A 55,360-nucleotide genomic window follows, 5' to 3' on the forward strand; every position below is an offset into this window, starting at 1 on the left:
GGGTCGATGACCGCGCGGGCGAAGACGATGTCGTGATCGTATCGTTCAAGAGCAAGATGAACACGATCGGGCCGGCGGTGATCGAAGGCCTGACGAAGGCGATCGAACTTGCCGAAGCCGATTACAAGGGCGTCGTGATCTGGCAAACGTCGGCGTTGAAGCTCGGCAATCCGGGCGGCGCGTTCTCGGCCGGTGCGAACCTCGAAGAAGCGATGCCCGCGTTCATGATGGGCGGCGCGAAGGGGATCGAACCGTTTGTGAAGAACTTCCAGCAGGGCATGTTGCGCGTGAAGTACGCGAGCGTGCCGGTGGTCGCGGCCGTGTCGGGCATTGCACTTGGCGGCGGATGCGAACTCGCGCTGCATTCGGCCAAGCGTGTTGCACACATCGAAAGTTACATGGGGCTGGTGGAAGTGGGCGTGGGTCTGGTGCCTGCCGGCGGCGGCTTGAAGGAAGCGGCGTTGCGTGCAGCGACTGCCGCCAGCGCCGTCAACGCAACCAGCGACCTCCTGAAATTCCTGCAGAAATCGTTTGAGAACGCGGCGATGGCGAAGGTCTCGGCATCGGCACTGGAAGCGCGTTCGATGGGTTATCTCAAAGCGTCCGACACGATCGTTTTCAACGTGCACGAATTGCTCGATATCGCGAAGAAGGAAGCGCGTGCTTTGAGCGCTGCCGGGTATCGCGCGCCGTTGCGGGTTACCCAGGTGCCGGTGGCAGGACGCTCGGCGATCTCGACCATCAAGGCGTCGCTCGTGAACATGCGCGATGGCCGCTTCATCAGCGATCACGATTTCCTGATCGCGAGCCGTATCGCAGAAGCGGTCTGCGGCGGAGACGTGGAAGCAGGCAGTCTCGTCGATGAAGAATGGTTGCTGGCGCTCGAACGTCGTGCGTTTGTCGAGTTGCTCGGCACCGCGAAGACGCAGGAACGGATCATGGGCATGTTGCAAACCGGCAAGCCGGTTCGTAACTAGGCGCGTACGGGACAAAGGAGTTGCAAATGAGCAAACAAGTGCAGGACGCATACATTGTCGCCGCGAGCCGGACGCCTATCGGCAAGGCGCCGCGCGGGATCTTCAAGAACACGCGCCCGGACGAGCTGCTGGTCCACGCGATCCGTTCAGCGGTCGCGCAAGTGCCCGGGCTGGATACGAAGCTGATCGAAGACGCAATCATCGGATGCGCCATTCCCGAAGGCGAGCAAGGACTGAACGTGGCGCGTATCGGCGCGTTGCTGGCCGGCTTGCCGAACACCGTTGGCGGCGTGACCGTGAACCGGTTCTGCGCATCGGGCGTGACCGCGCTGGCAATGGCCGCCGACCGGATTCGTGTAGGTGAATCCGACGTGATGATCGCCGGCGGATGTGAATCGATGAGCATGGTGCCCATGATGGGCAACAAGCCGTCGCTGTCGCCGCATATCTTCGATCGCGATGAGAACGTCGGCATTGCTTACGGCATGGGTCTGACGGCCGAGCGCGTGGCCGAACGCTGGAAGATCAGCCGTGAAGCGCAGGATGCGTTCTCGGTGGAATCGCATCGGCGTGCCTTGGAAGCGCAGCGTACCGGCGAGTTCAACGATGAAATCTCCGCGTTCACGCTGAACGAACGGTTCCCGGACCTGGCGACGGGCGAGATTCGCGTCAATGCGCGCGAGATCAAGAACGACGAAGGCCCGCGTCAGGACACGACCATGGAAGGGCTCGCGAAGCTGCGCCCCGTCTTCGCCGCGAAGGGTTCGGTCACGGCGGGCAACAGCTCGCAGACATCCGATGGCGCCGGCGCATTGATCGTGGTCAGCGAGAAAATCCTGAAGCAATTCAACCTGACGCCGCTCGCGCGCTTCGTGAGTTTCGCGGTGCGTGGCGTGCCGCCGGAGATCATGGGCATCGGGCCGAAGGAAGCGATTCCGGCGGCGTTGAAAGCGGCAGGTCTGACGCAGGACGATATCGACTGGATCGAGCTCAACGAAGCGTTTGCAGCGCAATCGCTGGCGGTGATCCAGGACCTGGGGCTCGACCCGTCGAAGATCAATCCGCTTGGCGGCGCGATCGCGTTGGGCCATCCGCTCGGCGCAACGGGCGCCATTCGTGCCGCAACGGTCGTGCATGGTTTGCGCCGGCACAACCTGAAGTACGGCATGGTGACCATGTGCGTGGGAACGGGCATGGGCGCGGCGGGCATTATCGAACGGATGTAACGGTCAACGCGGCTTATCCGTAGAAGCATAACGACGGTTCGCGTGCCTTTTCGGTCCGCGAACCGTTTTTCATTCAGGAGACGAGAATGGACATCATCACGGAACACATCGACGGCGTCTTGAGCATCACGATCAACCGCCCGGCGCGCAAGAACGCGCTGACGGCCGAGATGTATCAGACCATGGCCGATGCTTTCTTCGATGCCGAAAACGATCCCGCCGTGCGCGTGGTGCTGATCCGCGCCGCGGGCGATACGTTCAGCGCGGGCAATGATCTCGAAGACTTCATGAAGGCGCCGCCCTCGAAGCCGGACGCGCCGGTGTTCCAGTTCCTGCGCCGCATCAGCACGGCCCAGAAGCCGGTCGTGGCGGCGGTAAGCGGCGGAGCAGTCGGTATCGGTACGACGATGCTGCTGCACTGCGACCTGGTCTACGCGGCATCGACGGCCAGGTTCGTGCTGCCGTTCGTGAACCTCGGGCTGTGTCCGGAAGCGGCGTCGAGCCTGCTTTTGCCGCGCATAGCGGGGTATCAGCGTGCCGCTGAAAAGCTGCTGCTCGGCGAGCCATTCGACGCAAGCGAAGCCGCGAACATGGGGATCGTGAACCGGGTTTTATCGGCGGAAGAAGTGGGCGACTTTGCGTTTGCGCAGGCGAGGAAACTCGCGGCGTTGCCGCCGGCATCGCTGAAGGCGACCAAGGCGTTGATGAAGGGCGGTCAGGCTGACGAAGTCAGCACGCAGATGGCGAAAGAAGCGGGATTTTTTGCGAGCATGCTGACCGCGCCCGAAGCGAAAGAGGCGTTCACGGCGTTCTTCGAAAAGCGCAAGCCGGATTTCAGCCAGTTCAACTGATCGGAAGGGCGCGTATCAAGGGTTGAGCACGCGCCCGTTGAGCACGCGCCGTTAAGCACGCGCCGTTAAGCACGCGCCCCCGTTCAGCCCGCGCCGTACTCCACGAACCCGTTCTCGCGTGCAAAACTGACTAGCCGCAATCCCGCCTTTTCCGCGATGGAAATCGCCAGCGAAGTAGGCGCGGATATCGTCACGAGCATGGGTACGCCGACGCGCGCCGACTTGCGCACGAGCTCGTAGCTCGCCCGGCTCGACAGGAACACGAAGCCTTGCGTGGTATCCACGCGCTGCAGTACGAGATGGCCGATCAGCTTGTCGAGCGCATTGTGGCGGCCGACGTCTTCGAATGCGTATTTGACGGCGCCGGTTTCGTCGCACCACGCGGCTGCGTGCAATCCGCCCGTCAACTTCGATAACCCCTGGTGCGCCGGCAGCTCACGCGCGGCATGGGCGATGGCGTCATCGGCGAGACGCTGGAGAAAGCCGGTATCCGGCACGCGTTCCGGTTGCAGATCCAGCAAATCGATACTTTCGATCCCGCACACCCCGCAACCGGTCCGCCCGGCGAGCGCACGGCGTTTCTGCTTCAACGCGACAAACGCCTGCTGCACCACTTGCAGATGCAGTTCCGCGTGTGGCAGCGTATCGCCCTCGGGATTGTGAAAAAACACCTCGATGTCGTGAATGTCGCTGCCGCGCTCCACGATCCCTTCGGTCAGCGAAAAGCCCACCGCAAAGGCTTCCAGATCACGCGGCGTGCACATCATCACGGCGTGGGAAATACCGTTATAGACGAGCGCGACGGGCCATTCCTGGCCGACGTCGTCGGCGGTCTCGCGAATCTCGCCCAGCCGGTGACGCCTGACGTGGCGTTCCACGTAGCCGGGTTGATCGTCGATATCCGTGTCATTCATGATCTGGCTCTCTTGCTAATTGCTTACGATGTCGCGTTTTAGCCGCGGCTTATCAGAATTTATAAGAGAAATCCGGGCATAACGCTTGCTGCTTTATGGTGCAACAGACACACTACAAGCCGTTCAAGGCCCTACGATAACCCACAGCGGCCTCACTCGCTTCCCTTGACCCTCTTGCCCACGAGGCACTCGCCATGGCACTTTACGACGCTCCGCGCCTGTTCGGATTCGAACTGGAGTCGACTGAGAACCTGAGCTTCATCCCGCTCGTCGTGCGTTTTAATCTGGATCGCTTCGGTCAGCGCATTTCCCTCGACGACTGGCGCCGTCTCCCGCACAGCGACCGCGAACTGCTTGCGCGCTTTCCGGTGGAGGACGACGCGGCGATCGAACCCGCGTTCGATCAGGCCATCGCCGAAATGCTGCGTACTCACGCGGATTCGAAACCCGTGACTTTCGCGCCCGACAGCGACCCGATCTGGGCGCACACGGACGTCGTGCCGGAAAGCGTGATCCGCCAGAGCAGCTTGTGCGGTATCGGTTCGCCGAGTCTTGGCCGTTGGTCCGAGCTGTCGGCCTTCCAGCGCTACGCGCTCGCGAAACTCTCGCGCAAGAGCGAGGTGAACCACGATTTCGTCCCCGCCATGAAAGAGTTTGGCCTGGCTGATTAAGCGCCTGCTCTAAATTCCCGCGTTTCCCCGCCGATAACCTGTATTCGAACCGACGACTCGCGTTTCATTCCCTCGAGCGCGCGTCGTGACGGTTATCGGAACCATGAAATCACTCTTTTCGCGCCGTCTGCTGGTCAACATCGCGGTCGTCCTCGTGGCGATGGGCGCGAACGCGTTCGTCGCGTACGAGCAGATCGGGCTGCAAGGCGATGCCGATGTCCGCACCCGCCGCTCGCTCAGCCTGATGCGCGACCTCGATGTGTATCGAAGCGCGCTTGGCGACAGTCTTCCCGAAATCGGCCGGTATGAAGCGACCGGCGTGCTCAAACCCGCCGATGTCCGGGCGGATATCGAATCGCATATCGACGCGCTGGAAAGCGGCCTGCGCGCGCAGTTCGCATTCGAGCCCGGCATGCAGAACGCCTTCGACGGCCTCGCGGAAAGCGCGCGCATCGCCAAGCGCGACGCGCATTCGGCGTTCGAACGCGCTGCCGCCGACGCACCCGGCGCCGAACGCGACTGGGCGCGCGCCGCGTTCGTGCGCCTGAGCGAAGACCAGGAAGCGCTCGATGTCGAGCTGACGCAACTGCGCGCGAAGGAAGCCGATTCGCTCGCCGCGACCTTGAACGATTCCGCACGTGCGTCGAGCCGCGCGGTGTTCCTGCTGATCGTGTCGATGCTCGCGGGCGCCGCCGCGCTCATGTACACCTTCGCGAGCCACGAGCGTTCGTCGCGCGACAAGCTGCGCATCGCGCGGGCCATGCAGCGCAGCAACGAGCGTTTCCGCGATCTCTTCGACGCGCATCCGGTGCCCATGTGGATCGTCGAGGCCGACACGTACCGTTTCGTCGCGGTCAATCCGGCGGCGCTCTCGCATTACGGCTACAACGAACTCGAATTCCTCACGATGACCGTGCGCGATCTGCACGCCGGCGACGACTTCCAGAACTTCGCCGCGCTGCTGGCGCGCAGCGCCGGCGATCATCCGGGAAGCCAGCATTCGGCGGGCGTGTGGCGTCACAAGCGCCATGATGGCGTCGAGGTCAGCGCCGACATCTCATCGCATGCGCTGACGTATTCGGGGCAGCCAGGCATCTTCATGCTGGCCAACGACGTCACCGACCGGATCAACGCGGAGACCGAAGCGCGGCGCTCGAAGCAGATGCTGGAATCGCTTATCGACAACGTCCCGCAGCGCATTTTCTGGAAGGATCTCGATTCGCGCTATCTGGGCTGCAACTCCGCGTTTGCCCGCGATGCCGGGCTCGCCAGCAAGGAACAGGTCGTCGGCATGACCGATTGCGCGTTGCCGTGGGCCGCGTCCGGCAAACTGCTTCGCGCCGAGGACAATATGGTTATCGCGACCGGGCAGCCGGTCATGAATCAGGAACGCGATTTTTTTGTCGGCGGCGAGTTGCGGACGTCGTTGACGAGCAAGCTGCCGTTACTCGACGGGGCGGGACGGATCATCGGCGTGCTGGGTTCCTACGACGACATTACCGGCCGCAAGCGCTCTGAACTCGCGCTGCGCCTGCAAAGCCGGGCACTCGACGCGTGCGTGAACGCCGTGCTGATCACTTCGACGACTGCCAAGGGCAACGTGATCGAATATGCGAATCCGGCGTTCAAGCGCATCACGGGTTACGACCCGTCGGATATCGTTGGCCGGGATTGCCGTTTCCTGCAGCGCGAGGATCTCGAACAGGAAGGGCTCAACGCGATCCGCGCGGGTCTCGCCGCAAACCGCGAAGTAAGCGCGGTACTGCGCAATTATCGAAAAGATGGCGTGCTGTTCTGGAATCAGCTTCTGGTCGCGCCCGTACCCGATGCAAACGGGCAAACGACGCATCACGTGGGCGTGATCAACGACGTCACCGAAGTCATCCGATACCAGGAACAGCTCGAATACCAGGCCAACTACGACGCCCTTACGCGCCTGCCCAACCGCAATTTGCTGCGCGACCGGCTGCAGGACGCAATCGAGCGCGCGCGTGCCGGCGACACGACGCTGGCGGTGGTTTTCGTCGATCTCGATGGCTTCAAGAACGTCAATGACAGCCTCGGGCACAGCATGGGTGATCGTCTGCTGTCCGTGGTCGCCGAGCGGCTTGCGAGGTGCGGCCGTACGGGCGACACCATTGCGCGTCACGGCGGCGACGAGTTCGTCGCGGTGCTGCCCGACATTGCGTGCGAGAGCGCGCTGATCAGATGGATGGAGCGCGTGCGCAGCGCGATTTCAGACCCGGTATGGCTCGACGGAACGGAGCTGTACGTGGGCTGCAGCATGGGCGCTAGCCTCTTCCCGCAAGACGGCGCGGACGCCGAGACCGTGCTCAAGAAAGCCGACCTGGCGATGTATCGCGCGAAGGACATGGGGCGCAACACCTACCAGTTCTATCAGCCTGAAATGAACGCGAACGTGGGCGCGCGAATGAACGTCGAACTGCGTTTGCGGCGTGCGTTGCGCGATGGCGAATTCCTGCTGCACTACCAGCCTCAAGTCGATCTCAAGACCGGCGATGTCGTCGGCATGGAGGCCCTTGTCCGCTGGATGGACCCGGAGTTCGGGCTGGTATCGCCGAATTCGTTCATTCCCATCGCGGAAGAATGCGGGCTGATCGGGCCATTGGCCGAGTGGGTATTGCGCGAAGCGTGCCGGCAAAACAAGGCGTGGCAGGAGGAAGGCTTGCCGGTCGTGCGGATGTCGGTGAATTTGTCGGCGCGGCAGTTCCAGCAGCGCGACATCCGGGAACTGGTGACGTCGGTGTTGACCGAGACGGGGCTCGAGCCAAAGTTCCTGGAGCTGGAGCTGACCGAAAGCGCAATCATGCACAACGCTGATGAAGCGGTGACCACTTTGTCCGATCTGGCGGCGCTCGGTGTTGGGATCGCCATCGACGACTTCGGCACCGGATATTCAAGTCTCGCTTATCTCAAGCGTTTTCCGGTGCACCGGCTGAAGATCGACCGCTCGTTCGTTGCGGATATCGGCACGCCGAGCGGCAACGAGACCATCACGTCGGCGATCATCGCGCTCGCGCATTCGCTCGAATTGCAGGTGATCGCAGAGGGCGTGGAAACGTCGGCGCAGCTCGATTTCCTGATTGCCCGCGACTGCGACGAAATGCAGGGCTTTTTCTTCTCGGCGCCGCTGCCGGCCGAGGATATCCCCGGGCTCTTGCTCAACAGCCACAAGTGGACCGCCGCGCGCAACGGAACGCCCGGCAGCGTGGGTCAGTCGAGGGCCGGCAAGGCGCGCGGACGCCGGTCGCTGTCGGTCGCCACATAAGTCAGCGTCGCCTCGGTCACCTTGACGACGTCTTGCGCGAGGCTCATGCGCTGCGCGTAGACCTCGACGGAAACCGTCACCGAGGTATTCCCCGTCTTCACGATATCCGTATAAAAGCTCAGCAGGTCGCCCACGAAGACGGGCTGCTTGAATACGAATGAATTGACGGAGATGGTCGCCACGCGCCCGTTCGCGCGCCGGCTCGCCGGGATCGATCCGGCTATGTCCACCTGCGCCATGATCCAGCCGCCGAAGACATCGCCGTGGACGTTGGCATCGGACGGTTGCGGCACTACGCGCAGTGCGACCGGCTTGTTCGGGAGTTGCAAAGAATCGGTCACGAGCTTGAGTTCCATGAGAAAGGTGGCGCTTTCGCGTTCCGGCTGTGAAGCGCGCCGTTGCGCCTTCTGCGACAATGCAGGATTAAACGATGTTGCCCCGCGCATGAGCGATCTTGGCTCGTTTAGCGGACTTTTAGCACCGAGTGCTACGCCCGCTTTACCAGCCGGCCGCGCGGGGTAATCATCGAATTGTACGGGAAAGCCCGCATTCTGAAACGGGCGCCCGCCCCCGATACATCCTGTGTCCAGCGTCGTTTCAGTATGCGGCGCGGACCTCTGCAGACCTCGAATCCATGCGCCGCAATTCGCTCTCCGAACCTGTTCCCCTTGCCAAAGGTCCGCGCAATGACTGGCAGACCATTCGCTCGCTGCTGCCGTACCTGACCACGTACAAATGGCGCGTGGCGTTTGCACTCACGTGCCTGATCGGCGCGAAGGTGGCGAACCTGGGCGTGCCGATCGTGATGAAGAAGGTCATCGACAGCCTCAGTTCCATCCAGCATCTGACCGCGCTCGGACGCGCGCAGGATTCGGCGGCGATCATCCTGATCAGCGGCGTGGGATTGCTCGTGGTGGCATATGCAATTGTGCGTCTGTCGACGTCGCTTTTCACCGAATTGCGCGAGATCCTGTTTGCGAAGGTCACCGAAAGCGCCGTGCGGCAGCTTGCGCTGAAGGTATTCCGGCACCTGCATTCGTTGTCGCTGCGGTTTCATCTCGAACGGCAGACCGGCGGCATGTCGCGCGATATTGAACGCGGCACGCGCGGCATTCAGCAACTCGTTTCCTATTCGCTTTACAGCATCCTGCCGACGCTCGTTGAAGTCGGCCTCGTGCTCGGCTTTTTTGTGACGAAGTACGAAGCGTATTACGCCGTCGTCACGCTGATTGCGCTTGCCACTTACGTGATCTTCACGATCAAGCTCACCGAATGGCGCACGCATTTTCGCCGCACCATGAACGAGCTCGATTCAAGGGCGAATTCACGCGCTATCGATTCGTTGTTGAATTACGAAACCGTGAAGTACTTCGGCAACGAGGAATGGGAAGCGCAGCGTTACGACGAAAATCTGCTTCGATACCGCGCGGCGGCGATCCGCTCGCAGCGGTCCTTGTCGGTGCTCAACTTCGGACAGCAGTTCATTATCGGCACGGGACTCGTGTTCATCTTGTGGCGCGCAACGCAAGGCGTGATTGCAGGACGCCTCACGCTCGGCGATCTCGTGCTGATCAACACGTTCATGCTGCAGCTTTATATTCCGCTGAATTTCCTCGGCGTGGTGTATCGCGAACTCAAGCAGAGTCTCACGGACATGGACCGCATGTTCACGCTGCTTGGCGCAGGTCGGGAAGTGCCCGACGCGCCCGACGCGATGCCGCTTGCCGTCAACGGTGCGCAAGTGCGCTTCGAAAACGTGAGCTTTTCCTACGAGAGTTCGCGGCAGATCCTGCATGACGTGGACTTCACCATTCCCGCAGGGACCACGACTGCGGTGGTCGGCCACAGCGGTTCGGGCAAGTCGACGCTTGGCCGATTGCTCTTTCGTTTCTATGATCTGGAGCGCGAGCAAGGCGGACGGATTCTGCTCGATGGCCAGGACATTCGCGACGTCACGCAGGATTCACTGCGCGCGGCGATCGGGATCGTGCCGCAGGATACGGTGCTCTTCAACGATTCGATCTACTACAACATTGCGTATGGCCGGCCATCGGCTTCGCGCGATGAAGTGATCGCGGCGGCGCGCGCAGCGCATATTCATGATTTCATCGAAAGCTTGCCGGCCGGGTACGAAACACCGGTCGGTGAGCGCGGGCTGAAATTGTCGGGTGGCGAGAAGCAGCGCGTGGCGATTGCGCGGACCCTGTTGAAGAACCCGCCGCTCCTCATCTTCGACGAAGCCACGTCCGCACTCGATTCGAAATCCGAACGCGCAATCCAGCATGAACTCGATCTGATCGCACGGGAACGTACGACGCTGATCATCGCGCACCGGTTGTCGACGGTCGTGCATGCGCAGCAGATCATCGTGATGGATCACGGACGCATTGTGGAGCGCGGGACGCACGCGGAGCTGGTGCGCGCCGGAGGCCTGTTTGCGCAGATGTGGGCGTTGCAGCAGCAGAAGGCGGCGGAGCCGGCGGACTCCATAGAAGCGGTGCGGGCATGAAAAAAGCGTCGATGCCGGCGAAAGGCATCGACGCTTCTTGGTTTGGGCTGCTTGACGTTATTCCGTGGCGTGCACCAGCGTGCCGGAACCGCCCGGCCCAACGCCGACCATTTCCGGCGATGCCCACGTAAGCCACTGCGTACGCAGCGCCAGCAGGAAGCCGAACGCGAACACGGCCAGCACGCCGAACGTCGCGAAGCCCATTTGATAGCTTCCGGTACTTTCCCTCGCCATCCCCATGATCACGGGCAGATAGAACCCGCCAATCCCGCCCGCAGCGCCAACAATTCCGGATAACAATCCCGTTTTGCCTTTCCACCTTTGCGGCACGAGCTGGAACGTCGAGCCATTGCCAAGCCCGAAGCACAGATAAAGGCAAACCAGCAAGGCGATTCCACCCGCCACCGGCGGCATCCAGATAGCAAAAGCGAAATCAGCCGCCGCGATCACAGCAAGCAGGACAAGCAGTGCACGCACGCCCGTGACGCGATCGGCAAGATACCCGCCAAACGGCCGCACAATAGCGCCGAGCGCTGCGAGCATCGCCATGAAGAGGCCGGCTTCGATCTTCGGCATTTGATAAAGATTGGTCAGCAGCAACGTCACATACGAAGACATGCCGACAAACCCGCCGAACGTGATGCTGTAGATCAGCATGACGACCCACGTATCGCGCTCGCCAAGCACCGCGCGATAATGTTTCGGCAACACGGCAATGGCGAGCAACGCGCCCAGCACCGGCAACAACAGGACGCCCGTGCGTCCCCCGCCGAACACACCGCCATACACCGCCAGCACCAGGGCGATCAAACCGGCTAACGTGATCCCGAAGCTGACCATCGCGCGCGAGGTGCTGCCGCTTTTCACCCCGCTATCCGATGCCCACGCAAACAACGCAATTGCCGTGATGGCGAGCAGGGGCAATGCGGCGGCGGTCGCCATCTTCCAGCCGAAGGCATCGGCGAGATGGGGGAAAAGGAAACCGTCGAGCACTGCGCCGATATTGCCCGCCGCAGCCAGCCCGAGAACCAGGCCCTGGACTTTCGGCGGATAGTTGCTGCCGGCCATCGGCAACGCAACTGCGAAGCTTGCGCCGCCCATGCCGAGAAACACGCCGAGAACCAGCAGCAGCGAATACGACGGTGTGCCCGACAACAGCGGCAGCACGATCGTCGGAACGGATGAAAGCAGCACGCCCATTAGCGCGACACGGCGGCCATCGGTAGATTGATACAGGTTGCCGAGCGTCACGCGCAGGATCGCGGCGGCGAGCACCGGCACCGCGACGAGGAAGCCTTGCTGCGCGGCGGTCATCGTGATGTCTTTGCTGATGAATGGCGCGAGCGGACCGTAGAGCACCCAGACGGTGAAGCCGGTATCGAAGTAGAGGAAGCACGCAACCAGCGAACGCCAGTTGCCGCTCTTCAGAGATGTGATCAGGTTTTTCATCGGGTCCTCGGAGTGGGACTGCAACGCGGAGCCGACGAGAATTTGCAAGCATCATGCCAATCAGATCCATCTTTTCAGCCAATGTCTCCAGAACGTATGTCAGCGCGCCTCAGCGTTTTGATCTGTCCCAATCGCCCTACCAATCGCACGCAACACCACGCACCGATACCACTTCCCCGCAGCACCGCCCATGTGCGGCCAGCGTGACAATGGTGCGAACCGTTCATGCGCAACGGTAAAATGCCGATGCGTCCCTGAACGCACCCCAACCAGCCCCAAGGCGCAGCATGGAACTGAAATGGCTCGAAGATTTCGTCTCCCTTGCGGAGACGCGTAGTTTCAGCCGGTCGGCCGAAATGCGGCATATCACGCAACCGGCGTTCTCGCGCCGCATCCAGGCCCTCGAAGCGTGGCTCGGCACGGACCTGATCGACCGGTCGGTGTATCCAACGCGCCTGACGCAGGCCGGACAGGTCTTCTACGAACAAGCCCTCGCGATGCTTTCTCAGTTTCACGAAGCCCGCACGCTTTTGCGCGGACAGACCGGTGTGCCCGATGCAACCATCGACTTCGCGGTGCCTCACACGCTTTCGCTGACCTATTTCCCACGATGGCTGCAGCACATCGAAGCGCGGCTCGGGCGCATCAACACGCGTTTGCGCGCGCTCAACGTGCACGACGCGGTGTTATCGCTGGTAGAAGGCGGCTGCGATCTGGTGATGGGCTATCACCATCCGAGTCACCCGGTCGCGCTCGATCCCGCGCGCTACGACATGCTCACGCTGGGCGCCGAATTGATCAGCCCGTTTTCATCGGTGAACAAAGGCGGAAGGGCGCGTCATGTCTTGCCCGGCGCCGCCGATGCCCTCATCCCGTATCTCTCGTACACGCCCAACGCCTACCTTGGACGGATGACGGAGGTGATCATCGCGACATCGCCGGCGCGGCTCTACCTTGAAAAAGTCTACGAAACCGATATGGCCGAAGGGCTCAAGGCCATGACCCTCGCCGGCCACGGCGTGGCGTTCCTGCCGCACAGCGCGGTCGCCAATGAAGTCGATGAAGGCCTCCTGATCCGTTTGGACCGTGGAACGCGCGGCACGCCCGCCGGTCAATTCACGCTGACCATGGAAATCCGTTTGTATCGTGACAAGATGGCGTCAAAAGGCGATGACCCGCGCCAGGCGCTGATGCGAAATCTCTGGGAAGCGGTCGGGGAGGAGATCTCCCGGTCGGTTGAAACCCAAACCCCGTAAGCGTTTTCGGCGTTATGCAAGATAAACATAACGCAATGATGAAACGGCATTGGATTTCAATAAGCGAATTTTCGACAATGAACGTATTCCACACAACGTTGGAGCTTCAATGTCTTCGCAGCAACCAGAACATCCTGCAGCCGTTGTTCAACACGCCATCCCGTCTTATCTCGATTCCACCCATCTCGGCCCCTGGGGCAACTATCTCCAGCAAGTCGACCGCGTCGCGCCGTATCTCGGCTCGCTGTCGCGCTGGATCGAAACCCTCAAGCGCCCGAAGCGCATCCTGATCGTCGATTGCCCCATCGAACTCGATAACGGCACGGTCACGCACTTCGAAGGTTATCGAGTGCAGCACAACATGTCGCGCGGACCGGGTAAGGGCGGCGTGCGATACCACCAGGATGTGACGTTGTCGGAAGTGATGGCGCTCTCAGCCTGGATGTCGGTGAAGAACGCGGCGGTGAACGTGCCGTACGGCGGCGCGAAAGGCGGTATTCGTGTCGATCCGCGCACGTTGTCGCGCGGTGAACTGGAACGCCTGACACGTCGCTATACCAGCGAAATCGGCATCATCATCGGGCCGAATCAGGACATTCCCGCGCCCGACGTGAACACCAACGAACAGATCATGGCGTGGATGATGGACACGTACTCCATGAACCAGGGCCAGACGGCAACGGGCGTGGTCACCGGCAAGCCGATCTCGCTGGGCGGCTCGCTCGGCCGCAAGGAAGCGACCGGACGCGGCGTGTTCGTGGTCGGTTCGGAAGCGGCACGCCGGATCGGCTTTGATATCGAAGGTGCACGGATCGCGGTGCAGGGCTTTGGTAACGTCGGCGGGATCGCGGCGCGCCTGTTCCAGGAAGCGGGCGCGAAAGTGGTTGCGGTGCAGGATCACACGGGGTCTCTCTACCAGTCGTCGGGTATTGACGCAGTCGCGCTGTTCGATCACGTAGCCAAGCATGGCGGCGTAAGCGGCTTCGAAGGCGCCGATGTGATCGGCAAGGACGAGTTCTGGACCATCGAAAGCGACATCCTGATTCCGGCCGCGCTCGAAGGCCAGATCACGGAAGAAAACGCGCCCAAGATCCGCACGAAGATCGTGGTGGAAGGCGCCAACGGCCCGACCACGACCGCAGCCGATGACATCCTCCACGACAAGGGCATTCTCGTGATTCCCGACGTGGTCGCGAACGCCGGCGGCGTGACGGTTTCGTACTTCGAGTGGGTGCAGGACTTCTCGAGCTTCTTCTGGACCGAAGATGAAATCAACCAGCGCCTCGAACGCGTGATGCGCGAAGCGTTCGCTGCGGTGTGGACTGTTGCAAGCGAGCACAACGTGTCCGTGCGGACGGCGGCGTTTATCGTGGCGTGTACACGGATTCTTCAAGCTCGCGAAATGCGCGGCCTTTATCCATGATTTTGGTCTCTGAGAACGTTTGCGTGCGCGGACTTTCATGAGGCCGCATTAAAGCAACAAACGCATCAATTGCCCGGTGGTGTCTCGAACGACACCCCGGGCTTTTTGCGCAAGAAATAAAAGAACTGAAGAGACGAACCACGATGACCGAAAAGTCGTTAAAGTGCGCGCTGCGCAAGGCATACAGCGGGTGTCTCAAAATTATCAAGTGTGGACAACATTCATTCTTTCAAATTTATTACCCTGCTAAAATTGCCCCGGTTTTCAAGGAGATCACGACCATGAAGTTTAAAAAAGCCGCACTGCTGCTCGCTGCATTGGGTGTTTTTGCCTCAGGCGCGCAAGCGCAAAATAACGACACGCTCAAGAAGATCAAGGATTCAGGAAATATCTACCTGGGCTTCCGCGAATCATCGATTCCGTTCTCGTATTACGACGACAAGCAACAAGTCATTGGCTACTCGTATGAGTTCGCTTTGAAGGTGGTCGACGCAGTCAAGGAAAAGCTCAACATGCCGAATCTGAAGATCCAGCAGAAGTCGGTGACGTCGCAAAACCGCCTGCTGCTCGTGACGGGTAATCAGATCGACCTCGAGTGCGGCTCGACCACGAACAACCTGGAGCGTCAGCAACAAGTCGCGTTCTCCAACACCATCTTCGTGATCAGCACGCGCCTGATGACCAAGAAGGATTCGGGGATCAAGGACTTTGCCGACCTGAAGGGCAAGACGGTCGTGACGACCGCCGGTACCACGTCCGAGCGCCTGCTTCGCAAGATGAACCAGGACAAGAGCATGGGCATGAACATCATCAGCGCGAAAGATCACGGCGATTCGTTTTTGACGCTGTCGACGGGACGCGCCGTTGCCTTCATGATGGATGATGCGTTGCTGGCCGGCGAACGTGCGAAGTCGAGCAACCCGCAGGACTTCGTGATTGTCGGTGCGCCGCAATCGCGTGAAGCCTACGGTTGCATGCTGCGCAAGAACGATCCGGAGTTCAAGAAGGTAGTCGATGACGCCATCGCCAAGGTCGAAACCTCGGGCGAAGGCGACAAGATTTACAAGAAGTGGTTCGAAAGCCCGATTCCGCCGAAGGGCCTGAACCTGAACTTCCCGGAAAGCGACGACATGAAGGCTCTTTTCAAGAGCCCGAACGACAAGGCTATCGACTAATCTCGATCTCGTCTGGATTGATGGAAACGGAAGGAGCGCTGCTTCTTCCGTTTTCTTTTGGAGGGAGTTCATGTCCTACCACTGGAACTGGGGCGTTTTCCTAAGCCCTGTCTCGACCGGCGAGCCGACAACCTATCTCGGCTGGCTTATTTCCGGTTTCTGGGTGACCGTCACCGTGTCGCTTGCGTCATGGGTCGTGGCGCTCGTCGTGGGTTCGTTGTTCGGCATTCTGCGCACGCTGCCCAACCGCAAACTTGCGGCTGCCGGCACAACGTATGTCGCGATTTTTCGTAACATCCCGCTGCTCGTGCAGTTCTTCATCTGGTATCTCGTGATACCTGAATTGCTGCCGCCATCCATTGGCAACTGGTTCAAGCAACTGCCGCCCAACGTGCAGTTCTATACATCATCCATTCTCTGCCTGGGGCTCTTCACCGGCGCTCGCGTGTGCGAGCAAGTGCGCTCGGGCATTGCCACGTTGCCGCGCGGACAGCGCGCCGCGGGCCTTGCAATGGGCTTTACCGAATGGCAGACGTACCGGTACATCCTGATGCCGGTCGCGTATCGCATGATCGTGCCGCCGCTCACGTCAGAGTTCCTGAACGTGTTCAAGAACTCGGCGGTGGCATCGACCATCGGTCTGCTCGAGTTGTCGGCGCAAGCGCGGCAACTCGTGGACTACACCGCACAATCATACGAGTCGTTCATTGCCGTCACGCTTGCCTACATGCTGATCAATCTGGTCGTCATGCAACTGATGCGCTGGGTCGAAGCGAAGACCCGGTTGCCCGGCTACATTGGAGGCAAATAATGCATCATTTCAACTGGAGCGGCATAGTCAGTTCGCTGCCCACGCTGTGGACCGGCGCCATCATCACGTTCAAGATCACGCTGCTCGCGCTCGTGTTCGGGATCCTGTGGGGCACGGTGCTCGCGTTGCTGCGGCTTTCGGGCGTGAAGCCGCTCGAATGGTTTGCGAAGGCCTACGTCACGCTGTTTCGATCGATACCGCTCGTCATGGTCCTGCTGTGGTTCTTTTTGATCGTGCCGCAATTCCTGCAGAATGTGCTGGGTTTATCGGCGGAAGTCGATATTCGCCTGGCCTCCGCCATGGTCGCGTTCTCGCTCTTCGAAGCTGCGTACTATTCGGAGATCATTCGCGCGGGCATCCAGGCGGTATCGCGCGGTCAGGTGAACGCGGCGTTCGCGCTCGGCATGACCTACATGCAGTCGATGAAACTCATCATCCTGCCGCAGGCGTTTCGCGCAATGGTGCCGCTCTTGCTCACGCAGGCTATCGTGTTGTTCCAGGATACGTCGCTTGTGTACGTGATCAGTCTTGCGGATTTTTTCCGCACGGCGACGAACGTGGGTGACCGCGACGGGACGACCGTCGAGATGGTGCTGTTCGCTGGCGCCTGTTATTTCGTGGTGTGCCTGGCTGCATCCGGTCTGGTCAAAAGTCTTCAGAAAAAGGTCGCTCGATGATCTCACTCAAGAATGTTTCGAAGTGGTATGGCCCGTTTCAAGTGCTCACCGATTGCACGACGGAAGTCAAAAAAGGCGAAGTGGTCGTGGTGTGTGGTCCATCGGGATCGGGCAAGTCGACGTTGATCAAGACCGTGAACGGACTCGAGCCGTTCCAGAAAGGCGAGATCACGATCAACGGCCAGTCGATAGGCGACAAGAAGACGAATCTGTCGAAGGTGAGGGCGAAGGTCGGCATGGTATTCCAGCACTTCGAGCTGTTTCCGCATTTGTCGATTGTGCAGAATCTGACGCTCGCGCAGATCAAGGTGCTTGGGCGTTCAAAGGACGAAGCAACGGCGAAGGGATTGAAGTTGCTGGATCGCGTGGGTCTCTCTGCCCAGGCTGATAAATTCCCCGGTCAATTGTCCGGCGGTCAGCAGCAGCGTGTGGCGATTGCACGGGCGTTATCGATGGATCCGATCGCCATGCTTTTCGACGAACCGACCTCCGCGCTCGACCCGGAAATGATCAACGAAGTGCTCGACGTGATGGTCGAGCTGGCGCAGGAAGGCATGACCATGATGTGCGTGACACACGAAATGGGCTTTGCGAAGAAGGTGGCGCATCGTGTGATCTTCATGGACCGCGGCCTGATCGTCGAAGACGACAAGAAGGAAGCGTTCTTTGAAAATCCGAAGTCGGATCGCGCCAAGGACTTTTTGGCAAAGATCCTGCATTGAGGTTGATGCGCCGGGGCGTGAGCATGCCTGGGCACATCATGCAAAAAAGGCCGTTCTCAACTTACATTGAGAACGGCCTTTTCCATTCATTCATGCACTTTCGTATTGTCCTGCGTCACCGCATCGGCCGCATTTTTCTTCACGGACTCGATGCCGGCATCGCGCGCCGACGTGCTGCTATACGACTCGCTCACACCGATGATCTCGTGATTGCCCGCTTTCAGGTTGAAGTACGGCGCGCCGCTTTTATCGGTCTTGCGCTCGTAGCGTTCATCGAGCAGCGCGTTGGTTTTCACCGATGCAATCCCGTGTTCTGCGGAAGCCCGCGTCACGTACATTTCGCTTTTGAGGATGGGTTCGCCGTTGCCGGCGCGAAGATTGAAGTAGAACTGGCCGTTGCGGGCTTTATCGATGACGAACTTTCCTGACATGGCATGTGCTCCCGGATGAGTGGAACGAGCGTGAGTTCAGGTGATCTTCAAAGGGTAATCTATTCAATGCCGAGTTCTGTTTCCACGTCGGCGGTGGTTTCGATCGTATCCGCCCGCAGCACCGATTCAACGCAAACCTTGCATAACGGCTCGCGCGCTTTTTCCGCGACGTCAGCCGGAACCGGGACGTTGACCGTTTTCAGCAGTGCGCCGTGCTGGAACAACGCGAGATCGCCCGGCTCGAAACGGGTCCAGATTTCGTCGTCCGTGAGTGGCGACGTCGCGATCACCGCCACGCGATCTTCCGGCGTGGTGTACTTCGCAAAGTCGATGGACATGTCGGCATCGATCAGATGCGCTGTGGAGAATGGCCAGCTCCGCACCAAATAGTACAAATGCGTCGAGCAATGTGAGAACAGCGCCTGACCATTCGACATCAGGAAGTTGAATACGCCGAATTGCGTGATTTCCCGCGTCAGTCTTTCGAGCGCCGCGAAGAGTTCGTCGAGCGGCGGCTGGCAGCCGGGAAACTCTCGCCGCAATCCTTGCAGCAGTGCGCAGAACGCGAGTTCGCTGTCGGTTGTGCCGACGGGCTGATACTGGCCGTTCAGGCAGGGCTTGTAATCCTTCAGGTCACCGTTGTGCGCAAAGATCCAGTGGCGGCCCCACAATTCGCGCATGAACGGATGGCAATTTTCCAGCAGGATATGGCCTTGCGTCGCCTTGCGGATATGCGCAATCGTGTTCTTCGACTTGATCGGATAGCGTTTCACCATCTCGGCGAGCGGCGAACTGGCCGACGACTGGTGATCGATGAAAAGCCGGCACGCCTTGTCTTCGAAGAATGCGATGCCCCAGCCGTCTGCATGATGGTCAGTCACGCCGCCACGCGCCGCGAACCCGGTGAACGAAAAGGTCACGTCCGTGGGTTCCGCGCAGTTCATTCCGAGAAGTTGGCACATTGCTGGGGCTGCAGACTGGGTGAATGGAGCTACCCGTTACAATACGGGGTAACCAGAGCATAGCACCGACGAAACCGCCAAATAATTCGCGTCGTCGGGCCGCGGGCGGCATCGTTGTTGAATTTCCACGGTGCAGGCTGGCCGCGAGGCAAAGTTACCGGTTTGGGGCCGCAACCAAAGAAAGTCAGCGCGCCGCCAGCCCGATTCCGTTTTCGTTATCCGATTTTTTCATCGTCATCACGCCAATGTCCGCTTCCGCTCCCTCCGTCGTATCGACCGGTTCTGTTGATTCCGTGACGCTTGCGCGTCCCGATGACTGGCATTTGCACGTGCGCGACGGCGCCGTGCTCGCCGCTGTCTTGCCGCATACCGCGCGCCAGTTTGGCCGAGCGATCATCATGCCGAACCTGCGGCCGCCAGTGACCACGACCGAAATGGCCGCGGCGTATCGCGGGCGGATTCTGGCTGCATTGCCGAAAGATGGCCCGGGCGCAAAGTTCGAACCGCTGATGACGCTGTATCTTACCGATAACACCCCGCCCGACGAGATCCGCCGCGCGCGCGAAAGCGGCTTCGTGCATGGCGTGAAGCTTTATCCGGCGGGCGCGACGACCAATTCAGATGCCGGCGTGACGAGCATCGCCAAGTGCGCAAAAACGCTGGAAGCGATGCAGGAGCATGATCTGCCGCTGCTGGTTCATGGCGAAGTGACGGACCCGGCCATTGATATGTTCGATCGGGAAAAGGTGTTTATCGACCGTGTGATGACGCCTTTGCGTCGTGATTTTCCGGCGCTGAAGGTGGTGTTCGAGCACATCACGACCAAAGATGCCGCCGATTACGTCCGCGATGCCGACGGCCCGACCGGCGCCACGCTGACTGCGCATCATCTGCTGTACAACCGCAATGCGCTCTTTGTTGGCGGGATCCGGCCGCATTACTACTGTTTGCCGGTCTTGAAGCGCGAAACGCACCGCGTGGCATTGCTGGAGGCGGCGACATCGGGGAATCCGCGGTTTTTCCTCGGCACGGACAGCGCGCCGCACGCAAAGGGCTTGAAAGAGCACGCTTGCGGGTGCGCAGGCTGTTATACGGCGTTGCATGCACTCGAGCTTTATACCCAGGCCTTCGATCAAGCCGGCGCGCTCGACAAGCTCGAAGGTTTCGCGAGCTTCCATGGCGCCGATTTCTACGGCTTGCCGCGCGCTGCGGAGCAGGTGACGTTGCGCCGCGAGGAATGGACGTTGCCGGCGGAATTCATGGCGGGCGAAAGCGAAATCGTGCCTCTGGGCGGCGGTGAGTCCATCGGCTGGCGGCTGGTTTAACGCCGCGTCCTGGCGCATGTCTGGTCCCGCGCAAAACGCTGGCCGACCGGCCGGATTGTTCGATGCCCGGCCAGTGCCGGGTTTCAGCGACATCGACTGGTCGCGCGGGTGGCTTGCGCCGCTGGCCGATCGCGGCACACGCTGGCAGCAGTCAGCGCTTGAAAGTTATCCGGCATACCTCTCCACGCTGAACGCCGATGCACGCGCCGAACCGCGCGTGACGGGGCGTGGAAAGGTTTTATCGTTTATTGCGCAGGACGATCTGCCTGCGGGCGCGTCGTATGAAGGGCACATCGCCGCGACCGGCTGCGTTCCGACGCGCCACAATCTGCATGATTTCTTCAATGGCGCGATGTGGTTCCAGTATCCGCGCATCAAGGCTGCGTTGAACGCGCGCCAGGCCACCGAAATCGATGCACTCGGTATTGGACCAAGCCGCGGCGCCGCCCGCGATGCCCTTACACTCTTCGATGAAAACGCCATCCTGTTCGCCTGCGCCGACCCGCTGCTCGCCGCGGCGCTTCGGGCGTTTGACTGGCGCGCTGTGTTTATTGGACATCGGGCGGCCTGGGGGCAGGCTTGCGAAGCGCACATCTTCGGCCACGCGCTGCTGGAAAAGCTGATCACGCCATACAAGGCGTGCACGGGACACGCGTGGATCGTGGAGGTCGAGCCGACGTATTTCCTCGCCGCCGATGCCGAACGCCGCGCCATCCTCGACCAGCACGTGTCGGACCGCCTTGCCAGCGAACCCGTTTCCAGCCGATGTTTCACCCCGCTGCCCGTGCTGGGCGTGCCGGGATGGTGGCAGGAAAATGAAGCGCGCTCCTTCTACGACGACCCGCACGTTTTCCGGCCGGGCCGCCGGCGGATCGGGGCTTGATCGGCGGCATCCGTACGATCCGCCCATGCTAAAATGCGCCTCGCAAAGCAGGCCAGGCAGTCGCGGCTGAACCGGTTTTGGCCGGGGAGGGCGAGGAAAGTCCGGACTCCAACAGGCAGGGTGATGGCTAACGGCCATCCGTGGCAACACGCGGAACAGGGCAACAGAAAGCAAACCGCCGATGGCCCCGGGCGCAAGCCTGGGGATCAGGTAAGGGTGAAACGGTGCGGTAAGAGCGCACCGCGGCTGCTGCAAGGCAGACCGGCACGGTAACCTCCACCCGGAGCAATCCCAAGTAGGCAGGCGCGCATCTTCGAGATGCAGGACGGTGCCTCCGTCTCGTCTGCGGGTAGGGAGCTTGAGCGCGTCAGTAATGGCGCGACTAGAGGAATGGCTGCCACGCGCGTCACGCTTTCGGGCGTTGCGCGCGCACAGAATCCGGCTTATCGGCCTGCTTTGTGACTAATCAGAAAGAAAGCCGGCGTCAGTATTGAACTGACGCCGGCTTTTTTTCGTCTTCTGTTTATGTGGCGCGCTTAGCCGGGAACGATATCGAATGAATGTGTCAGTTCGGCCGTCTTCGCGATCATGATCGACGCCGAGCAATATTTATCGTGCGAAAGCGTAATTGCGCGTTCGACGGTCGCCGGATTCAGGTTCTTGCCCGTCACCGTGAAGTGGAAGTGGATCTTCGTGAAGACTTTCGGATCTTCGCTTGCACGCTCGGCTTTGAGCGTCACTGAGCATCCGACCACTTCCTGACGGCTTTTCTTCAGGATCATCACGACGTCGTATGCCGTGCAGCCGCCCGTCCCCAGCAGGACCATTTCCATTGGACGCGGCGACAGGTTGCGGCCGCCGCCTTCGGGAGCGCCATCCATGGTGACCAGATGGCCGCTGCCCGTCTCGGCGGCAAACGCCATTCCGTCTTGTCCCATCCAGCTAACTTTGCATTCCATGAAAAAACTCCGGTGCCGTCCGGCACGTGTCAATTCCTGCCGATTGTAGCGTTTTAGCTTATTGCTGGAATCATAACTGGCGTTTCCCGGGCGGTTTTTCAATAGGCGTGCTGCGGCGCGGTCGGGCGCGTAAATCGGGAAAATCCCTGTCAGAAGGAGGGAATATCAGCGCCGGGTCGCAGTCCAGGATGAAAGGGTGGCGACCTTAAGTATATGATTCAAAGGATTAATTTGATGGTCGACAGTTTATTTCATTGTTTTACATTATGAAATTCAATCTCACCATGTAAATTTACTTGCTTTGCACAAACCCAGTTCATATACTTGCTCCTGTCTCCTCCACCTCCTCCTAGGTGGATTCAGCCCGAGCCCAAGGCTCGGGCTTTTTTTCGCCTGCTTTTTGTAATGTGTCCGCTGCTGCAGGTCATTCGAGAATGCGCGTGAACTCCCAGCCAAGCGGCTAGAGAGGCGCAATTTCGGCTAGTTTGAGCCCCGTGCTCGCTTGTTTTGACTTCGCGCTGAAATTTCCCTTATAATTCAAAGTTCTCTATCCGCACCATGCCCGCGGACGAGAACCAGGGAGAGCCCGCACGCGCCTCGATGCGCACGAACATACAAGCGGGACAAAGCAGGGCAGAATTATTTTTTGGATCGATCATGAAGACGTTTTCCGCAAAAGCCCATGAGGTGACGCGTGAATGGTACGTGATTGACGCGACGGATAAGGTTCTCGGACGTGTCGCCAGTGAAGTGGCCGCCCGACTTCGCGGCAAGCACAAACCCGAGTTCACCCCGCACGTCGACACTGGCGATTTTATCGTCATCATCAACGCCAGCAAGTTGCGCGTCACGGGCAACAAGGGTACTGACAAAAAGTACTACCGTCACTCGGGCTATCCGGGCGGCATCTACGAAACGACGTTCAACAAGATGCAAGAACGCTTCCCGGGCCGCGCGTTCGAGAAAGCCGTGAAGGGCATGTTGCCGAAAGGTCCGCTCGGCTACGCTATGATCAAGAAGCTCAAGGTCTACGCTGGCGCAACGCATCCGCATACGGCTCAACAGCCTAAAGCGCTCGAGATCTAAAGGGAGCCCATATGATCGGTAATTGGAATTACGGTACGGGTCGCCGCAAGAGCGCCACTGCCCGCGTGTTCATCAAGTCCGGTACGGGCGTGATTATCGTCAATGGCAAGCCCATTGCTGATTATTTCTCGCGCGAAACGTCGCTGATGATCGTGCGTCAGCCGCTCGAACTGACGAGCCACGCCACCACGTTCGACATCAAGGTCAACGTGAACGGCGGCGGTGAAACGGGTCAGGCCGGTGCAGTTCGCCACGGCATCACGCGCGCGCTGATGGACTACGACGCAACGCTGAAGCCCACGCTGTCGCAAGCCGGCTTCGTTACCCGCGATGCTCGTGAAGTCGAACGTAAGAAGGTTGGTTTCCACAAGGCACGTCGCCGGAAACAATTCTCGAAGCGTTAAGCTGTCTGGCGTTTCGTCGCTGTTGTTGCTTTGGTGGCGAAATTGCTTGGAAAGCCGTCTGCGTGCATGCGCTGGCGGCTTTTTTCGTTACGGCAGCCGCTGACCGATGAAGATCGAATCAAGCAGCCGCGGCAAATTCGGAATAGTGTGGCGCGATAGCCTATTGATTACATGGGCTTCCAGCACGATATTGAGATCAGCCCTACAATAGTCCCTAGAAGCTTTTTTGGAGAGTTCGAATGAACGCTGTCACCGATACCCCCACGACCGAAATGCCCCTGCCGTTCGTTTTCACGGACGCAGCCGCTGACAAGGTCAAGCAACTGATCGACGAAGAAGGCAATCCGGAGCTGAAGCTGCGTGTGTTCGTACAAGGCGGCGGCTGTTCGGGCTTCCAGTATGGCTTCACGTTCGACGAAGCCATCAACGAAGACGACACCGTAATGGATAAAGCAGGTGTTCAGTTGCTGATCGATTCGATGAGCTATCAGTACCTGGTTGGCGCCGAGATCGACTATAAAGACGACCTGAACGGCGCCCAGTTCGTGATCAAGAACCCGAATGCGACCAGCACGTGCGGTTGCGGATCGTCGTTCTCGGCCTGATTCCGGATGGAGTTCACGGTTGGATGTTTTGATGAACGGAGCCTTCGGGCTCCGTTTTTATTTCCGCCGGGCGGATCATTAGCGCAGCTCGGCGTGGCCTAGCGCAGCTCAGCGCGGATAGATGGCACCGAGAACCCGTTCACCTGCGGCACCGGTTACGGCCGCCACGTTCCCCGCTTCGCGTGCCACGCAGCGCATTGCCAGCCATGCGAACGCCAACGCTTCCACCTGCTGGGGCGGCACACCGAGCGCGTCGGTCGTCATGACGGGCACGCCGGACACGCCAGTCTCGGCGAGCGCCTGCTGGATTGCGTTCATGAGTATCGGATTGCGTGCGCCACCACCGCACACATAGACCGCACGACAATCGGATGCATGCCGTTCAATCTCGCGCGCGATTGTGATCGCCGTGAGAGCGACGAGCGTCGCTTGTACGTCTGCAGATGAAACCGTGTCGAATCCCGCGAGCTTGGCATCGAGCCATGCGGGGTTGAACAAATCACGCCCCGTGCTTTTGGGCGGCCGCTGCACGAAGAATGGTTCATCGAGAAGATTGTTCAGCAACGAACGGTTCACTTGTCCTTGCGACGCGAAATGGCCCCCTTCGTCGAACGGACGATTCAGATGGCGATGCGCCCATTCGTCAAGCAACGCATTGGCCGGACCGCAATCGAACCCGTGCACTCCGCCACCCGCCGATAAAACCGTGATATTGCTGATGCCTCCCAGATTGCAGACCACGCGGGTTTCGTTCTTCGAACCGAAAACCGTCGCGTGAAAGGCCGGGACAAGCGGTGCGCCCTGGCCGCCGGCAGCGACGTCGCGGCTGCGAAAGTCCGCAACGATATCGATGTTTGTCATCTCCGCCAACAACGCGGGATTGTTGATTTGCCGGGTATAACCCTTCTCCGGCCGATGCCGCACCGTTTGCCCGTGGACCCCAATGGCGCGAACCTTTGCCGCCGAGTAGCCGCTCATGCTCGCCAGTTCATGGCAGCACACCGCGTAGCGTGTGGCCAGCGCGTTTGCCGCCAGCGCCTCGCGTTCCAGTTCGTTGTCCCCAGGCGCCTGGAGAGCGAAAAGCGCTTCACGCAGGCCTGCCGAGAACCCCACATGCGCCTCGCCGAGCACAATGGGTGGCTTACCCGCGGTGAATTGCACGGCAACGCCGTCCACGCCATCCATGCTCGTGCCGGACATGAGCCCGAAATAGACACCATCCGCTGCGCTGCCTGCTTCTACCGCCTCACTACGTCGCGCCACGTCGTCTCTCCTTTTCGATGCATTCATGCGGTCAAAACGGCCGCCACGGATAGATTATCCACGCAACGAAGTGCGTCGTTAAGCCGCCAGCCTCGACGTTAGCCATTCGGCCATGTTTACGCTCAAGATCCGCGCTCGTTGCCGCCGAAACTTGGCCGAATGGCTAACGCGCGGGGAAAACGGGGCGAACGCGCACGACATCACGTAAAATCCGATCCCTGAACCAAGCGAAAGCCGCGCTGATTTCGCGCTTGCCAATCAGCGCAGCAGAGCCGCAGCGCCGCGACCATTACCCGACGCGCGCCTTGTCCGCGTCCCGAACAAATCATCCGAGAAGTTGCAAGCATGACCACAGAACCGAACGACTCTCCGGCTTCGGCTGCGAAAACCTTGCCCCTGACCGACGAAGTGCAGGCTGCGCTTGCCATCGCGAAACGGGGTTGTGATGAACTGCTCATTGAAACCGAATTCGCGCAAAAGCTCGCGCGCAGCGCGCTGAGCGGCAAGCCGCTGCGTATCAAGCTGGGCCTCGATCCGACCGCGCCTGACATTCACATCGGCCATACGGTTGTGCTGAACAAGATGCGTCAGCTCCAGGACCTCGGCCATACGGTCATCTTCTTGATCGGCGATTTCACGTCGTTGATTGGCGATCCGTCGGGGCGTAACGCCACGCGCCCGCCACTCACGCGTGAACAGATCGAGTCCAACGCAAAGACGTATTTCGAACAGGCTGCGCTGGTGCTGGATCGCGAAAAGACCGAGATGCGCTACAACAGCGAATGGTCGATGCCGCTCGGCGCCGACGGCATGATCAAGCTCGCCTCGCGCTACACGGTTGCGCGCATTCTCGAGCGTGAGGATTTCACCAAACGGTATCAGGGCGGCATGCCCATTTCCATTCACGAGTTGCTGTATCCGCTCATGCAGGGGTACGACTCGGTGGCGCTGAATGCGGACCTGGAACTCGGCGGCACGGACCAGAAATTCAACCTGCTGGTTGGACGCGAGTTGCAGAAGCAGTACGGCCAGGAGCAGCAGTGCATCTTGACCATGCCGCTGCTGGAAGGGCTGGACGGCGTCGAGAAGATGTCGAAGTCGAAGCACAACTACATCGGCATCAGCGAGAAGCCAACGGACATGTTCGGCAAGCTGATGAGCATCTCCGATACGCTCATGTGGCGCTACTTCGAACTGCTGTCATTCAGAAGCATGGAAGAGATCGCGAGATTCAAGAGCGAAGCCGAAGGCGGACGTAATCCGCGCGATTTCAAGGTGCTGCTCGGGCAGGAAATCGTCGCGCGCTTCCACTCATCGCCGGATGCAGAGCGGGCGCTTGAAGATTTCAATCATCGTGCGAAGGGCGGTGTGCCGGACGAGATTGCATCGGTGACGTTGAGCGGTGCGCCGCTTGCCATCGGGCAATTGCTGAAACAGGCGGGGCTGGTTCCATCTACTAGCGAAGCGTTGCGAAACATTGAACAGGGCGGCGTGAAGATCGACGGCGCAACGGTGTCGGACAAGGCGTTGAAGATCGAAGCCGGCGAGTTTGTCGTGCAGGTCGGCAAGCGCCGCTTCGCACGCGTCACGCTGACGGCCTGAATCCATGATCGCGCTCATTCAGCGCGTCCTGCGCGCCGATGTTCGTGTTGAAGGCCGCGTGACCGGTGCGATCGATGCCGGGCTCCTGGCGCTTGTGTGCGCCGAACGCGGCGATACGCCGGCAACGGCGGACAAGCTGCTCGCCAAGATGCTGGCGTACCGGGTTTTCAGCGACGCCGCGGGCAAGATGAATCTTCCGGTCCGGGATATCGACGGCAGCGGCCGCCCGGGCGGCGTGCTGCTGGTATCGCAGTTCACCCTCGCCGCCGATACATCCAGCGGCTTGCGGCCGAGCTTCACGCCCGCAGCACCTCCCGACGAAGGCCGCAGGCTCTTCGACCACTTTGTGGCACAGGCGCGCGCCGCGCATCCGGTTGTCGAAACGGGCGAGTTCGGCGCGGACATGCAGGTGTCGCTGGTCAATGACGGACCGGTAACGTTTTGGCTGCAAGTGCGTCCGTGATGCATTCTTTCAGCGCTGATCGAACCTAGGCGCATCTTCTGGAATCCCCATGATTACGCAAGTCCTTTTCATCAGGCACGGCGAGACCGACTGGAATCGCATCAAACGGATTCAGGGGCATATTGATATTCCACTGGGCGCGAGTGGACTTGTGCAAGCTGAACAGCTCGCCCAGCGCCTGTTGCGCGAGTCCCAATCCGGCGCGCGCCTTGACGCGGTCTATTCCAGCGACCTGGAGCGCGCACAGCAAACGGCCAGGCCATTTGCGGAAGCGCTCGGGTTATCGCTGAATTTGAGCCAGGGCTTGCGCGAGCGTTTGTATGGCGACTTTCAAGGTCACGACAGCGCCGAGATTCGTGCCAAGTTCCCTGCTGAACATGCGGTCTGGCAGAGCCACGATCCCGATTTCGCGCCGCCAGGCGGCGAGTCTCAACGAGAGTTTTCGAAGCGGGTGTTGAAATCCGTTGCGCCGATCATCGCCGCGCATCCGGGTGGACGGGTTGCGTGTGTTGCGCATGGCGGCGTGCTGGATTGTGTTTATCGTTTTGCGCGTGGCATTCTGCTTGAAATGCCGCGCGACTGGCTCTTGCTGAACACGAGCATCAACACAGTGGACTTCGAGGACGGCCACGCGAAAGTCGTGTCGTGGGGGGATGTCGCGCATCTGGCCGCCCCGAGCAGCGACGACGACCTGAAGGAAGTGCCGCGCTGATCCATTAACCGGGCTGGTTGGCGTCCCAAAGATCGCGAACCGGGCCCGCGTCCGGCGCTGCGAGTCCGAAATGACGATACGTCAGCAACGTGGCAACACGGCCGCGCGGCGTTCGCTGCAGATAGCCTTGCTGGATCAAATAAGGTTCCAGCACGTCTTCAATGGTGTCGCGCTCTTCGCCAATTGCCGCAGCCAGGTTGTCGACGCCGACCGGGCCTCCATCGAACTTGTGCAGGATGGCTTCCAGTAGCTTCCGGTCCATCAGGTCGAAGCCGACGGGATCGACATCGAGCATCTTCAGGGCGGCATCGGCGACATCTGCCGTGATATTGCCGTTCGCCCGCACCTCGGCGTAATCGCGCACACGCCTGAGCAAACGGTTCGCAATACGCGGCGTTCCACGCGCACGCTTTGCAATCTCGAACGCGCCTTCCGGGACGATGTTCGCCTTCAACAGCGATGCCGACCGCGTGACGATTCGCGCCAGTTCGCTCGCCGTGTAAAACTCGAGCCGCGACACGATCCCGAAGCGATCCCGCAGCGGATTCGTCAGCATGCCGGCGCGCGTGGTGGCGCCAACCAGCGTGAACGGCTGCAAGTCCAGCTTGACGCTGCGCGCGGCCGGCCCTTCACCGATCATGATGTCGATCTGATAATCCTCGAGCGCCGGGTACAAGATCTCCTCGACGACCGGCGAGAGCCGATGGATTTCATCGATGAAAAGTACGTCGTTCTTCTCGAGATTGGTCAGCAGGGCGGCAAGATCGCCGGCGCGTTCCAGCACCGGCCCCGACGTTTGCCGCAGATTCACGCCCATTTCCCGCGCGATGATGTGCGCGAGCGTGGTCTTGCCAAGGCCCGGCGGCCCGAACAGCAGGACGTGATCGAGGGCCTCGGAGCGCCTGCGCGCAGCCTCGATGAAGATCTGCAACTGATCCCGGATCTTTTCCTGCCCGACGTATTCCTCGAGCTGGCGCGGCCGCAGCGCCCGCTCGAACACTTCCTCGTTCGGCGAGACGGGAGTAGCCGAAATGATGCGTTCGGCAGCGAGTTTGTCGGTTTCTATCATGCGTCGATTGTACCGCGTGACTCAAGCACCGAAAGCTGGCCGATCGGCCGACTGTTAGCCGGATCAACAGCGTGGGAGACTAAAAACGTTCCCGCTTGAGCAAGTTCGAGTCGCGCTTGCGCATCAGCGTGTGGGTTGAAACGACAGCGCCTTCAAGGCCAGCTTGATGCCTTCTGAAACGCCTGTCCCGGCGGGGACATTCTTTACCGCCATGAGCGCTTCCTTTTCGGAGTAACCCAATGCCAGCAAAGCGTTCAGGATATCGCTCGCGTGATCCGGGCCCGCCACCGTGCCTGCTGCCGTGCCCAGATCTGCACCGAGCTTGCCTTTCAGTTCCAGTAGCAGCCGCTCCGCCGTCTTTTTACCAATGCCGGGCGTTCGCGTAAGGCGTGCGGCGTCCTGCATGGTCACCGCTTGCGCGAGTTCCTGGACGCTCATGCCGGACAACACCGCGAGGGCCATCCGCGCACCGATTCCGCTGATCTTGAGCAATTCGCGAAAAGTCGTGCGCTCCGGCTGGGTGCCGAAGCCGTACAGCAGATGCGCGTCTTCCCGCACGATCAACTGGGTCAGGAGCACGATCTTTTCGCCGCTGTTCGGCAGGTTGTAGAAGGTGCTCATCGGCACGGCGATTTCGTAGCCTACGCCACCGCAATCGACGAGCAGATACGGCGGGTTTTTTTCAAGCAAGACGCCTGCAATGCGACCAATCATGTTGAGGAACTTGTAATGGAGTTAGCCGACAAGGCGGCCGCGCCGTACGCGCAGGCCTTTTTTAGCCAGCGATGGCGCAATGCCGCCGAGGATCGCCGTCGCGCCGCCCGCGTGCGCGTGGCAGATGGCCATGCCGAGCGCATCGGCGGCGTCGGTGCCGGGTACGCCCGAAAGGGCGAGCAAGCGCACGACCATCTGCTGCATCTGTTCTTTCGTGGCGCGGCCATAGCCCACCACGGCCTGCTTCAATTGCAGCGCCGTGTATTCGGCGACCGGAACGCCGTTCGCGACCAGTCCGCAAATGGCGGCGCCGCGGGCCTGCCCGAGCAGCAGCGTCGATTGCGGGTTGACGTTGACGAACACTTTTTCGATAGCCGATTGATCCGGCGCATGTTGCCGCACGAGCGTCGAAATACCCTCGAAGATCGTATTCAGACGCGACGGCAAATCGGCGTCCGCGGTCTTGATGACGCCGCTGGTCACGTAGGTCAGCGTGTGGCCGGTTTTATCGATGACGCCGAATCCAGTCACGCGCAGGCCCGGGTCGATGCCGAGAATTCTCATGGAATGCCGTTGGAACGTAGTGCTTGCGATACTAACAGCGCGGCGCAAAAAGTAAAAAGCCCGGTGAACCTGCCGGCCACCGGGCTTTGCGAAGATCGGACGTTCCGGGTGTCGTTCTTAATGACGGAAGTGGCGCGTACCGGTAAGCACCATCGCGATATTGTGTTCGTCCGCGGCCGCCACGACCTCGTCGTCGCGCATGGAGCCGCCTGGCTGGATCACGCAGGTCGCGCCCGCGTTCACCACCACGTCGAGGCCATCGCGGAACGGGAAGAACGCGTCCGACGCCACGGCAGATCCCGCCAGCGACAACCCCGCGTTCTGTGCCTTGATGCTCGCGATGCGCGCCGAATCCACGCGGCTCATCTGCCCCGCGCCCACGCCGAGCGTCATGCCGCCGCCGCAGAACACAATGGCGTTCGACTTCACGTACTTCGCCACGCGCCACGCGAACATCAGGTCGTCCATTTCCGTCGGCGTCGGATGACGCTTCGTGACCACGCGCAATTCGTGCGGCTGAACGTTCTTGGAATCCAGCGACTGAACCAGCAAGCCGCCGCCCACGCGCTTCAGGTCGAACGCGTTGTGACCGTCGCCGAGCTCGATTTGCAGCAGACGCACGTTCTGCTTTGCCGCGAAAATCTGCCTTGCGGCGTCGCTGAACGAAGGCGCCATCAGCACTTCCACGAACTGCTTGGCGACCGCCTGGGCCGCAGCTTCATCGACTTCGCGATTGAACGCGATAATCCCGCCGAACGCCGAAGTAGGATCGGTCTGGAACGCCTTCGAATACGCTTCGTGAGCACCCGCGCCGACCGCGACGCCGCACGGATTCGCGTGCTTGACGATCACGCAGGCCGGCACGTCGAAGGTCTTCACGCATTCCCATGCAGCATCGGAATCCGCGATGTTGTTGTACGACAATTCCTTGCCCTGCAACTGCTCGTAGTTCGCGAGTGCGCCCGCGGACGTCGCGATGTCACGATAAAACGCTGCGCTTTGATGCGGATTTTCGCCGTAACGCAGGTCCTGGACCTTGGTGAATGCAAGATTGAACGTCGACGGAAACGTGTTGCGGCTCTTGTGTTCGAGCGCTTCGGTCAGGCTCGTCAGGTAGTTCGTGATCGCGCCGTCATATTGCGCCGTGTGCGCGAACACTTTGGTGGCGAGTTTGAAGTTCGTCGGATAGCTGACCGTGTTGTTGCACGAGCGCATTTCCTCGAGAACCGTCGCGTAATCCGAAGGATCGACGATCACGGTCACATCGCGATGATTCTTCGCCGCCGAACGCAACATGGTCGGACCGCCAATGTCGATGTTCTCGATCGCGTCTTCCAGCGAGCATTCTTCCTTCGATACCGTCTGCACAAACGGATACAGATTCACCACCAGCAGGTCGATGGTCGGAATATTGTGTTGCTCGAGCGCGGCCATGTGTTCAGGCAAGTCGCGACGCGCCAGAATGCCGCCGTGGACCTTTGGATGCAGCGTTTTCACGCGGCCGTCGAGCATTTCCGGGAAGCCGGTGTAGTCGGCGACTTCGGTGACGGGCAGGCCGGCATCGGCGAGGAGTTTTGCGGTGCCGCCGGTCGAGAGCAGGCTTACGCCCAGCTCGGACAGCGATTTTGCAAATTCAACAATGCCGGACTTGTCTGAAACGGAAAGGAGCGCTTGCTTGATCATGATGGGAACGGCGGGGAGCCGGTAGGGGAGTCGAGGGAATCAGTAAATTCGGATCGACCGCCGTACGCCGCGACGGTCCGGGAGGTACATCAATGAGACAAATGAATTAAATCAGGCCGTGCTGCTGAAGCTTCTTTCTCAACGTATTGCGATTGATGCCGAGATACTCCGCTGCGAGCGACTGGTTGCCATCGGCTTGTTTGAGCACGACTTCGAGCATCGGCTTTTCGACGCACGAAATCACCATTTCGTAGACGTCGTGCGGTTTCGAGCCGTCCAGGTCCTGGAAATAATTGTCCAGGCTCTGGCGGACGCATTGTTCTATGTTGTGTCTGCTCATGCGGCTAATCGGTCTGTTTGGTTCTGCGTGCCGCACGTTTCTTCTTCGTCGCTGCCGCTGCGCTCGGCGTCTGCGCCGGGTTCTTCGACATAGACGAGACGGTCGGACAACGCCTTTTGGGCGTCGAAGAATTCGTTCACGGCGAGCAATTGTTCTCGTGTGGAATCCAGCGTGTTCATCCGATGTCTGAACGTGTTGGCGCCGGAAAGGCCGCGAGTGTACCAGCCGATGTGTTTGCGCGCTGTACGAACGCCCGTGAATTCACCATAGAAATCATAGTGATCTTCAAGATGTGCGTTCATCAGTGCCTGGATCTCGTCGATCCGCGGCGCGGGCAAATGTTGGCCCGTCAGGAGGAAATGTTCGATCTCGCGAAAGAGCCACGGACGTCCCTGCGCCGCGCGCCCGATCATGATGGCGTCCGCACCCGTCACGGCAAGCACATGTCGCGCCTTTTCCGGCGTGGTGATGTCGCCATTGGCCACGACCGGAATGCGCACGGAGGCTTTGACGGCCGCGATGGTCTCGTATTCGGCGTCGCCTTTGTACAGGTCGGCGCGCGTGCGGCCATGCACGGTCAGCATGGAGATGCCGGCGTCCTGCGCAATGCGGGCGATGTTCAGCGCATTCTTGTTTTCGCGATTCCAGCCTGTGCGGATTTTCAGCGTGACCGGCACAGCGTCCGGGCCCACGCCTACGGCGTTCACCACCGCCTGTACGATCTCCGCGACCAGCGCTTCGTTTTGCAGCAACGCGGAACCCGCTGCCACATTGCAGACCTTCTTGGCTGGGCAGCCCATGTTGATATCGATGATCTGCGCGCCGTTCGCGACGTTGTGACGCGCCGCTTCGGCCAGCATTTTCGGGTCTGCGCCTGCAATCTGGACCGAGATCGGTTCGACTTCGCCAGCGTGATTTGCGCGGCGCATGGTTTTCTCGCTTTTCCACAACTGCGCGTTCGATGCCACCATTTCCGACACGGCGTAGCCCGCGCCCATGCGTTTGCACAACTGCCGGAAAGGGCGGTCTGTCACGCCGGCCATGGGGGCGACGAACAGGTTGTTGCGCAAAATATGGGGGCCGATGGCCGGTTTGGAAATGGGCATGAAACTGGCAGCGTCCACGATTCGATGGACGCAAAAGCGTTGGAGGAAAACGCGTATTTTAACGCGAACGCGCAGGGTCAATTAGCTCCAATCGCGCCGCAAGTCGTTAAATCTTCTATGAAAGTTGCGAACGCCATAGAGTGAACGCTCGGTTTTACAGGCACCGCGCTCAGCAAATTTGGCCGGGCTGGCGCGAAGTGCGGAGCCGGTTTTCCAAAGCAAACGATCAGCAACTGATGAGCAATCGTTTAGCGCCGTTGCCCGAACATCATTTGACGCGCCAGCACGGTCTTGACCGGCGGCACGAGTTCCAGCGCGCTCAAAGCGAGGCCGCGCATTGCAGCAAGCGGCGCAAAATCGATGGTGAAAACTCGCGCGAGCGTATCCGTGGCACCAATCGTCATCCGCCGGTCGAGCGCGCGACGTTGCGCAAAAAGGCTGAGCGCGACCGTCGTGGTCCCGTTCGTCGACAATGCATCGCATAGTGCGTGTGCATCGCGCAGGCCGAGATTGAGTCCTTGTCCTGCAACAGGATGCAGCGTTTGTGCCGCGTTTCCGATCGCAACCGTGCGCCGGTCGACAAGCGCATTCAGCGCGTTCAACCCAAGCGGGAACATCGCGCGGCCGGTGATTTTCGTGAAACGGCCCATGCGTTCGCCGAAGGCTGCGCCGAGCTCGGTGAGAAATGCATCGTCGGGAAGTTGCGAGCGGCGGGTGGCCTCTTCGGGCGCGCAACACCAGACCAGCGCGTAATCCGCCTGACGCGCGCCGCCAGACGGCAACAGCGCGATCGGACCTTCGGGTGTAAAACGTTCCCACGCAACCCCCGGTTGCGGCGCGCTCACGCTGACCGTCCCGACAATCGCCGTCTGACCGTAATCGCGCGTGTTCTTGACCGAAGTCGATGCGTCCGTTTCCTTGTACAACCCGCCTTCGGCATTCACCAGGATGCGTGCGCGAATCGTCCGGTCGCCTTCGGCCGCGGAATGGATGGGCAGCGTCACGCCATCATGGTCGTGCAGCGGCGTGGACGCCGTCGTTCCGGTGAACCAGTGAACGCCAGTCTTGGCCACGGCTTGCGAGAGCGTCGAAACGAGCGAGCCGTAACGCACGACGTAACCGAGCGCGGGCAGACCGTGTTCATCGTGATCGATCAATGTGCGGCCGAACCGGCCGCGCTGCGAGACGTGAATGCGCTTGATCGGCGTGGCATCGGAGGGAAAACCCAGCGACGATTCCAGCATCGCGCGGCTTCCATGCGACACCGCGATTGCGCGGGGATCGTTTGAAGCTGCACCCGGCTCGCGTGCATCGATCAACGCGACCGACAAACGCGATGTTGCGCTGCGTTTCGCGAGCCATCCTGCAAGCGCAAGGCCAACGGGGCCCGCGCCGACTATGGCGATATCGAAGTGATAATCGGCCGGCAGTTCATGGCCGATGGTTTCCGTGGTTTCAATTTGCATCGGGGGTTTGCGCGTCGCGCATCAAGGCTTCGATTTCGTCGGCATCGACGGGGACTTCCCGCGTTGTGAGCTCGCAGCCGCCAGCGGTCACGATGGCATCGTCTTCAATCCGGATGCCGATGTCCGCGTAGCGTTCCGGCACGGCGGCGGCGGCGCGAATGTACAAACCCGGCTCAATGGTCAGCGTCATGCCCGGTTTCAAGGTGCGCCACGCACGCGCGCCCTGGTCGTCGAGCGGCGCGTTTGCATCGCGGTAATCGCCCGCGTCGTGCACGTCCATGCCGAGCCAATGGCCCGTGCGGTGCATGTAGAAACGCTGGTACGCACGCTCGGCGATGACGTCGTCGACCGTTGCAAACTGGTTCCGATCGATGATCCCCGTATCCAGCAATCCCTGCGACAAAACCCGCACCGCCGCTTCGTGCGGCGCGTCGAAGCTCACGCCGGCGCGAGTGGCATGAACGGCGGCGTATTGCGCGGCCAGCACGATGTCGTAGATTTCCCGTTGCGCCGACGTGAACCTTCCGCTCGCCGGAAAGGTGCGCGTGATGTCGGACGCGTAGCCGTCGAGTTCGCACGCGGCATCGATGAGAATCAGATCGCCTTCGCGCGCGATCGCGTTGCCCGCCGGGTAGTGCAGCACGCACGCGTTCGCGCCGGCCGCGACGATCGAACCGTATGCCGGGGCTTGCGCGCCGCGTTTGCGGAACGTGTAGAGCAACTCGGCTTCGATCTCGTATTCGTGCATGCCGGGACGGCAGGTTTGCATCGCGCGGCGGTGGGCTTCGGCCGAAATCGTGCCGGCGCGGCGCATGATCGCGAGCTCGTGGTCGTCCTTGATCAGGCGCATTTCGTCGAGGATGGGCAGCAAATCGACCGCTTTCGATGGCGCTTTCACCCCGATCCGGCTTTGCGCTCGTACTGCTGCGAGCCAGCCGCGAACCTGTGTGTCGAGTTCGGCCGAACTGCTGAGCGCGTAGTGCACGGCGGGTTTGTCGGCGAGAAGGCGGGGCATCTCGGCATCGAGCTGATCGATGGGAAATGCCGCGTCCAGTCCCAGCGCGAGGCGCGCGCCTTCAGGGCCGTGCCGAAAGCCTTCCCACGTTTCGCGCTCGACGTTTTTCTCGCGGCAGAAGAGGATGGCCGCGGGTTCGTCGGGATGAGCGCTGGCGTCCAGAACGAGCGTGGCTTCGGGTTCCGTGAAGCCCGTCAGGTAATAAAAGTAGCTGTCGTGGCGGAACGGGTAATCGGCGTCGCGGTTGCGCATGACTTCGCGCGCGGTCTGGATGATCGCCACGCCGCCGCCCGATTCGCGCAGCGCCGCGAGAACGCGTTCGCGGCGGCTGCGATAGACATCGAGGCTTGAGGATTGGGCTTCAGTCGATGAGTTCATTCAGCGATTGTAGCGCCGGTTTGCTCGGCCTTATTCCTTGGCCTCGGGGGCCTCGGGTGTTTGGCCGCCTGCGGGTTCTGCCGCTGCCGGCCGGTTGCGCACGCTTCCGGCGATCAGGTCGAAGCGGAACAGGCGGCATTCGAGCGCACCGTTGAAAAGCGGTGTTTTCGTCGATTCACGCAACCGCAGCATGCCAGGCAGTTTTCTGTCCGATGTCAGCACATACGCGCGCCAGCCTGGAAAGCGCTGCTTGAGCGCGTTGCCGAACGAGATGAAAAACTCAAGGTCCGCCGGATCAGGCTGCGCGCGATGAAATGCTTCTTCGTCTTCGTCGTGACCGCGGTTCTTCGGTTCGCGGAGCTCGCCGCGCGGACCACGGCCACGCACTTCGATCCGTTCACCGTACGGCGGATTCGCGACCAGGATGCCGGGCTCGCCCGCTGGCGGTGTCATGTGGCGGGCATCGACCTGTTTCAACGACAGTTCCGGAAGACCCGCGCGTTCGAGGTTCGAGTAGGCCTTGTCGAGCATGTCGCCGGAAATGTCGCTGCCGTAGATCTGCAGGTCCTTGCGTGATGATTGCGCGGCGTGTTTTGCATCGAGCGCCGCGCCTTTCAGCTTTTGCCACGCGTTCACATCGTATTGCTTGAGCTTTTCGAAGCCGAAACGACGTTCGACGCCCGGCGCAATGTTCAGCGCGACTTGCGCGGCTTCGGCGAGGAAGGTGCCGCTGCCGCACATCGGGTCGAATAGCGGCGTGCCCGGCGTCCAGCCGGTAAGGCGCAAGATGCCTGCCGCGAGGTTCTCTCGTAGCGGAGCCGCGCCCTTGTCCAGGCGCCAGCCGCGTTTGAAGAGCGGGTCGCCGGAGGTATCGATGTAAAGCGTGCATTCGTTGATGGTGAGGAACGCGAAGACGCGGACGTCGGGTTGGGCGGTATCGACGCTCGGACGATTGCCCGTCAATTCGCGCAGGCGGTCGCAAACAGCGTCTTTCACGCGCAGGGTCGCGAATTCCAGGCTGCGCAGGGGCGATTTGATGGCGGTGATATCGACGCGAATGGTTTCATTCGGCGAGAACCACTTTTCCCATTGTTGCTGGTAAGCGAGCTCGTAGATGTCGTGTTCGCTTCTGTACGGGCCGTGTGCGAGCTTGAGCAACACGCGGCTCGCGATGCGCGAGTGCAGGTTCGCCGCCATGCCGGCCGCCCACGAGCCGCGGAAATGCACGCCGCCCGGGACTTCCTTGCCGGTGCGAAATTGCGAGCCTTCTACATGCTTCGCTCCGATTTCGGCGAGTTCGGCCGCCAGCGGCGCCTCGAGACCGCGCGGGCAAGGGACAAACCAGTCGAAAAGGAAAGTAGTGGCCATTGGGCGGTGCTTTTTAGGGGAATCGAAGGGGGATATTGTACGCGGGGGCGGGGGTGGCCAGACGCCAACTTACGGCGGCGTCTGTCGATTGAACTTCAGCTTAACAAGATTTTTTACAGGTCTTGGATGCGCTTTTGATCGGGCAGCATGAGAGCATTGACGGCTACGAGATAAACAAACGAAAGCGTTAAACGACAAACTATTCGGAAACAAAAATGCAAGACGACTTGGAGACGATTCTTTACCAACTCGACGGATTGAGCCCTTTCCGACCCTCGTTTACGCCCGAAGAGGTGCGATCGCGCCGGATTACGGCCTGGTTAATCTGTGTGGGGGCGGGCGGTTTTGTGTCGATCACAAGTTGCTTAAGTTTCTCATCCTTCAACATTGGCTTTGCTCTATCTTTCGCTTTAAAAGTCGTTGCTTGTGTCATGGCACTTCTAATGCTTACTGGTTTGCTTAAGGAAATGCGGCCGGGCTTTCGCGATTTGCGGCGATTTCGCAGGGCGGATTATGAGCGGACAATCAAAGAATTGAAGCATGAAAGGCTGCAAGCACAGCAACTCGCGCCACATTCCATCGAAATACTTGAAGCTGCAGACAAACGTCTATCCATTAGAATTGAGCGTATTAAGCAGCGTATGGACTTCTTCGTTGGTGGTACGGACAAGGCTGCACTTTTTGGAGTGTTTGGACTTGGATGGCTCGCTGTCAAGGAAGCATCAAGCAAGGAAATAGGTCACTTCATATATCTCTATGTTGGAGTAGCCGCGTTTGCGAGTGGCATTATGATAGGTGCCGTCATGTTTAAGTTGATTTTGAAGCATGTCGCCTATCAACGCGATATTCTTGCTTTGGCGATTCGATCTCGATCGGACAAAGTGACTATCGAAACGATCGTGCTGTGAGGCTGGGCCAACTGGAACAAGTTGAGCTTGGGTCGATTTGAACCAAGTTTCACGTAAGACGACCGCTCTCCGGCAGATATCGCCGGTATCTCTAGCGAGCACACCGGCGTTTCCTCTCACCCTACAGCGCACCTCACTCCACCGCCTTCACCATATCCTCGATCACCTTCTTGGCATCGCCGAAAACCATCATCGTCTTGTCCATGTAGAACAGTTCGTTGTCCAGCCCGGCGTAACCCGCCGCCATCGAGCGTTTGTTCACGATAATCGTCTTCGCCCGATATGCCTCCAGAATCGGCATCCCCGCGATCACGGATTTCGGGTCGGTCTTGGCCGCCGGATTCACCACGTCATTCGCCCCGAGCACCAACACCACGTCCGTCTGCTGGAATTCGCCATTGATGTCTTCCATCTCGTGGACGAGTTCGTAGTCCACCTCCGCCTCGGCCAGCAACACGTTCATATGCCCCGGCATCCGCCCCGCGACCGGGTGGATCGCGTACTTCACGTCGATGCCTTTCTCGATCAGCTTGTCGGTGAGTTCCTTCAACGCATGCTGAGCGCGCGCCACGGCCAGTCCATAACCCGGCACGATCACCACCGTTTCGGCATTGCCGAGCATGAACGCGGCGTCATCGGCGGAACCGGATTTCACCGGGCGCTGTTCCTTCGCGCCATCGGTTGCCGCCGCGCCGCCTTCGTTGCCGAAACCGCCCAGGAGCACGTTGAAGAACGAGCGGTTCATCGCGCGGCACATGATGTACGAAAGAATCGCGCCCGACGATCCCACCAGCGATCCGGCGATGATCAACATCGGGTTGTTCAGCGAAAAGCCGATGCCCGCCGCCGCCCAGCCCGAATACGAGTTGAGCATCGATACAACCACGGGCATGTCCGCGCCGCCGATCGGGATGATGATCAGCACGCCGAGCGCGAACGCGATCAGCGTCATGATCACGAACGGCAGCCACGACTGCGTGAACATGAAGATGATGCCGAAGCCGAGCATCGCGATGGCAAGCAGCAAGTTGATCATGTGCTGGCCGGCATACACGACCGGCGCGCCCTTGAACAACCTGAACTGATACTTGCCCGAGAGCTTCCCGAACGCGATCACGGAACCCGAGAACGTAATGGCACCCACAAACGTGCCGATAAACAATTCCACGCGATTGCCCACGGGAATCGGTTCGCCCAGCGCGGCGAGCCCGAACGCCGAGGGTTCGGAAACAACCGCATAAGCGATACAAACCGCTGCCAGACCAATCAGCGAATGCATGGCAGCGACGAGTTCGGGCATCTTCGTCATCTCGACTTTCGCCGCGACGTATGCGCCGATCGCGCCGCCCACCACGAGCGCTGCGAACAGCAGCCCCAGGCCCAGCGACAGATCCGATCCCAGCGCCGACGCCTGCTTCACGATCAACGCAATGGTCGTCAGGATCGCGATCGCCATGCCTGCCATGCCGAACGTATTGCCGATGCGCGCGGTCTTCGGATTCGACAAGCCTTTGAGCGCCTGGATGAAACACACCGAGGCGACGAGATACAGGAGGGTGACTACGCTCATGCTCATTGCGCGGCCTCCTTCGACGGAGCGGCAATTTGCTTCGGCGCTTTTTTCTTGAACATCTCCAGCATTCGCCGCGTGACGAGAAATCCGCCGAACACGTTGACCGCTGCGAGCAACACCGCAAGCGTGCCGAAGAACTTGCCGGCGCCGCCTATGGTGAGGCCGGCTGCGAGCATCGCGCCGACAATCACGATAGCCGAGATCGCGTTCGTCACCGCCATCAATGGCGTATGCAATGCGGGCGTGACGTTCCACACCACGTGATACCCGACGTAGATCGCGAGCACGAAGATGATCAGGTTGATGACCGTGTGATTAACCAGTTCCATGTCAGTCTCCTTTGATCCCGCGCGTGACCTGGCCGTCGCGGCACAGGAGCGTGGCCGCGACGATGTCATCGGCCATATCGATGTTCAGCGTGCCTTCCTTCGTCACGATCAGCTTGATGAAGTCGAGCAGGTTGCGGGCGTAAAGGGCGGAGGCGTCGGTCGCGACCATCGATGCAAGATTGGTGTAGCCGACCAGATGCACGCCATGTTTCATCACGACCTGATCGGCTTCGGTCAGCGGACAATTGCCGCCGCGCCGCCCTTCGAATTCAGGACCGCGGCCCGCAGCCAGATCGACAATCACCGAGCCCGGTTTCATCTGTGCGACGGTTTCAGCCGCGATCAGCGTCGGTGCGGGACGTCCGGGAATCAACGCCGTCGCGATCACGATATCCGCCTGCTTCGCACGCTCGGCGACCAGCACGGACTGGCGCGCGAGCCAGCTTGCGGGCATCGGCCGCGCATAGCCGCCCACGCCGACGGCGGCTTCGCGTTCTTCATCGGTTTCGTAGGGGACATCGAGGAACTTCGCGCCCAGCGATTCGATTTGCTCTTTCACGGCGGGACGCACATCCGACGCTTCGATGACCGCACCCAGCCGCTTGGCTGTAGCGATGGCCTGCAGGCCCGCGACGCCCGCCCCCAGCACGAGCACGCGCGCCGCTTTCACGGTGCCGGCGGCGGTCATCAGCATGGGCATGAAGCGCTGGTAGATATTGCTCGCGACCAGCACGGCCTTGTACCCGGCAATGTTGGCCTGCGACGACAACACGTCGAGGCTCTGCGCCCGGGTCGTGCGCGGCGCGGCTTCCAGCGCGAACGCGGTAATGCCGGAGGCGGCGAGGCGCGTGTTGTTATCGGCGTTGAAGGGGTCGAGCATGCCAGCCAGGACCGCGCCGTGTTTCAGCAGCGGCAGCTCGGTTTCGTTGGGCGAATGGACCTTGAGGACGAGATCGGCGGCGAACGCGGTGTTGGCATCGACGAGCTCGGCGCCGGCAGCAGCAAAGGCTTCATCGATATAACTCGCCGGCAGCCCCGCACCGCGCTGCACGGTGACCCTGTGACCTTGCGATACGAGCTTCTTGACCGTCTCCGGCGTGGCGGCGACGCGCGCCTCGTTCGCCCGCGTCTCGGCAGGCACTCCGATATGCATCTTCATCCTCCTCACGTTCTAGTTCTGTTATGGCCGTGTGCAGTCGTGCTCGTGCTGCTCGCAGTTGTTAAGCAGTTCTTTAAGCTGGTTTTTGCGACTGATTGCCACTGTAACTGAAACATTCACGAAAAATAGCGCGATCGGGCGACAACATTCACCAACTCGGCGAACGACGGGAAAACCCGCAAAACGGTAAAATACGGTCCCATGAATACTGAACGCTGGACGCCGCGCGTTACCGTCGCGGCCATTGTGGAGCGGGACGGGCGTTTTCTCGTGATCGAGGAGCACACGTCCGACGGACTCAAGATTAATCAGCCGGCCGGCCATCTGGAAGCGGGAGAAACGCTTGTCGATGCCGTGAAGCGGGAAACACTGGAGGAAACGGCGCATCGGTTCGAACCGCAGGCGCTTGTCGGCACGTATTTGACGCATTTCGAGCGGCCGGGGAAATCGGCGACTTATTTGCGCTTCACGTTTTGCGGCACCACGTCGGGACCGGTGCCGGACGCGAAACTGGACGATGGCATCGTGCGCGCCATGTGGCTCACCGCCGACGAACTCCGTGCATGCGCCGACCGGCACAGGTCGCCGGCCGTGCTGGAATGCCTCGATCATTACCTCGCCGGGCGGCGCGTGCCGCTCGACTTCATTCACACGCACTCGGTCGCGCCGGTGCGGGACTAGGTTTTCGAAGCAACAATCCAAGCCACAATCGAAGCAAAATCGAAGCATCAGGCAGAGAGCACAATGAGCAAGGCCGGAAAACAGAAAGTCGTGGTGGGCATGTCGGGCGGCGTGGATTCGTCGGTGACCGCGTGGCTGCTGAAAGAGCAGGGCTACGACGTGATCGGCCTGTTCATGAAGAACTGGGAAGATGACGACGACAGCGAATACTGCTCGACCCGGCAGGACTGGATCGATGTGGTGTCGGTGGCGGATCTGATCGGCATCGACGTGGAAGCGGTCAACTTCGCGGCTGAATACAAGGATCGTGTGTTCGCCGAATTCCTGCGGGAATATTCGGCCGGCCGCACGCCCAATCCTGACGTTCTCTGCAACGCCGAGATCAAGTTCAAGGCCTTCCTCGATCACGCCATGTCGCTTGGCGGCGAAACCATCGCGACCGGCCATTACGCTCGCGTGCGCGAACGCGATGGCCAGTTCGAACTGCTCAAGGCCACGGATCACACGAAGGATCAGTCGTACTTCTTGCATCGGCTGAATCAGGCGCAGTTGTCGAAGACGCTGTTTCCGCTCGGTGAAATGCCAAAGACGAAGGTGCGCGAGATCGCCGCGCAGATTGGCTTGCCGAACGCGGCGAAGAAGGATTCCACGGGGATCTGCTTTATCGGCGAAAGGCCGTTTCGCGAATTTTTGAACCGTTATCTGCCAACACAACCCGGCCCGATGAAAACGCCCGATGGCAAGGTGATCGGCGAGCATGTCGGGCTGGCGTTCTATACCTTCGGCCAACGCAAGGGCATCGGGCTCGGCGGCAGCAAGGACGGCAGCGGCGATCCGTGGTTTGTTGCGGGCAAGGACATGGCGTCGAACACGCTGTACGTGGTGCAGGGGCATGATCATCCGTGGCTGTTGTCGCATTCGCTCGTGGCCGGTAATACGAGCTGGGTGGCGGGCGCGGCACCGGCTGAAGGCCTGGAATGCGCGGCGAAGACGCGGTATCGGCAGGCGGATTCGGCTTGCGTGGTGGGTGCGCCAGGCGAGGACGGCCGCTTCGAGCTAAGTTTCAGCGACGCGCAATGGGCCGTCACGCCGGGACAATCGGCAGTGCTTTATCAAGGCGATGTTTGCCTGGGCGGTGGGATCATCGAACACGCCGCGACGGCGCAGCCGGCGCGGCGGGAAGCACAGGCGGCATTGTTGACGCCGCGGTGATGTGCGGTGATCTGGTTGTATGCGAAGGAGCGGGCTGCGGCCCGCTTCATGATGTTTGCGGAGAGCTTGATAAAAACGCCCTGTTAAAAACGCCCGATGAAATTCATTAAATTCCCTTGACTATCTATCTTCTAGTAGATAAATTACGACTCATCGAAGGCATGAGATTCCGAAATGAACACCGAGAAAACCCCGGACAAAAACACCGTGCGCGAGCAATTGCTCGATCACGCGCAAATCCTGTTGATGACGCGCGGGTACAACGGGTTTAGTTATCGCGATCTGTCGACGCTGGTCGGGGTGAAGACATCGAGCATCCACTATTACTTCCCTTCGAAGGAAGATCTCGTGCTCGAAGCAGTGAATACCTATAGCGCGGATGTCATGTCGTCGATTTACGCCATCGACAGTTCGGCTTCCGCCGAGAAAAAGCTTGATCGCTACGCGAAGCTGTTCGGCAAGATCGTGGGCGAAGGCGATCAGGTTTGCTTGTGCGGAATGCTGGCTGCGGATATCCAGTCTTTACCCGAGGACGTGCGTCATGCGGTTCAGGCCTTCTTTAAAGCAAATGAATCGTGGCTGGCGAAAGTGCTGGCCGAAGGCGAGAAGCAAGAAACCCTGCGTGTAAATGGCAAGCCCGAGGTGACTGCCCGGGCGCTATTCGCGGCGTATCAGGGTAGTCTGCTGGCTTGCCGATTGTTTCATTCAAAGGTGCGTCTGGAAGAAGTCACGCAAACCGTAAAACGATGAAGGCGTAGCGTGGCTTCTGAAGTCATTGGGTCGTAATACAAGGTAATTGTTCGGAATATTGTTAATAATGAATAAACCTTTATCAAAACCGATCTATCTTTGAGTAGGTAGATTTTGATTTCCGATTTCTTTGACGGGAATGTGATTTTTTGCTTTTTGTCTTACTTTTTTACCGCGTTCAAAACGCGCGTCGAGCCGACTAATCATCCCTGCACGGATTTGATGAGTGATTTCGCGCGTCACGGTTTTAACGGGTCTGTAGATAGCAGGTACGCAGTTATCCATTGTTGGTGCCAAGGTTTCCCGGCCGCCGTGAGGCAAGTCGCAGTCGTATCAAAGCCGTATCAAAGCCGTATCAAAGCCGTACCGCATCACCTATCTACAAGTAGATGCATTTGAATTTCCAAACGTTCCTCAAGCAAGCATTTATCAACGCCCCTCACTAACAGGAGTCAACATGTTCAAGCTCAAGTCTCTCGCCATCGCTTCTGCCGTTGCTGCAACGCTGACCGCAAGCGCCATCGCGCAGGCCGCGCCCGTGCTCGAACCGGCGACGCAGCAGTTCATCGATGCACTCACCGCACAGAAAGGCCCGCCGATCTACACCTTGTCACCCGCCGATGCCCGCAACGTCCTTGCCGGCGCCCAGTCGCAGCCGGTCGAAAAGCAGGCCGCGCAAATCGAAGACCGCGTGATCGATGCCGGCCCGACCGGCAAGGTCGCGCTGCGCATCGTACGCCCGGCGCAGGCAAAGGGCGTGCTGCCCGTGATCATGTACTTTCACGGCGGCGGTTGGGTTCTCGGCGATAAAAACACGCACGACCGCCTGATCCGCGAAATCGCGAACGGCGCGCAGGCGACCGTGGTTTTCGTCGATTACGATCGCTCGCCCGAGACCCAATTCCCGGTGCCGGTCGAGCAGGCTTACGCTGCGACGCGCTACGTGGCTGAGCATGCAAAGCAATTCAACGTCGATGCAACCCGCATGGCCGTGGTCGGCGACAGCGTCGGCGGCAACATGGCGGCCGCGGTCACGCTGATGGCGAAGGAGCAGGGTGGCCCGGCGCTGCGCTACCAGGTGCTGTTCTACCCCGTCACCGATGCAAACTTCGACGACGGCTCGTACAACGAATTCGCCGACGGCCCGTGGCTCACCAAAAACGCGATGAAGTGGTTCTGGGACGCATACGCGCCGAATGCAGCCGACCGGGAGAAGATCACAGCGTCGCCGTTGCGTGCATCGCTGGATCAGTTGAAGGACTTGCCGCCGGCACTCGTCATCACCGACGAAAACGATGTCCTGCGCGACGAAGGCGAGGCCTACGCCCGCAAGCTCTCGCAAGCAGGTGTGCGTGTAACGGCGGTGCGCTACGAAGGCACGATCCACGACTTCGTGATGCTGAACGCGCTGGCGAAGACGCCAGCCACGCGGGCGGCGATCGAGCAGGCGAACACGGTGCTGAAGAAGGCGCTGGCGAAGTAACCAAGCCAGGCCGACGTAAAAAAAGCCCCGAAAGGGGCTTTTTTGCAGGACCGGAGAGAAACCTCAAACCGGCAATGTATCGATAAAAGACTGGCGCAGCGACAAACGCTGCACATGCTTGTCGAGATTGGGGTAGTCCTCGCGCCAGTTCAACTCGGGCATGCGGTAGTCGAGATAGCCGAGCGCACAGCCACAGGCGATATCGGCGAGCGTGAAGTGATTGGCCGAGCACCAGTTTTTCGCGGCAAGTCCTTTGGACATCGCTTTCAGGCCGTCATCGATCTTGCGCTGTTGGCGCTCGATCCACGCGTCGTTGCGTTGCGCTTCCTCACGCTGCGTGCCTTCCAGGCGGATCAGCACGGCTGCGTCGAGCATGCCGTCGGCGAGCGCTTCCCAGCACCGGACTTCGGTGCGCTCACGACGTTCCTGCGGCAAGAGCTTGCCGACCGGCGTGAGCGTATCGACGTATTCGCAGATCACGCGCGAATCGAAAACCGCTTCGCCATCGTCCAGGATCAGGCAGGGCACCTTGCCGAGCGGATTGTAACTGTGGATTTTCGAATCAGATGCCCAGACGTTTTCGAGCACCAGTTCGCAGTCGATCTTCTTTTCTGCCATCACAATCCGCGTCTTGCGAACGTACGGGCTGCTGAGCGAACCGATCAGTTTCATCATCTGTATTTTGGATTCTGCAATGAGTAGTCACGGAGAGCGATCTTAACCGCCCCGGCGCGTACCGACTTAATTTCGAGATTGCGGCGTTGTGGTCGGGCGACAAAAAACCCGGCGCACCTTCCGGTGCAACCGGGTTGCGGCGGACTCTGGTCGGAGTCCTTTCAGATTCACTGCGCCGGCGCGGCGTTCATCGGACAAGGCAACAGACGCGGCGGCGCAGGCATTGCGGGCTTCGCGCTTTTCGCTGAAACCGATGTCATCGACGGTGCGGGTGCCGAACTCACCGTCTTGACGCCGGCGGAAATCGCTCCGGCGAGCGCATCCACGGCTTGCCGATGCCCCGCCACCAGCGCGTCATAACCATCGCCAACTGGCTGTTCGGACACGGTCCGGCACGTCAGGACAGCCTGGTTGCTAACGCCGCGCACGCTCCACACGGCATCGATCAACGCGCGTTCTCCCGGTGACGATTCGAAGCGCTGCACGTTCACCTTCACGCGATACACCGCCGCGCCGTCGGGATGCGGCGTGCCGTAGACATCGATGGCGCCAAGCTGCTGCGACAGATCCGCCGATAACGCGCGCCGCACTTCGTCGGCGGGAAGCGATGCCCAGCGCTGATCCTCGAGCACACGCACCTGCGCCGCACCGTCCTGCACGACCATCTGGTTCTTCGCGACTTGCGGCGGCATGTCGACCGGCGCCAGCTCCAGATAGAACGACGCGGGCGCCGTGGTTCTCACCGTGCTGTCACCCGAGCCGCCGCCGAGCGTATAAAAACGCGCGGGCGGCGAGCTGCTGCATGCGGCGAGCGCGGCGATCCCGGCCACGAGGCCCACCGCCGGAACCCGGCCGGCGGCCTTGAAAAATGTGGCCAGACTCATGGCTTATCTCCTGGTTTTCCGCGCAACAGCGATTCCGGATGACGTTCCAGATAATCGGAGAGCGCATTGAGCGATTGCAGCGTCCGCGTGAGTTCCTGCAGCGCCTGATGAACGTCCGACTGCAGCGGTGAATCCTGCTGCAGCGTGCTTTGCGCTTCGGTGAAGGTGTTCTTCGCGGCGGTCAGCGTGTCACGCGCCTCGGGGGCGACCTGGGTATCGAGTTGCTTGAAGAGGCTGTTCGCGTTCTTCAGCGCACTGTTCAGGTTGTTGCCGATATCGTCGAAAGGAATCTTGTCCAGCTTCTTCGCGATATCCGCCACCTGCAGTTGCAACTCGTCGAGCGTGTTCGGCACGGTCGGCAGTTCGAGCGGATCGGCCGCGACATTCACCGTGGCTTTCGCCGCTTTCGGGAACATATCGAGCGCCACGTAAAGCTGCCCGGTCAACAGGTTGCCGGTGCGCAATTGTCCCCGCAGGCCGTTTGTGACGAGCTTCTGCAGCAATTCCTGACCGGCGACGGTGTTCTGGCGCGGAACCGAATCGCGGAAACGCTTGCCGAGCCTGTCCGGGTAGATGTTCATGGTCACCGGCATCTGGAAGGCGCGCGATTTCGGATCGTATTCAATCGCGATGCCCGTCACGCTGCCAAGCAGAATGCCGCGGAAATCAATCGGCGCGCCGACCGACAGCCCGCGCAGCGACTGGTTGAAATTCATGACAACGCGTATTGGCTGGCCGTCCGGATCGCGCATGGCGTCCGATTCGTCGGAGCCGAGGCGGAACGTCATGTTGTCCGGCGCCTGCTTGCCGGGTTCCTGGTTAGGCGGCGTCTGGAACGCAATGCCGCCTAGCACCACGGTCGCGAGCGATTGCGTGTTGAGCTTGAAGCCGCTGGAATCGAGCCGCAGATCCACGCCGCTTGCATGCCACCAGCGCGAGTTCGTGCCCACGTACTGGTCGTAAGGCGCGTTCACGAAGACCTGCATGGTGACGCCGGTGCCGTCCTTGTCGAGCGAGAAACCCGCGACCTGACCCACCTGCACGCGACGGTAATAGATCGGCGATCCAATATCGATGGAACCCAGCGAATCACCGCGCAACGTGAACTGGCGGCCCTTCTGGTCGCCGGTCACGGCGGGCGGCGATTCGAGCCCCACGAAGTGGGTCTCGTCCTCTTTCGACTTGCCTGCATCCACGCCAATGTAGGCGCCCGACAGCAACGTGCCGAGACCGGTCACGCCGCTTGCCGCCACGCGCGGACGCACCACCCAGAAGCGCGTGTCCTTCACGGCGAAATCTTCGGCAACCTTGGTCAACTGGACATCGACGAGAACGCGCGAATGATCCTTCGACAACGTGATGTTCTTCACCGTGCCGACATCCACATCCTTGTATTTCAGCTTCGTCTTGCCGTTTTCGAGCCCTTCGGCGCTCACGAAACTGATGGTGATCGTGGGACCGCGTCCTGCGACCGACTTCACGACCAGCACAATGCCGATCAGCGCCGCGATCAGCGGAATCACCCATACGAGCGACGGAACCCAGCGGCTGCGCGGCTCGATCACGGGATCAGGAAGGTTCGGCGGTAGTCCACCGCCGCCGGCATTGCGGGAAGGCTCGTTGGGGCCCTTGGCCGTATCGTTTGAGGGGCCTTGCGGGCTAGTCATATTTCTTTCCTGAAGGTTCGATGTGATCCCACATCAGCCGCGGGTCGAATTGCATGGAGGCAAGCATGGTCAGCACCACGACGCAGCCGAATGCCAGCGCGCCCGGCCCTGGTGTGATCACGGCCAGCGACCCGAAGCGCACGAGCGCCACGGTGAGGGTGACGACAAAGACGTCGAGCATCGACCACCGGCCGATTTTTTCGACGATCCGATACAGAGTCGTACGTTGCCGCGGACGCCATTTGGACGCTGTTTGAGTCGCCCAGGTGAGGTAGGCGAGGGTGCCGAGCTTCAACATCGGCACGAGGATACTTGCGATAAAAATAATCGCCGACAGTGGATAGTCGCCGTCGTTCCAGAACATGGCGACGCCGCTCATGATGGTGTCGTCTTCTGAACCGACAATCGACGATGTATGCAGCACGGGGTACAAATTGGCCGGAATGTAGAGGATCGCGGCGGACAGCAACAGCGCCCACGTGCGCGCGACGGAGTCCGGATTACGCCTGTGGAGCTTCGCGCCGCAACGCGTGCAGCGCTGTGTATCGATCGTGACCGCGCGTTTTTGCACGAGGTTGCAGGCGTGGCAGCCGATCAGCCCGGCGCGCGAGGCCGTGGTGTAGAACGGAGCGGCATCGGCGGCACTGGCGGATTCTTTTGCTTCAGCAGGTTCGGGTGTATCGGTCATGGCTTCAGCGGTGGAGACGCGGCGTTGGCTGGAGATGCATCAGCCGGCGCGCTGGACGGCGAAAGCGGCCGCAGCAGGTCAAGCGGGGATTCGGCCTGGAGATCGGTTTGCCGGTCAGCACCCATGCCGGACTGCAGGCCGCCGAACGGGGTGTATCGTAGAGGCCCGCGCTTCGCCAGGCGCCCGGCGATTTCCCAGAGCGCGCGTGGATCGAAGGTCAGGATCACTGCGAACAGCAGCGTCAGCGCGCCGAACGCAAATAGCGCGGCCTCGGGGATCACGCGCGCGATGCTCACCATTTTCACCAGCGTAACCAGCACGCCGAGCATGAATACTTCGATCATTCCCCACGGCCGGACAAACTGGATTGCGCGCAGCACCTGGCTGAAACCGGCCGGGACGAACCCAGCACGCAACGCGACCATCAAGTAAAGCATGGCGACGAGCTCGGTGAGCGGAAAGAGGATCGTCGCGCAGAAAACCATCACTGCGATCACTTCCATGTTCTCGCCCCACAACGCGACGATCGCGCCGATCAGCGTGGTCTGCGAGGTGATCCCGTTCGTTTCCAGTTCCACAATGGGAAACGCCTGCGCAATCAGGAACGTGATTAGCGCGGCGAGCGTGATGGCGCAAAGCTTGTCGAGATTCGACGCCACGCTCGGATAAAGCGTGGCGCCGCATCGCGTGCATTTCGCTGAAGTGCGCACGGGCAGTGCACGCTTGTGAAAAAGCGTGTCGCATTCGTGGCAGGCAATCAGATCGTCTTCTTCCATGAGTGGAGTACTGGCTCTTGCGGGGGTGTTATTCAGTGTCTTGTCGCGTCCTGGTTCCGGGGCAGCCGCTTAAAAGAGCAAGGGCCGGGCCAGCGCGCATGGTAACAAACAGCGGCTACCCGGCGTCACAACGTGTCGGGGCCGGCGAAACCGTCAGGTCCGTCATGCGCCGAGACGTTCAAGGCGTTTATCCGATGATTTGATTCCCAATCCTCTCACGGATCAACTCGGCAGGACGACATCAGCGTCATTCTCGCGCCAGCACAATGCCAGAAAGGGATCGGCAACTATTTCTCTACTGAAAGCTGTTTTTTACTTGTTCGGGTAGGATGGCGGCCTTGAGACCTGCTTCACGGTTTGACGCCCTTTCTTCGGCGACAAACCCAAAATGCTGCAGGTCTATTCCGCACTTCTTTCTGGTGGACACCGTATGGAACGCAGCCCGAATTTCGCCAGCTCCGAAAGCTATAGCCGCACCGCAATCGGCCTTCATTGGCTGATCGCGCTCTTGATCATCTGCGGTTTTTATCTTGGCTGGATCATGACCGATATCCCCGGTTTCACGCCAACCAAGCTCAAGTACTTCTCGTGGCATAAGTGGATTGGCGTAACCGTGTTCGCGCTCGCGGTGATCCGTGTGCTCTGGCGCAGCACGCACAAGGCGCCGTCCATGCCCCGGCGCATGCCGGGGTGGCAAAAAGGCGTCGCGCATCTCACGCATTTCCTGCTTTATGTACTGATGCTGATCATTCCGATTTCGGGTTATCTGTACAGCTCCGCTGCGGGCATTCAGGTGGTTTATCTCGGCGTGTTGCCGCTGCCGACGATCATCGGGCCGGACAATGTGCTGAAGGGCACGCTGAAGATGGTCCACATCTATCTGAACTACACACTGCTGGTCCTCGTCGCCATGCACGTGCTCGCAGCGTTGAAACACCATTTCATCGATCGGGACGGACTGCTCGCCCGCATGATTCCGTTCCTGCGGTGATCATCGCTCGTATGTTTTTTGCGACGTATTCCCCGGAATTTCGAGTTTATTGATTCTTGTTTGTTGATAGCCCGTTTCCCAGAGGCGGGTTGCGCTGATTCGCATTTGATTCTCAAATAGCGACTCGTCCCAATATCCGGTTCGCTTCAGGAAATACATGAAACACGTGAAATTCTCCCGTTGGTTGGTTGCCGGCGTTTCCGCCGCATCGCTGGTCGCGGCAGTTTCCGCGTTCGCCCAGGCCCAGGTCGACACCGCCAAAAGCACCGTGACGGCGACGTCCAGGCAGATGAACGTGCCGGTCGATGGCAAGTTCAAGAAGTTCACCGCAACCCTCGACTTCGATCCCGCCAAGCCGGCTGCCGGCAACGCGAGCATCAACATCGATACCGCCAGCTACGATCTCGGCGACGACAGCTACAACAAGCAGGCGCAAGACAAGGACTGGTTCGACGTCGCGCATTTCCCTAACGCGACCTTCGCGTCAACGTCCATCGCGCCGGCCGGCGGCAACAAATTCAACGTGGCCGGCAAGCTGACCATCAAGGGCAAATCCCAGAACGTCACGGTGCCGGTCACTGTCACGCAGCAGGGTGCCACGCAGACCTTCGATGGCGCGCTGCCCATCAAACGCACGCAGTTCGATGTCGGTTCGGGCGAGTGGAAAGACACGTCGGTCGTCGCCGATGAAGTCGTCATCAAGTTCCATCTCGTCGCGGTCAAGAAATAACGGTCAAGAAATAATCCAGTTTCAAACCTCATCCAGGAAAACACATGAAAAAGAACCTTTTGATCGCGGCAGCAGGCGCGTTGTTCGTGGCGGCATCGTTTAACGCAATGGCTGCTGAAGTCACGTACCAACTCGATCCGAACCACACGTACCCGAGCTTCGAGACCGATCACTTCGGCGGCATCTCGGTGTGGCGTGGCAAGTTCGACAAGAGCAGCGGCACGGTGACGATCGATCGCGAAGCGAAGAAGGGCACGCTGGAAGCGACCATCGACATGACGTCGATCAACATCGGCAATGAGAAGCTCGACGGTGAACTGAAGAGCGCGCAATTCTTCGATACCGAAAAATTCCCGACGGCAACCTACAAGGGCACGTCGATGAAGTTCAAGGGCGACGTGCCGGTGGAAGTGATCGGCGAGTTGACGCTGCACGGCGTGACGAAGCCGGTGAACCTGAAGATCGAATCGTTCAAGTGCTTCACGAACCCGATGATGAAGAAGGAAGTGTGCGGCACGGAATCGACGGGCACATTCGATCGCGCTGACTTCGGTGTGGACTACGGCAAGGCATACGGCTTCAAGATGAAGACGACGCTGCATATCCAGGCTGAAGGCGTGCGCCAGTAAGTACCTGTTGTAGGTTCGAAGAACCGTTCCGGGTCATGCCGGAACGGTTTTTTTTCGCCTACAGGTTTTGCGAGCATTTCGGTCCGGATTTCGGTGTGGCACAGTCGGCAGCGTTTACACATGTGTTACATCGATATAAAAATTCCTGGAGAAATGCATGAGCAGTACGTCTGCAACAGTACCGGTTGTCCGTCCGGCCGCGTGGCGTGCCGTGGTGGCGGCGTCCATAGGCAACGCGCTCGAATGGTTCGACCTCGTGGTCTACGGGTTTTTTGCGGTCGTCATCTCGAAGCTGTTCTTTCCGTCGGGCAACGATTCCATCTCGATCCTGCTGACGCTCGGCACATTCGGTGTGTCGTTTTTCATGCGGCCGCTGGGTGCGATCGTGCTCGGCGCCTACGCCGACAAAGCCGGCCGCAAAGCCGCGCTCACCCTATCCATACTGTTGATGATGGTGGGCACGCTGATCATCGCCGTGTTGCCGACGTATTCGTCCATCGGGATTGCCGCGCCGTTGATCCTGGTCCTCGCACGCTTGATGCAGGGCTTTTCGGCCGGCGGCGAGTTCGGCAGCGCGACGGCGTTTCTCGCCGAACACGTGCCGGGGCGGCGTGGCTTTTTCGCGAGCTGGCAGGTTGCAAGCCAGGGGTTGACGACGCTGCTAGCTGCTATCTTCGGCGTGGTACTGACCGGGAATTTATCGCCGGGACAGATGAATTCGTGGGGCTGGCGCATGCCGTTTTTCTTCGGCTTGCTGATCGGGCCGGTGGCGTACTACATCCGCACAAAGCTCGATGAAACGCCTGAATTCCTTTCCGCCGTCACGACCGCGACGCCCTTGCGGGACACGTTTGCATCGAACAAGGAGCGCTTGCTGATTGCCATTGGCACGGTGGTGCTGGGAACGGTGGCGACCTATCTCGTGTTGTTCATGCCGACCTACGCGATTCGCCAGTTGGGCCTTGCGCCCTCGGTTGCATTCACGGCGATCCTGCTGACGGGCGCGATCCAGATGGTGCTGTCGCCGCTGGTAGGCCATCTCTCCGATACCCACGGCCGCACCCGCATCATGCTGATCTCGGCCGTGCTGTTGCTCGTGTTGATCTATCCGCTCTTCTCGTGGCTCGTCGCGCATCCGGCGTTCGGCAACCTGCTGGTCGTGCAAGCGGTGCTCGGCGTCCTGATGACCGGGTACTTCGCCGCGCTGCCGGGATTACTCTCGGAGATGTTTCCGGTTGCCACGCGCACGACGGGGATGTCGCTGGCTTATAACATCGCGGTGACAGTATTCGGCGGGTTCGGGCCGTTCATCATCACGTGGCTGATTGCATCGACGGGATCAAAGGCCGCGCCCAGCTTCTACATGATTTTCGCGGCCGTGATCAGCCTTGTAGCGTTGATGGCGGCGCGCAAGAGGCTGGGGTTCAAGTGACAAGTCGCGGGGCCGCGCGCTTACGAGTGGCGCTTTTGTTGCGCCTGCATGTAGGCGCGCAAAAGCTTGTTGATGCGCGTCTGGTAACCCTCGCCTTGTTCCTTGAACCAAGCCAGCACGTCGGCGTCTAGACGCATGGTGACCGCCTGCTTGGGCGGTCTTTGCAGCTCGGCGTTCAGGAAGAACTCGTCGCCGAGCTCGGGCATCTCGCTTGTGTCGATACTGGAATCCGGCATGGCTTCCAGGCGCTTCCAATCAGTCTTCGTGGTTTTGCTCATGATTGTGTTCCTGCTTTTAATGCCGCGATCATTTAGAAATAGCGTCACCGTAGCGTTTTATCTCGGGTCGCGTTGCCTTGCGCGCTGAAATAATCCGCACGGTGTCGCCGTCGCGCTCTACATAAACGACCAGCGCCACGATCAGTTTCATCCACCCCAACGCAATC

56 protein-coding genes and 1 other RNA gene (2 of these 57 cut by a window edge) are annotated in these 55,360 nt (G+C 60.2%); 30 read left to right on the plus strand and 27 right to left on the minus strand.

What is annotated here, in order from left to right:
- From AXG89_RS08030 to AXG89_RS08040, 3 genes are all read left to right on the plus strand, one after another.
- Nucleotides 1–977 carry the end of a 3-hydroxyacyl-CoA dehydrogenase/enoyl-CoA hydratase family protein gene (locus AXG89_RS08030; protein WP_062169096.1) on the plus strand. 1,459 nt of this gene lie to the left of the window's left edge, so 977 of the gene's 2,436 nt are visible here — the last part of the coding sequence; the start codon falls outside the window, past its left edge; the stop codon is at nt 975–977.
- Nucleotides 978–1,003: 26 nt separating this feature from the next.
- Nucleotides 1,004–2,203: an acetyl-CoA C-acyltransferase gene (locus AXG89_RS08035; RefSeq protein ID WP_062169098.1), complete on the plus strand. Its 1,200-nt coding sequence runs from the start codon at nt 1,004–1,006 to the stop codon at nt 2,201–2,203.
- A gap of 86 nt (nt 2,204–2,289) precedes the next feature.
- Nucleotides 2,290–3,054, plus strand: a complete 765-nt coding sequence (locus tag AXG89_RS08040) for an enoyl-CoA hydratase (protein WP_062169100.1) — start codon at nt 2,290–2,292, stop codon at nt 3,052–3,054.
- 83 nt (nt 3,055–3,137) lie between these two features.
- Here AXG89_RS08040 and fdhD read toward each other — a convergent pair whose 3' ends face one another.
- A complete protein-coding gene (gene fdhD, locus AXG89_RS08045; RefSeq protein WP_062169102.1) occupies nt 3,138–3,968 on the minus strand; it encodes a formate dehydrogenase accessory sulfurtransferase FdhD in 831 nt (276 codons plus the stop codon).
- A 194-nt stretch (nt 3,969–4,162) separates the two neighbouring features.
- Between fdhD and AXG89_RS08050 the strand changes: the two genes are divergently transcribed.
- Together AXG89_RS08050 and AXG89_RS08055 are read left to right on the plus strand one after the other, a co-directional pair.
- The gene (locus AXG89_RS08050) at nt 4,163–4,639 is read left to right on the plus strand and encodes a nitrate reductase associated protein (protein WP_062169104.1); all 477 of its coding nucleotides are present in this window, start codon (nt 4,163–4,165) and stop codon (nt 4,637–4,639) included.
- A gap of 103 nt (nt 4,640–4,742) precedes the next feature.
- A complete protein-coding gene (locus tag AXG89_RS08055; protein WP_069638341.1) occupies nt 4,743–7,928 on the plus strand; it encodes a sensor domain-containing protein in 3,186 nt (1,061 codons plus the stop codon).
- On the opposite strand, the gene AXG89_RS08060 is transcribed toward AXG89_RS08055, so the two are convergent.
- Nucleotides 7,874–8,284, minus strand: coding sequence for an acyl-CoA thioesterase (locus tag AXG89_RS08060; protein ID WP_172811905.1), 411 nt, complete (start codon nt 8,282–8,284; stop codon nt 7,874–7,876). The genes AXG89_RS08055 and AXG89_RS08060 overlap by 55 nt on opposite strands.
- A gap of 278 nt (nt 8,285–8,562) precedes the next feature.
- Here AXG89_RS08060 and AXG89_RS08065 point away from each other — a divergent pair, with 278 nt between their 5' ends.
- The gene (locus AXG89_RS08065) at nt 8,563–10,437 is read left to right on the plus strand and encodes an ABCB family ABC transporter ATP-binding protein/permease (RefSeq protein ID WP_062169106.1); all 1,875 of its coding nucleotides are present in this window, start codon (nt 8,563–8,565) and stop codon (nt 10,435–10,437) included.
- A 57-nt stretch (nt 10,438–10,494) separates the two neighbouring features.
- On the opposite strand, the gene AXG89_RS08070 is transcribed toward AXG89_RS08065, so the two are convergent.
- Nucleotides 10,495–11,886, minus strand: coding sequence for an MFS transporter (locus AXG89_RS08070; protein WP_062169108.1), 1,392 nt, complete (start codon nt 11,884–11,886; stop codon nt 10,495–10,497).
- Nucleotides 11,887–12,173: 287 nt separating this feature from the next.
- On the opposite strand from AXG89_RS08070, the gene AXG89_RS08075 reads away from it, so the two are divergent.
- From AXG89_RS08075 to AXG89_RS08100, 6 genes are all read left to right on the plus strand, one after another.
- Nucleotides 12,174–13,142 carry a LysR family transcriptional regulator gene (locus tag AXG89_RS08075; protein ID WP_061998417.1) on the plus strand — a complete coding sequence of 323 codons (969 nt, stop codon included), beginning with the start codon at nt 12,174–12,176 and terminating at the stop codon, nt 13,140–13,142.
- 109 nt (nt 13,143–13,251) lie between these two features.
- Nucleotides 13,252–14,565 carry a Glu/Leu/Phe/Val family dehydrogenase gene (locus AXG89_RS08080; protein ID WP_061998418.1) on the plus strand — a complete coding sequence of 438 codons (1,314 nt, stop codon included), beginning with the start codon at nt 13,252–13,254 and terminating at the stop codon, nt 14,563–14,565.
- 281 nt (nt 14,566–14,846) lie between these two features.
- Nucleotides 14,847–15,740: a glutamate/aspartate ABC transporter substrate-binding protein gene (locus tag AXG89_RS08085; RefSeq protein ID WP_056355718.1), complete on the plus strand. Its 894-nt coding sequence runs from the start codon at nt 14,847–14,849 to the stop codon at nt 15,738–15,740.
- Nucleotides 15,741–15,810: 70 nt separating this feature from the next.
- Complete coding sequence (locus tag AXG89_RS08090; protein WP_061998419.1) at nt 15,811–16,551, plus strand: amino acid ABC transporter permease; 741 nt, start codon at nt 15,811–15,813, stop codon at nt 16,549–16,551.
- A complete protein-coding gene (gene gltK, locus AXG89_RS08095) occupies nt 16,551–17,228 on the plus strand; it encodes a glutamate/aspartate ABC transporter permease GltK (protein ID WP_061998420.1) in 678 nt (225 codons plus the stop codon). The genes AXG89_RS08090 and gltK overlap by 1 nt, the downstream gene beginning before the upstream one ends.
- Entirely contained in the window at nt 17,225–17,950 is a 726-nt protein-coding gene (locus tag AXG89_RS08100) for an amino acid ABC transporter ATP-binding protein (RefSeq protein ID WP_062169110.1), read from the plus strand. Before gltK ends, AXG89_RS08100 begins: the two co-directional genes overlap by 4 nt.
- A gap of 86 nt (nt 17,951–18,036) precedes the next feature.
- Here AXG89_RS08100 and AXG89_RS08105 read toward each other — a convergent pair whose 3' ends face one another.
- Both AXG89_RS08105 and AXG89_RS08110 read right to left on the minus strand, forming a co-directional pair.
- The gene (locus tag AXG89_RS08105) at nt 18,037–18,381 is read right to left on the minus strand and encodes a YegP family protein (RefSeq protein ID WP_061998422.1); all 345 of its coding nucleotides are present in this window, start codon (nt 18,379–18,381) and stop codon (nt 18,037–18,039) included.
- Nucleotides 18,382–18,440: 59 nt separating this feature from the next.
- The gene (locus tag AXG89_RS08110) at nt 18,441–19,343 is read right to left on the minus strand and encodes a class II glutamine amidotransferase (RefSeq protein WP_075360593.1); all 903 of its coding nucleotides are present in this window, start codon (nt 19,341–19,343) and stop codon (nt 18,441–18,443) included.
- Between the two features lie 245 nt (nt 19,344–19,588).
- Here AXG89_RS08110 and pyrC point away from each other — a divergent pair, with 245 nt between their 5' ends.
- The 3 genes from pyrC (at nt 19,589) to rnpB (ending at nt 22,013) form a co-directional block, all read left to right on the plus strand.
- Nucleotides 19,589–20,668 (plus strand): dihydroorotase, encoded by a 1,080-nt coding sequence (pyrC, locus tag AXG89_RS08115; protein ID WP_062169112.1) that lies wholly within the window; start codon nt 19,589–19,591, stop codon nt 20,666–20,668.
- Between the two features lie 16 nt (nt 20,669–20,684).
- A complete protein-coding gene (locus AXG89_RS08120) occupies nt 20,685–21,551 on the plus strand; it encodes a DUF3025 domain-containing protein (RefSeq protein WP_062169114.1) in 867 nt (288 codons plus the stop codon).
- A 44-nt stretch (nt 21,552–21,595) separates the two neighbouring features.
- Nucleotides 21,596–22,013, plus strand: an RNA gene (gene rnpB, locus AXG89_RS08125) — RNase P RNA component class A.
- 74 nt (nt 22,014–22,087) lie between these two features.
- Here rnpB and AXG89_RS08130 read toward each other — a convergent pair.
- Nucleotides 22,088–22,510 (minus strand): OsmC family protein, encoded by a 423-nt coding sequence (locus tag AXG89_RS08130; protein WP_062169116.1) that lies wholly within the window; start codon nt 22,508–22,510, stop codon nt 22,088–22,090.
- Nucleotides 22,511–23,167: 657 nt separating this feature from the next.
- On the opposite strand from AXG89_RS08130, the gene rplM reads away from it, so the two are divergent.
- From rplM to erpA, 3 genes are all read left to right on the plus strand, one after another.
- Nucleotides 23,168–23,596 (plus strand): 50S ribosomal protein L13, encoded by a 429-nt coding sequence (gene rplM, locus AXG89_RS08135; RefSeq protein WP_031357525.1) that lies wholly within the window; start codon nt 23,168–23,170, stop codon nt 23,594–23,596.
- Between the two features lie 11 nt (nt 23,597–23,607).
- On the plus strand, nt 23,608–24,000 hold the full coding sequence (gene rpsI / locus AXG89_RS08140) for a 30S ribosomal protein S9 (RefSeq protein WP_031357524.1): 393 nt from the start codon (nt 23,608–23,610) through the stop codon (nt 23,998–24,000).
- 239 nt (nt 24,001–24,239) lie between these two features.
- Complete coding sequence (gene erpA, locus AXG89_RS08145; protein WP_031357523.1) at nt 24,240–24,605, plus strand: iron-sulfur cluster insertion protein ErpA; 366 nt, start codon at nt 24,240–24,242, stop codon at nt 24,603–24,605.
- 108 nt (nt 24,606–24,713) lie between these two features.
- Here erpA and AXG89_RS08150 read toward each other — a convergent pair whose 3' ends face one another.
- On the minus strand, nt 24,714–25,805 hold the full coding sequence (locus AXG89_RS08150) for an anhydro-N-acetylmuramic acid kinase (protein ID WP_062170424.1): 1,092 nt from the start codon (nt 25,803–25,805) through the stop codon (nt 24,714–24,716).
- A gap of 408 nt (nt 25,806–26,213) precedes the next feature.
- On the opposite strand from AXG89_RS08150, the gene tyrS reads away from it, so the two are divergent.
- The 3 genes from tyrS to AXG89_RS08165 are packed head-to-tail and all read left to right on the plus strand — an operon-like array spanning nt 26,214 to nt 28,645.
- On the plus strand, nt 26,214–27,470 hold the full coding sequence (tyrS, locus tag AXG89_RS08155; RefSeq protein WP_062169118.1) for a tyrosine--tRNA ligase: 1,257 nt from the start codon (nt 26,214–26,216) through the stop codon (nt 27,468–27,470).
- A gap of 4 nt (nt 27,471–27,474) precedes the next feature.
- Complete coding sequence (gene dtd, locus AXG89_RS08160; RefSeq protein WP_061998426.1) at nt 27,475–27,933, plus strand: D-aminoacyl-tRNA deacylase; 459 nt, start codon at nt 27,475–27,477, stop codon at nt 27,931–27,933.
- Between the two features lie 49 nt (nt 27,934–27,982).
- A complete protein-coding gene (locus tag AXG89_RS08165) occupies nt 27,983–28,645 on the plus strand; it encodes a histidine phosphatase family protein (protein ID WP_062169120.1) in 663 nt (220 codons plus the stop codon).
- Nucleotides 28,646–28,649: 4 nt separating this feature from the next.
- On the opposite strand, the gene ruvB is transcribed toward AXG89_RS08165, so the two are convergent.
- The 9 genes from ruvB to AXG89_RS08210 all read right to left on the minus strand — a co-directional run bounded on the left by ruvB (nt 28,650) and on the right by AXG89_RS08210 (nt 38,348).
- Nucleotides 28,650–29,714: a Holliday junction branch migration DNA helicase RuvB gene (ruvB, locus tag AXG89_RS08170; protein WP_061998428.1), complete on the minus strand. Its 1,065-nt coding sequence runs from the start codon at nt 29,712–29,714 to the stop codon at nt 28,650–28,652.
- A gap of 123 nt (nt 29,715–29,837) precedes the next feature.
- Nucleotides 29,838–30,428 carry a Holliday junction branch migration protein RuvA gene (ruvA, locus tag AXG89_RS08175; protein ID WP_062169122.1) on the minus strand — a complete coding sequence of 197 codons (591 nt, stop codon included), beginning with the start codon at nt 30,426–30,428 and terminating at the stop codon, nt 29,838–29,840.
- Between the two features lie 21 nt (nt 30,429–30,449).
- On the minus strand, nt 30,450–30,992 hold the full coding sequence (ruvC, locus tag AXG89_RS08180; RefSeq protein ID WP_061998430.1) for a crossover junction endodeoxyribonuclease RuvC: 543 nt from the start codon (nt 30,990–30,992) through the stop codon (nt 30,450–30,452).
- A gap of 117 nt (nt 30,993–31,109) precedes the next feature.
- Nucleotides 31,110–32,675, minus strand: a complete 1,566-nt coding sequence (purH, locus tag AXG89_RS08185; protein WP_062169124.1) for a bifunctional phosphoribosylaminoimidazolecarboxamide formyltransferase/IMP cyclohydrolase — start codon at nt 32,673–32,675, stop codon at nt 31,110–31,112.
- A 106-nt stretch (nt 32,676–32,781) separates the two neighbouring features.
- Nucleotides 32,782–33,015: a Fis family transcriptional regulator gene (locus tag AXG89_RS08190; protein ID WP_056355686.1), complete on the minus strand. Its 234-nt coding sequence runs from the start codon at nt 33,013–33,015 to the stop codon at nt 32,782–32,784.
- On the minus strand, nt 33,012–34,121 hold the full coding sequence (gene dusB, locus AXG89_RS08195; RefSeq protein ID WP_062169126.1) for a tRNA dihydrouridine synthase DusB: 1,110 nt from the start codon (nt 34,119–34,121) through the stop codon (nt 33,012–33,014). The genes AXG89_RS08190 and dusB overlap by 4 nt, the downstream gene beginning before the upstream one ends.
- 248 nt (nt 34,122–34,369) lie before the next feature.
- A complete protein-coding gene (locus tag AXG89_RS08200; protein ID WP_062169128.1) occupies nt 34,370–35,587 on the minus strand; it encodes a UbiH/UbiF/VisC/COQ6 family ubiquinone biosynthesis hydroxylase in 1,218 nt (405 codons plus the stop codon).
- Nucleotides 35,577–36,980 carry an aminopeptidase P N-terminal domain-containing protein gene (locus AXG89_RS08205; protein ID WP_062169129.1) on the minus strand — a complete coding sequence of 468 codons (1,404 nt, stop codon included), beginning with the start codon at nt 36,978–36,980 and terminating at the stop codon, nt 35,577–35,579. Before AXG89_RS08205 ends, AXG89_RS08200 begins: the two co-directional genes overlap by 11 nt.
- Nucleotides 36,981–37,010: 30 nt before the next feature.
- A complete protein-coding gene (locus AXG89_RS08210) occupies nt 37,011–38,348 on the minus strand; it encodes a THUMP domain-containing class I SAM-dependent RNA methyltransferase (protein ID WP_062169131.1) in 1,338 nt (445 codons plus the stop codon).
- Between the two features lie 215 nt (nt 38,349–38,563).
- Here AXG89_RS08210 and AXG89_RS08215 point away from each other — a divergent pair, with 215 nt between their 5' ends.
- Nucleotides 38,564–39,256, plus strand: a complete 693-nt coding sequence (locus tag AXG89_RS08215; RefSeq protein WP_062169133.1) for a hypothetical protein — start codon at nt 38,564–38,566, stop codon at nt 39,254–39,256.
- Nucleotides 39,257–39,389: 133 nt separating this feature from the next.
- Here the strand turns inward: AXG89_RS08215 and AXG89_RS08220 are convergent, their stop codons facing one another.
- Genes AXG89_RS08220 through AXG89_RS08230 form a run of 3 tightly spaced genes read right to left on the minus strand, consistent with a single transcriptional unit; the run spans nt 39,390 to nt 42,311 of the window.
- Entirely contained in the window at nt 39,390–40,832 is a 1,443-nt protein-coding gene (locus AXG89_RS08220) for an NAD(P)(+) transhydrogenase (Re/Si-specific) subunit beta (RefSeq protein ID WP_062169134.1), read from the minus strand.
- A complete protein-coding gene (locus tag AXG89_RS08225) occupies nt 40,829–41,158 on the minus strand; it encodes an NAD(P) transhydrogenase subunit alpha (RefSeq protein ID WP_061998448.1) in 330 nt (109 codons plus the stop codon). The genes AXG89_RS08220 and AXG89_RS08225 overlap by 4 nt, the downstream gene beginning before the upstream one ends.
- A 1-nt stretch (nt 41,159) precedes the next feature.
- On the minus strand, nt 41,160–42,311 hold the full coding sequence (locus AXG89_RS08230) for a Re/Si-specific NAD(P)(+) transhydrogenase subunit alpha (RefSeq protein ID WP_062170426.1): 1,152 nt from the start codon (nt 42,309–42,311) through the stop codon (nt 41,160–41,162).
- 207 nt (nt 42,312–42,518) lie between these two features.
- Here AXG89_RS08230 and AXG89_RS08235 point away from each other — a divergent pair, with 207 nt between their 5' ends.
- The 3 genes from AXG89_RS08235 (at nt 42,519) to AXG89_RS08245 (ending at nt 44,960) form a co-directional block, all read left to right on the plus strand.
- Nucleotides 42,519–42,998 (plus strand): NUDIX hydrolase, encoded by a 480-nt coding sequence (locus tag AXG89_RS08235; RefSeq protein WP_062169135.1) that lies wholly within the window; start codon nt 42,519–42,521, stop codon nt 42,996–42,998.
- Between the two features lie 63 nt (nt 42,999–43,061).
- Nucleotides 43,062–44,210, plus strand: coding sequence for a tRNA 2-thiouridine(34) synthase MnmA (gene mnmA / locus AXG89_RS08240; protein ID WP_062169136.1), 1,149 nt, complete (start codon nt 43,062–43,064; stop codon nt 44,208–44,210).
- Nucleotides 44,211–44,384: 174 nt separating this feature from the next.
- Nucleotides 44,385–44,960, plus strand: coding sequence for a TetR/AcrR family transcriptional regulator (locus AXG89_RS08245; protein ID WP_062169137.1), 576 nt, complete (start codon nt 44,385–44,387; stop codon nt 44,958–44,960).
- A gap of 93 nt (nt 44,961–45,053) precedes the next feature.
- Here AXG89_RS08245 and AXG89_RS42060 read toward each other — a convergent pair whose 3' ends face one another.
- Nucleotides 45,054–45,245: a hypothetical protein gene (locus AXG89_RS42060; protein ID WP_162916026.1), complete on the minus strand. Its 192-nt coding sequence runs from the start codon at nt 45,243–45,245 to the stop codon at nt 45,054–45,056.
- Nucleotides 45,246–45,417: 172 nt separating this feature from the next.
- Between AXG89_RS42060 and AXG89_RS08250 the strand changes: the two genes are divergently transcribed.
- Entirely contained in the window at nt 45,418–46,443 is a 1,026-nt protein-coding gene (locus tag AXG89_RS08250) for an alpha/beta hydrolase (RefSeq protein WP_062169138.1), read from the plus strand.
- 63 nt (nt 46,444–46,506) lie between these two features.
- Here AXG89_RS08250 and AXG89_RS08255 read toward each other — a convergent pair whose 3' ends face one another.
- From AXG89_RS08255 to AXG89_RS08275, 5 genes are all read right to left on the minus strand, one after another.
- Nucleotides 46,507–47,118: a glutathione S-transferase C-terminal domain-containing protein gene (locus tag AXG89_RS08255; protein ID WP_172811906.1), complete on the minus strand. Its 612-nt coding sequence runs from the start codon at nt 47,116–47,118 to the stop codon at nt 46,507–46,509.
- A 167-nt stretch (nt 47,119–47,285) separates the two neighbouring features.
- Nucleotides 47,286–48,002 (minus strand): PqiC family protein, encoded by a 717-nt coding sequence (locus AXG89_RS08260; protein WP_082771370.1) that lies wholly within the window; start codon nt 48,000–48,002, stop codon nt 47,286–47,288.
- Nucleotides 47,999–49,669: a PqiB family protein gene (locus AXG89_RS08265; RefSeq protein ID WP_062169140.1), complete on the minus strand. Its 1,671-nt coding sequence runs from the start codon at nt 49,667–49,669 to the stop codon at nt 47,999–48,001. Before AXG89_RS08265 ends, AXG89_RS08260 begins: the two co-directional genes overlap by 4 nt.
- Entirely contained in the window at nt 49,662–50,357 is a 696-nt protein-coding gene (locus AXG89_RS08270; protein WP_082771371.1) for a paraquat-inducible protein A, read from the minus strand. The genes AXG89_RS08265 and AXG89_RS08270 overlap by 8 nt, the downstream gene beginning before the upstream one ends.
- Entirely contained in the window at nt 50,354–51,133 is a 780-nt protein-coding gene (locus tag AXG89_RS08275) for a paraquat-inducible protein A (protein WP_075360609.1), read from the minus strand. The genes AXG89_RS08270 and AXG89_RS08275 overlap by 4 nt, the downstream gene beginning before the upstream one ends.
- 430 nt (nt 51,134–51,563) lie before the next feature.
- Here AXG89_RS08275 and AXG89_RS08280 point away from each other — a divergent pair, with 430 nt between their 5' ends.
- The 4 genes from AXG89_RS08280 (at nt 51,564) to AXG89_RS08295 (ending at nt 54,915) form a co-directional block, all read left to right on the plus strand.
- Nucleotides 51,564–52,124, plus strand: a complete 561-nt coding sequence (locus tag AXG89_RS08280; RefSeq protein ID WP_061998457.1) for a cytochrome b — start codon at nt 51,564–51,566, stop codon at nt 52,122–52,124.
- A gap of 157 nt (nt 52,125–52,281) precedes the next feature.
- Nucleotides 52,282–52,854, plus strand: a complete 573-nt coding sequence (locus tag AXG89_RS08285) for a YceI family protein (RefSeq protein WP_062169142.1) — start codon at nt 52,282–52,284, stop codon at nt 52,852–52,854.
- A gap of 44 nt (nt 52,855–52,898) precedes the next feature.
- Nucleotides 52,899–53,483: a YceI family protein gene (locus tag AXG89_RS08290; protein ID WP_062169144.1), complete on the plus strand. Its 585-nt coding sequence runs from the start codon at nt 52,899–52,901 to the stop codon at nt 53,481–53,483.
- A gap of 157 nt (nt 53,484–53,640) precedes the next feature.
- Nucleotides 53,641–54,915 (plus strand): MFS transporter, encoded by a 1,275-nt coding sequence (locus AXG89_RS08295; protein WP_062169147.1) that lies wholly within the window; start codon nt 53,641–53,643, stop codon nt 54,913–54,915.
- 20 nt (nt 54,916–54,935) lie between these two features.
- On the opposite strand, the gene AXG89_RS08300 is transcribed toward AXG89_RS08295, so the two are convergent.
- Both AXG89_RS08300 and AXG89_RS08305 read right to left on the minus strand, forming a co-directional pair.
- Nucleotides 54,936–55,193, minus strand: a complete 258-nt coding sequence (locus AXG89_RS08300) for a BrnA antitoxin family protein (protein WP_062169149.1) — start codon at nt 55,191–55,193, stop codon at nt 54,936–54,938.
- 28 nt (nt 55,194–55,221) lie between these two features.
- Nucleotides 55,222–55,360, minus strand: the 3' end of a protein-coding gene (locus AXG89_RS08305; RefSeq protein WP_062169151.1) for a BrnT family toxin. Its footprint extends 140 nt past the window's final position; the window shows 139 of its 279 coding nt (coding positions 141–279); its start codon lies off the right edge, out of view; the stop codon is at nt 55,222–55,224.

Source organism: Burkholderia sp. PAMC 26561 (assembly GCF_001557535.2).
Classification (GTDB): Bacteria; Pseudomonadota; Gammaproteobacteria; order Burkholderiales; family Burkholderiaceae; genus Caballeronia.

Coding starts and splice junctions, on each gene's coding strand:
- AXG89_RS08150 (WP_062170424.1), bottom strand. CDS start 25,805: ATGTCCGGCACGAGCATGGATGGCGTGGACGGCGTTGCCGTGCAATTC.
- purH (WP_062169124.1), bottom strand. CDS start 32,675: ATGATCAAGCAAGCGCTCCTTTCCGTTTCAGACAAGTCCGGCATTGTT.
- ruvC (WP_061998430.1), bottom strand. CDS start 30,992: ATGAGAATTCTCGGCATCGACCCGGGCCTGCGCGTGACTGGATTCGGC.
- AXG89_RS08130 (WP_062169116.1), bottom strand. CDS start 22,510: ATGGAATGCAAAGTTAGCTGGATGGGACAAGACGGAATGGCGTTTGCC.
- AXG89_RS08040 (WP_062169100.1), top strand. CDS start 2,290: ATGGACATCATCACGGAACACATCGACGGCGTCTTGAGCATCACGATC.
- AXG89_RS08070 (WP_062169108.1), bottom strand. CDS start 11,886: ATGAAAAACCTGATCACATCTCTGAAGAGCGGCAACTGGCGTTCGCTG.
- AXG89_RS08250 (WP_062169138.1), top strand. CDS start 45,418: ATGTTCAAGCTCAAGTCTCTCGCCATCGCTTCTGCCGTTGCTGCAACG.
- AXG89_RS08050 (WP_062169104.1), top strand. CDS start 4,163: ATGGCACTTTACGACGCTCCGCGCCTGTTCGGATTCGAACTGGAGTCG.
- ruvA (WP_062169122.1), bottom strand. CDS start 30,428: ATGATTGGTCGCATTGCAGGCGTCTTGCTTGAAAAAAACCCGCCGTAT.
- rpsI (WP_031357524.1), top strand. CDS start 23,608: ATGATCGGTAATTGGAATTACGGTACGGGTCGCCGCAAGAGCGCCACT.
- AXG89_RS08190 (WP_056355686.1), bottom strand. CDS start 33,015: ATGAGCAGACACAACATAGAACAATGCGTCCGCCAGAGCCTGGACAAT.
- ruvB (WP_061998428.1), bottom strand. CDS start 29,714: ATGATAGAAACCGACAAACTCGCTGCCGAACGCATCATTTCGGCTACT.
- AXG89_RS42060 (WP_162916026.1), bottom strand. CDS start 45,245: ATGGATAACTGCGTACCTGCTATCTACAGACCCGTTAAAACCGTGACG.
- AXG89_RS08200 (WP_062169128.1), bottom strand. CDS start 35,587: ATGCAAATTGAAACCACGGAAACCATCGGCCATGAACTGCCGGCCGAT.
- fdhD (WP_062169102.1), bottom strand. CDS start 3,968: ATGAATGACACGGATATCGACGATCAACCCGGCTACGTGGAACGCCAC.
- AXG89_RS08055 (WP_069638341.1), top strand. CDS start 4,743: ATGAAATCACTCTTTTCGCGCCGTCTGCTGGTCAACATCGCGGTCGTC.
- AXG89_RS08105 (WP_061998422.1), bottom strand. CDS start 18,381: ATGTCAGGAAAGTTCGTCATCGATAAAGCCCGCAACGGCCAGTTCTAC.
- AXG89_RS08275 (WP_075360609.1), bottom strand. CDS start 51,133: ATGGAAGAAGACGATCTGATTGCCTGCCACGAATGCGACACGCTTTTT.
- tyrS (WP_062169118.1), top strand. CDS start 26,214: ATGACCACAGAACCGAACGACTCTCCGGCTTCGGCTGCGAAAACCTTG.
- AXG89_RS08110 (WP_075360593.1), bottom strand. CDS start 19,343: ATGTGCCAACTTCTCGGAATGAACTGCGCGGAACCCACGGACGTGACC.
- dtd (WP_061998426.1), top strand. CDS start 27,475: ATGATCGCGCTCATTCAGCGCGTCCTGCGCGCCGATGTTCGTGTTGAA.
- AXG89_RS08230 (WP_062170426.1), bottom strand. CDS start 42,311: ATGCATATCGGAGTGCCTGCCGAGACGCGGGCGAACGAGGCGCGCGTC.
- AXG89_RS08265 (WP_062169140.1), bottom strand. CDS start 49,669: ATGACTAGCCCGCAAGGCCCCTCAAACGATACGGCCAAGGGCCCCAAC.
- AXG89_RS08165 (WP_062169120.1), top strand. CDS start 27,983: ATGATTACGCAAGTCCTTTTCATCAGGCACGGCGAGACCGACTGGAAT.
- AXG89_RS08225 (WP_061998448.1), bottom strand. CDS start 41,158: ATGGAACTGGTTAATCACACGGTCATCAACCTGATCATCTTCGTGCTC.
- AXG89_RS08085 (WP_056355718.1), top strand. CDS start 14,847: ATGAAGTTTAAAAAAGCCGCACTGCTGCTCGCTGCATTGGGTGTTTTT.
- AXG89_RS08300 (WP_062169149.1), bottom strand. CDS start 55,193: ATGAGCAAAACCACGAAGACTGATTGGAAGCGCCTGGAAGCCATGCCG.
- pyrC (WP_062169112.1), top strand. CDS start 19,589: ATGTCCGCTTCCGCTCCCTCCGTCGTATCGACCGGTTCTGTTGATTCC.
- rplM (WP_031357525.1), top strand. CDS start 23,168: ATGAAGACGTTTTCCGCAAAAGCCCATGAGGTGACGCGTGAATGGTAC.
- AXG89_RS08205 (WP_062169129.1), bottom strand. CDS start 36,980: ATGAACTCATCGACTGAAGCCCAATCCTCAAGCCTCGATGTCTATCGC.
- AXG89_RS08245 (WP_062169137.1), top strand. CDS start 44,385: ATGAACACCGAGAAAACCCCGGACAAAAACACCGTGCGCGAGCAATTG.
- AXG89_RS08075 (WP_061998417.1), top strand. CDS start 12,174: ATGGAACTGAAATGGCTCGAAGATTTCGTCTCCCTTGCGGAGACGCGT.
- AXG89_RS08280 (WP_061998457.1), top strand. CDS start 51,564: ATGGAACGCAGCCCGAATTTCGCCAGCTCCGAAAGCTATAGCCGCACC.
- AXG89_RS08290 (WP_062169144.1), top strand. CDS start 52,899: ATGAAAAAGAACCTTTTGATCGCGGCAGCAGGCGCGTTGTTCGTGGCG.
- AXG89_RS08100 (WP_062169110.1), top strand. CDS start 17,225: ATGATCTCACTCAAGAATGTTTCGAAGTGGTATGGCCCGTTTCAAGTG.
- AXG89_RS08270 (WP_082771371.1), bottom strand. CDS start 50,357: ATGACCGATACACCCGAACCTGCTGAAGCAAAAGAATCCGCCAGTGCC.
- AXG89_RS08255 (WP_172811906.1), bottom strand. CDS start 47,118: ATGATGAAACTGATCGGTTCGCTCAGCAGCCCGTACGTTCGCAAGACG.
- mnmA (WP_062169136.1), top strand. CDS start 43,062: ATGAGCAAGGCCGGAAAACAGAAAGTCGTGGTGGGCATGTCGGGCGGC.
- AXG89_RS08090 (WP_061998419.1), top strand. CDS start 15,811: ATGTCCTACCACTGGAACTGGGGCGTTTTCCTAAGCCCTGTCTCGACC.
- AXG89_RS08285 (WP_062169142.1), top strand. CDS start 52,282: ATGAAACACGTGAAATTCTCCCGTTGGTTGGTTGCCGGCGTTTCCGCC.
- AXG89_RS08220 (WP_062169134.1), bottom strand. CDS start 40,832: ATGAGCATGAGCGTAGTCACCCTCCTGTATCTCGTCGCCTCGGTGTGT.
- AXG89_RS08120 (WP_062169114.1), top strand. CDS start 20,685: ATGTCTGGTCCCGCGCAAAACGCTGGCCGACCGGCCGGATTGTTCGAT.
- gltK (WP_061998420.1), top strand. CDS start 16,551: ATGCATCATTTCAACTGGAGCGGCATAGTCAGTTCGCTGCCCACGCTG.
- AXG89_RS08080 (WP_061998418.1), top strand. CDS start 13,252: ATGTCTTCGCAGCAACCAGAACATCCTGCAGCCGTTGTTCAACACGCC.
- AXG89_RS08215 (WP_062169133.1), top strand. CDS start 38,564: ATGCAAGACGACTTGGAGACGATTCTTTACCAACTCGACGGATTGAGC.
- AXG89_RS08065 (WP_062169106.1), top strand. CDS start 8,563: ATGCGCCGCAATTCGCTCTCCGAACCTGTTCCCCTTGCCAAAGGTCCG.
- AXG89_RS08060 (WP_172811905.1), bottom strand. CDS start 8,284: ATGGAACTCAAGCTCGTGACCGATTCTTTGCAACTCCCGAACAAGCCG.
- AXG89_RS08035 (WP_062169098.1), top strand. CDS start 1,004: ATGAGCAAACAAGTGCAGGACGCATACATTGTCGCCGCGAGCCGGACG.
- AXG89_RS08210 (WP_062169131.1), bottom strand. CDS start 38,348: ATGGCCACTACTTTCCTTTTCGACTGGTTTGTCCCTTGCCCGCGCGGT.
- erpA (WP_031357523.1), top strand. CDS start 24,240: ATGAACGCTGTCACCGATACCCCCACGACCGAAATGCCCCTGCCGTTC.
- dusB (WP_062169126.1), bottom strand. CDS start 34,121: ATGCCCATTTCCAAACCGGCCATCGGCCCCCATATTTTGCGCAACAAC.
- AXG89_RS08260 (WP_082771370.1), bottom strand. CDS start 48,002: ATGAGTCTGGCCACATTTTTCAAGGCCGCCGGCCGGGTTCCGGCGGTG.
- AXG89_RS08235 (WP_062169135.1), top strand. CDS start 42,519: ATGAATACTGAACGCTGGACGCCGCGCGTTACCGTCGCGGCCATTGTG.
- AXG89_RS08295 (WP_062169147.1), top strand. CDS start 53,641: ATGAGCAGTACGTCTGCAACAGTACCGGTTGTCCGTCCGGCCGCGTGG.